Raw genomic sequence first — 53,344 nt, forward strand, 5'->3', positions numbered from 1 at the left:
AGGGCCTTGGGCCCCTGAGCCTGCCGGTTCTCCCGGATCCTGAAGTCCATCGCACCCCTTGAGCTGAGGTGTTGCAACGACCACTAGAACGGAAGCACCGGCCGGGGCCAAAGGCTTTCCCGTGAGCCTTCCTTGAGATCCGGCTACGGCGTGGCAGCGTTCCCCGGGACCTCTGTGTTCTCCTCCACCCGGTGTAGATGCACCAGCACGTCGAACGTGGCCCCGAGCGCCACCTGCGACGTCTCGTTGGGATATCCCGCAGGGACGACGAAGGTCGGCCGGTCCCTCGACAGCCAACGGTTCAGCACCGGATCGCGGCGTGCCGTGCGCAGGTCCACGTAGTAGTCGTGGTGGCTCACCCGGTCGAGCAGGTGCTCATTGCTGCCGGGCGCGGCCGGGCCCGTGTCGAAGACACCCCGCTGGCCCGTCCTCATGTCCGTGGCCCGGTACCGGCCGCTGTGGATGGCGGTGCCGATGGAGACGTAGTCGCGCCCGACCAGTTCTCGCAGATCCGCACCCTGGACGACCGGGTGGGTGGTCGGGTCGGGGGACGTGTACCCGAGGTGGGCGTTGTGCGCGGAGACCAGCACCTTGCCTCCGATGTGCCGCTGCCACCAGACGGTGTTCTCGGCCATGGCCCGATCGCGCTGCCTGTTCATGGGGGCCTGCTGGGCTTCGTCGCCGAAGTCGAAGGCAAGAAGGCTCGACACCTGGGAGACGGCCCGTGCCTCTTGGAGCAGCCAGGAGTCCACCCCCGGGGCACGCTTCAGCAACTCGTACGCGCCCTTGGCATCGGTAGCGAACTGGCGGCGCTCGGCGAGCGGTTTCGTCGCCATGGCCTCTTCGCGCTCGGCCACGCTCTTCGGCAGGGCGCGCAGTCCCGCGTACCGCTGCCGCAGTTCAGGCAACAGCTCCGGATGGTCCTCGCCAGCGCGGTCGAGGATCCGCTCGTACTGCTCCGGGCCGACGTCGTTGACGTCGTTGCCCATGATCCGCAGCGGCCGATCCGGGGTGTTCCGGTTGTACTCGCGCATCCAGGAGAACAGCCGCAGGAATTCGCCGTTGTTCCAGATTCCGTATCCCCCTTGGAACTCCTCCCGCATGATCTGCCGCAGATCGCCTTCGCCGGAAGTCACCCACCGGTCGAGCCGGACCCCGGACGACCAACTTGCCTCCATCCCGAAGGTGGTGAATCCCCGGGTGGCAACGAGATGCCGGAACAGCCGGTCCTTCAGCGCGAACAGTTCCTTCGAGCCGTGGGTGGCCTCACCGACGCCGACGATGGTCGCTCCGCGGACCATCCGGCTCAGTGCGGCCAGGTCCTGGCCGGAGCCGCCCGGCTCGGTCGTGCGGAGCGGGTGTGCGTGCCGCTCCAGTCCGGCGATCACCTCGCGATCACCGGACTTGCTCGTACCGGTCCCGCCGGCCTCGCCGCCCGCGGCGGACGCGGATGAGGTGGCGACGGGCGCCGTGGGAACCGGTGGTCCCGCGGCGACGGCCGGGGCCGCCGTGCAGAGGGCCGCCACCACTGCCGTCGCCGTCATCAGTAGCGAGTACGGCAGGCGGTGCGTCCCCTTCGGTTCCCCGTCGGGCTTCCTCGATGTCATGGGTTTCCTCCTCGGTCGGTCGTTGGGTGGTTCAGCGGGTGGACGCGTCGGTCACGGCCCCGGTCGCCGCCCCGGCCCCGGTCCGGCCACCCCACCCCCTGGTGCGCAGGTGCGCCCTTCCGTGTCCGGGCCGGACGGTGGGCACAGGGATGTCCCTGCGGTCATGGGTGTGGTGCGTCCGATGCTGGCCGCCGGGCGATCCTTCGGTCCCCGGCGCCGCTGATCACATCCTGTGATGACGGACCGCCCCCGCACAGCGCTCCCGTTGCCACCGTGGGCTAGATTCCTGCCATGCCAGTGATCGCCCTGCTCGCCTTTGACGGGGTCTGCGGATACCAGCTCACGACCCTCACCGAGGGGTTCACGGCAGCCTCCCGCCATTACCCCCAAGCCGCCTATGAACTGCGACTTTGTGCCGCTCCCGGCCTTCGAGGCACTGGTGGCCCGGCCGGTTTCGGGATCACTGCGCCCCACGGCCTGGACGGGCTCGCCGGAGCGGACGTCGTCATCGTCCCCGGGCATGACGGATTCCGCGAAGCTCCTCCTTCGGAGGTAGCCGGTGCGTTGCGTGACGCTGCGGGCCGCGGGAGCCGGATCGTCACGGTCGGGACGGGCTCCTTCACCGTCGCCGCGACGGGCCTGCTCGATGGTCGCAGGGTCACCACCGGCTGGGCGTACACGGAGGAATTGGCCCACCGCCATCCGCGCGTCGAGGTCGATGCGGGCGCCGCCGTGGTCGAGGACCCGCCCTTCTACAGCTCCGGCGGCACCCTCGGCGGCATGGACGTCTGTCTGCACCTCGTCAATGACGACTTCGGTCTCCTCGCCGCCGCCCTGACCGCGAGGATGATCGTGTTGCCGTTGCACCAGGACGCGCTGGCCGCCCACCAGCGCATCGAACGGGCAACAGCCGCCGCCGACAGCGGCATCGGGCCGACGCTCCAGTGGCTGGAGACCAGCCTCCATCGACCGCTGACCCTCGCTGACATCGCCGCCCACGCCGGGGTCAGCGTCCGCACCCTCAACCGGCGGTTTCGCGACCACACCGGGCTCACCCCCGTCCAGTACTTGCTGACGGCCCGGCTGCTGCGGGCCATGGGCATGTTGGAGGAGGGGGTCGACACGGTCGAGGTGATCGCGGCAAGGACGGGTTTCGGTACCGCCGCGAGCCTGCGCCACCACTTCCAGCGCTTCACCGGTACGACGCCGAGCACCTACCGCGAGGTCCACCACTCGCTGGCCGCCACCTTTGCCCGCGCGGACCCGTCCGTGCGTCCCGGCAGCCCCGTCCGCCCGGGGGGACCGAGCGAGTCGTGACGGCTGCGGGCCTGCGACGTGGTGGACCTGCGCACGCCGACTACGAGTCCCCGGACGTGGTCTTCGACTCGCCCGCGGCGGGGCTCACTGGGGGGACCGCGGCCCGAGATCCACGCCGGGCGTGCCACAACGCGCCGCGCGCTCGGCCGGAAGACGCCTGCCGGACGTGCCGGCGGTGCGGGAGCCTACGGGCAGGCGGCGGATCGCACGGAGGTGGACCATGGGGAAGCACGGGGACGGCAAGGGCGGCTCGGACGGGGACCAGCAGCAGGCGCCGCGGGAGTCCGACGGGCAGTGGGAGCGGCCGATTCCGCCGGCGCAGCCCGACGAGGAGTGACACGCTGACGTGACGTCACCGGAGCGGTTGGTCGAGATCCTGGTCAACAAGGGCGCGGTGCCCGCGGAGTGGCGGGAGACGGTCGCCGCCGTGCCGCGGGAGTTGTTCCTGCCGGACACGTTCGAGGCCAGGGGGCGCGTGGTGTCCCGCAGCCGTGCGCCCGACCGGTGGCTGCGGTACGCGTACGGGGACCTGCCGCTCACCACGCAGTACAACGACGGCCGGGAGGCGCCGCAGGGCGCGTACCTGCTGCCGACGTCGTCCAGTTCGATGCCGTCGGTGATGCTGGACATGCTCCGGCTCCTCCAGGCCGCGCCCGGCCACCGGGTCCTCGAAGCGGGGGCCGGGACGGGGTACAACGCGGCCTGGCTCGCGCACCGGCTGGGGTCGGAGAACGTCGTGTCCGTCGACGTGGACCCCGGGCTCGTGCAACAGGCCGTCCGCAACTGCGCGTTGGCGGGGTACTGTCCGGCGATCGTGTGCGCGGACGCCGACCGCGGGTGGCCCGACAGCGCGCCGTACGACCGGCTGGTGGCCACGTACACCGTGCCCCGCATCCCGTACGCGTGGATCGAGCAGGTGCCCGCCGGCCGGATCGTCGCGCCGTGGGGCGGGAGCTTCTTCCACGCCAGTTACGCCGTGCTGGACGTGGGCGACGGCGTGGGGCGCGGACGGTTCCACGGGTACCCGGCGTTCATGCGGTCGCGCAACGGCCGGCCCCACCGGGGCTACCTGTCCGACTTCGTCCACCACGTCGAGCAGGCGGAGGAGACGCGGACGACCCTCGACCCGCAGGAGGTCCTGGGCAGTTCGGACGCGCTGTTCCACATCGGGCTGGCCCTGCCGGACGCCTGGTACGCGCTGGTGGACGCGGACGACGGCAGCCGCGAGTCCACGCTGTGGATCCTCGCCGACGACCGCCGGTCCTGGGCCTCCGTCGACTACGTCCCGGGGCGCGACGCGTACGCCGTCGAGCAGTACGGGCCGCGCCGGCTGTGGGAGACGGTCGAGACCGCCTACGGGGACTGGGCCCTGCGCGGACGGCCCGCGCGGGACCGGTACGGGATCACGATCACCCCGGACGGGCAGCGGATCTGGCTGGACGGCGAGGACGCCGCCATACCCACTGCGGCGGTCCTCCCCACCGTCTGACGGCGACGCCGACGGAAACCCGCTGGCCGGCCCCGAAGCCGACGGCGAGAATCGAAGGATGCCCGTCTTCCTGGAGACCGCCCGGCTCGCCCTGCGACCGTTCACCGCCGACGACGCCGACCGCCTCTTCGACCTGGACGGCGACCCCGAGGTGATGCGCTACCTCAGCGGCGGCAAGCCGACCAGCCGGGAGACGGTCCGCACGCGGGTGCTGCCGCGGGTCCTCCACGACCACCCCTGCACCGGCACCCGCGGGTACTGGGCCGCCGAGGAGAAGGCGGGCGGCGCGTTCCTCGGCTGGTTCGAGTTCCGGCCCGTCGCCGACGACATCGCCGCCGTCGTCGAACTCGGCTACCGGCTGCACGCCTCGGCCTGGGGCAAGGGGTACGCCACGGAGGGCGCGCGGGCCCTGGTCGACAAGGGCTTCACCGACCTCGGCGTCGACGTGGTCACCGCGAACACCATGGCGGTCAACACCCGGTCCCGGCGGGTGATGGAGAAGGCCGGGCTGTCCCTCCTGCGCAGCTTCACCGGGGAGTGGCCGGAGGCGATCGAGGGCTCCGAGCACGGTGAGGTCGAGTACGTGCTCACCCGGTCGGACTGGGCTCAGCGGCGCGTCGCGGCGGGCGCTTTCAAGCCGTAGGCGCGGCAGCGGAGAAGTCCGTGGCCCTGACGTACTCCGAGAAGTCCCGCGGCTCGCGCCCCAGCGCCTGCCGGACGCCGTCCGTCACGTCCGGGCCGACCTCGTCGCGGATGTGGTGGTAGATCCGCACCATCGCGTCGGTGACCTCGTCGGGGTACCCGGCCGCAGCCGCTCCCGCGCGGTACTCCTGCTCGTCCAACGGCGTGAAGCGCAAGGTGCGGCCGGACGCCTCCGCGATCTCCGCGACCGCGTCGGCGAAGGTCAGCGAGCGCGCGCCGGACAGGACGTACGTACGGCCCGCGTGGCCGTCCTCCGTCAGCGCGGCGACGGCCACGTCCACCAGGTCCTGGAGGACGATGAACGCCTCCCGGCCCGTGCCCGTCGGCAGCCGCAGCTCGCCGGTGGCCAGCAGCGGGGCGAAGTCGTCCAGCTCGGTGAAGTTCTCCGCGAACCAGGTCGGGCGCAGGACCGTCCACGCGAGGCCGGAGCCGCGGACCGCGTGTTCGGGGGCGGCGAAGGGGCCGTTCTCGTCGATCTCGGCCCAGGCGCGGGCGGAGAGCAGCACCAGCCGCTCCACGCCCAGGCGCGCGGCGAGCGCGGCGAAGTCCCGTACCTCCTCGCCCACGTCCGGGCCCTGGGAGTCCACGACGTACACCGAACGGGCGCCGGTGAGGGCCGGTTCCCAGGTGGAGCGGTCGGCCCAGTCGAAGCGGACCGCTCCGGAGCGGGAGGCCGCGGCCGTGGTGAAGCCGCGGCTGCGCAGCTCTTCGGCGACCCGGCGGCCGGTCTTGCCGGTGCCGCCGAGCACCAGCACGGTCCCGAAGTCAGCGGCGGAGGAGGAAGCGGTGGAGGCGTTGCGTGTCGTTGTCGTCATGCACACCAGTACAGCGGCGCCGTGCGGCACGTGCGATGGTTGCTCCTCTCGCTTCGATGTCTGATCGTCTCGCCCGCCTGCCCGCCGCGGCCGTACGATCCGGGGCATGGAAGACGCGTTGTCGAGCCTGCTCCAAGACGTCCGGCCCCGGGGTGCCCTCTTCGACCAGTCCGTGGTCATGCCGCCCTGGTCGCTCCAGTTCCTCGAAGGGACGCCGCTGGCGCTGCTGACGATGCTCCGGGGGGACGGCTGGGTGGTGCGGGACGGGGTGGAGCCGGTGCCGCTGCGCCACGGCGACGTGGCGATCGTCGTCGGCCCCGCGCCGTACACCGTCGCCGACTCGCCCGACACCGCGCCGCGTGCGTTCATCCGTGACGACCACCGGTGCACGACCCCCGAGGGCGCGCTGGTCCTCGGCGGCGACCTGCCGATGTGCCCGCTGGAGTCGCAGGAGGAAACCGGCGTCGTCCTGCTGAAGGGGACGTACCAACTGCACGGCAGCGTCTCGCAGCGGGTGCTGAGCGTGCTGCCGCCGATCGCCCGCGTGCCGCTGCCGCCCGAGGGGTGCCCGGCGCTCGACATGATCCAGCGGGAGGTCGGGCGGGACGTGCTCGGGCGCCAGGTGGTCCTGGACCGGCTGCTGGACCTGTTGCTCGTCTCGGCGCTGCGGGACTGGTTCGAGCTGCCGCACGCCCACGCACCCGCCTGGTACCGGGCGTACCGGGACCCGGTGGTGGGGCGGGCGCTCAAGCTGATCCACGGCGATCCGGCCCGCGCGTGGACGGTCGCCGGGCTCGCCGCCGAGGTGGGGCTGTCGCGGGCGCGGTTCGCCCGGCGGTTCTCGGACCTGGTGGGGCAGCCGCCGATGGCGTACCTGACGGACTGGCGCATCTGCTGGGCCGCGGACCTGCTCGCGGAGACCGACGAGACCGTGGCCGCGGTCTCCCGCAAGGTGGGGTACGCCAACGCGTACGCGCTGAGCGTGGCGTTCAAGCGGACCATGGGGCTCCGTCCGACGGAGCACCGCGCTCTGGCCCGCGCGACGGGTTGAGCACCGACCTCGCACGCATGTCATATGCATTTCAGCCAGAACGGCGTTGAAGTGGTTTCGGCGGCCTCGGTATTCCGGGTGAAACCCGGGTGAACTCTTGATGGAACCGCTGGCGCGGGGGTGAGGTTCGGCCTTAAGGGAGGGAACCCCGCCCGCGGGCCGGGAGCGTGCGGCAGAGTCGGTGATCCACGCGGGGCCGGCGCCCACCGCCGGCCGACCGCTCGGTTCCTGTCCCCCACCAGGAGGCCCGATGTCCCCCCGTAACCCCGCCCGTGCGCAAGCCCGTTCGCGTTCGCGCCTGTCGCGCCCGCTGCGCGTCACGCTCACCGTCGCCCTGCCGCTCGCCCTCGTCGGCGGCGTCGCCTTCACCGCGACCGCCACCGACGACCGGCCCGGCGGCGACGCCCCGAAGCAGGCCCGGGGCCCCGTGGTCACCGCCTCGGCCGTGTTGGACGAGATACCCCTCGCCGACTTCAGCAACGGACTGTTCCCCGGCTCGGTCGACAACGACCGCGGCGTGCACCTCGGCGTCGGCAGCGACCTCTACCCGGCCGACCGGCCCGGCGAGTTCTGGGCGCTCACCGACCGCGGCCCCAACGGCCTGATCACGGTGGACGGCAAGAAGCGCCGGACGTTCGCCGTGCCCGGGTTCAGCCCGGCGATCGTCCGGGTGAAGGCCGACGGAGCCCGGCTCCGGGTGCTCGACGCCGTCCCGATCACCACCCGCTCCGGCAAGCCGGTGACCGGTCTGCCGAACCAACTCGCCCGGGACGAAGCGCCGTTCAGCTACGACGCGCGCACCCCGCTGGAGACGAACCCGAACGGGCTCGACGCCGAGGGCCTGGCCCGGGCCGCCGACGGCACGTTCTGGGTGGTCGACGAGTACAGCCCCTCGCTGGTCCACCTCTCCGCCAGCGGCCAGGTGCTCGCCCGCTACGTGCCCGAGGGCCTGAAGCTCCAGGGCGCCGACTACCCCGTCGTCGAGGCGCTGCCGTCGATCCTGCTGAACCGCAAGCAGAACCGCGGCTTCGAAGCGCTGACCGTGCTGCCCGGCGGCGATCTGGTGATCGCCGTGCAGAGCCCGCTGCTGGTGCCCGACAAGGCCGCCGGCGAGGCGTCCAGGAACCTGCGGCTGCTGCGGTTCTCGCCCGAGGAGGGCGAGGTGACGGGGGAGTACGCCTACCGGGTCGACCCGGTGAACGTCGTGGATCCGGCGGAGGCCGACCAGTCGGAGCTGAAGGTGTCCGCGCTGGTCCCGGTGGACGCGAACACCGTCCTGGTGCAGGAGCGCACCGACCGCACCGCCCGGCTGCACCGGGTGGTGCTGCCGCGCGACGAGGGCATCCTCGACAGTCGCTGGGACGACGTGCAGACGTCGCCCAGTTACGAGCAGACCGAGGACCTGGCCGGCGCCGGGGTCGACGTCCTGGAGAAGCGTCTCGTCGTCGACCTCGGCAAGGTCCCCGGGGTGCCCGGCAAGGTCGAGGGCATCGCCCTGGTCGGGCGTGACACCCTCGCGGTCATCAACGACAACGACTTCGGGATGACGGACGGCCCCGAGGCGTTCGACGAGAACGGCCGGCTGCGCGACAGCGGACTGAACACGAAGATCACGCACGTCAGGCTGCCGGCCGCGATCCGCCGCTGAGCAGGGGGCCGCGGGGGCGTCCGTCCCCTGCGGCCCTTCTTCACAGGTCCAGCGGCGTCAGTTGCCAGGCGCGCCCGCGCTGGCTGCGCAGCAGCGGGATCGGGCTGTCGTCCTGCCCGTACAGCGCGTCCGCGAGGTTCAGCAGGGTGTCGCAGCGCGCCAGCCACAGTCCGCGCAGGCACACCTGCGGCCCGTACGAGGCGAGCGCGGCGGCGCGGACCGCGGCGGAGGCGCCCACGGAGAGCGCGAGCCCGGCGACGTCCTCGGCCGGGTCGCCCAGCGCCGCGTCCGTCCAGTCCAGTACGCCGGTCAGCGCGCCGTCCTCGTCGACCAGCAGGTGCTCGCCCTTCAGATCGTTGTGGAGGAGGACGGCGGACGGCTCCGGGTCGGGCGGGGTGTGCAGCCGGCGCTCCACGAGGGTGGGGTCGAACTCCCGGTCCGCGGCGAGCTGGCGGGCCGCGACCTGGGCCCGCGCCGTGAGTCCCGCGAGGTCGCGCCACGGCTCCGACGGCAGCCCGAGCCCGTCCTCTCCGGCGCTGTCCGCGTCGTACGAACGCAGGCCCGCCAGCAGCCCCGACAGGTCCTGCTCGCCCGTGCCCGACACCGTACGCCGCTCCGCGGAGAGCCCCGGCAGCAGGCCGTCCACGGTGTACGCGAGCCCGGGCGCCCACTCCCCGGACGCCAGGCTCCGCGGCACCGCCACCGGCAGGTGCTCCCGCAGCGCGTCCCGCAGCCGCACCTCCCGCCGCTGGCGCTCGGAGGTCTCCTCGTCGACCGCCATCCGCAGCACCCGGTCCCGGCCGATCGTCCACGTCACGTGCTCGCTCCCCTCGGCGACACGTCGCACGGGGAGCACGGGCGGAGATTCGAGGCTGAGCAGTCGTCGTACGGCGTCGGCATCGAGGGCCGAGGGGTGGGGCATCGGGCGTCGTCCCTGTTCGAGTGCGTGGCTGGGCTACGTGTGAATGCGGTCGGCGCGTCCGCGCGCGACTCTGCCTCCTGCCGGGCGATAGCGCCAGCGAATATCCGGCGCGCCCCACCACGTACCGACGCGCGGGTGATTATCAGAATCAGTGTTCGCCTTGTCCGGGAGTGTCGCTTCTATCCGTATGTGTCGACTCGCCAGCCTTGGGCGGGGATCCGTAACGGGAGTCCCGAGACCTAACGAGAGAAGTCGATGTGATGAGAGCAGTTCTCACGCGGCTGCGACAACGTTCCTGGACCACGGGCCTCGCCTGTGCGGTCCTGGCGGCTGCCGCACCCGCGTTCGCCCTCGCACCGGGCATGGCGACCAACGCCGTGGCCGCGCCCGGCCAAGGAGTACGGGCCGTCACCGTGGCCGACTCCGGCCAGGACGAGGGCGGGAAGAAGGGGAAGGGCCAGCGCGCCGGCGGCAAGGGCAAGGGCGCCAAGAGCGCCAGCCGGGCCCCGCAGCTGCGCGCCCCGCTCCCCGGCGGCCTCGGCCCCTGTCTGCCGGGCGACTGCCCCGACCCGTACCCGCCGATCAACAACGGCCCCATCGCCGGCCGTGACAACAACATCAACATCTTCGCGGGTGGAAACTTCCTGGTCCGCGAGCGCGCGGCGGAAGCCGAGGGCAAGGTCGTCGTCCTCGGGAACTTCGACCAGAACAAGTCCGCCGGCGGCAGCGCGATCTACAACATCGGCATCGTCGGCGTCGGTTCGCGCGTGCCCCCGGACGACGGCACCGACTTCCTCACCACCGGCGGCAACGTCTCCGTCGCCACCGGACAGCGACTGCTCGCCGACGGCGGCAACGTCCGCCACGCGGGCACCGCGACCGGCACCATCGAGGGCACGGTCATCCAGGACCCCAACGCCGCGGCCCCCTACACCGCGCTGCGGGACGAGCTGACCAGCGCCAGCCAGTGCTACGCGCGCACCGAGACCGGCACCCGACCGGCCACCGGCACCGCGGTCAACGAGGGCGGCCAGACCACCTTCACCGGTGACGGCACCTCCGCGCTCCAGGTCTTCAACGTCGACTTCGACATGCAGACCGCCAGCGGCGGCCAGCAGGGCCTGGTCTTCAACAACATCCCGGCGAACGCCACGGTCCTGGTGAACGTCCTGGGCGCCAACCGCACCATCAACACCTACAGCGGCGGCATCGCGGACACGGACCCGCTCAACGCGCTGCGCGAGCGGCTGCTGTGGAACTTCCCCGACGCCACCACCGTCGGCCTGCGCGGCACCGGACAGTTCCAGGGCAGCGTGCTGATCGGCAACCAGGCGTCGAACACCACGGTCACCCTGCCGGGCACCAACGGCCGCTTCTTCTCCACCGGCAACATCACGCACACCAGCGTGGTCGGCGCCGGCGGCGGCCAGGAGTTCCACGCGTACCCCTTCGACGGCGACCTGCCGGACTGCTCCGTGGTGGTTCCGACCGCCCCGGTGCGGGTCGTCAAGGAGGACGCCGCCACCGGTGACCCGCTGGCCGGCGCCACCTTCCAGCTGTGGGAGGAGACCAACGGCGTCCCCGGCCTCCAGACCACGGGCGCCTCGCCCGACTCGGAGGTGGGCGACCCCTGCACCACGGGCGCGGACGGCACCTGCTCGCGGACCGTGGAACCGGGGACGTACTACTGGCAGGAGACGGCCGCGCCACCGGGCTACGACCTGCCGGCGAACCCGGTCTTCCCGATCGTGCTGACGGCCGAGGACGTCCCGGACGGCGTCACCGTCACCGCGGACAACAGCCGCACCACGGTCACCGGTGAGATCTCGCTGGAGAAGACGGACTCGGAGACCGGCGAACCGCTGCCCGGCGCCATCTTCGAGCTGTGGCACGAGACCAACGGCGAGCCGGGTCTCCAGACCTCCGGCGCCATCCCGGACACCCTGCTCCCGCCGGACTGCACCACGGACGTGGTCGGCGAGTGCGCCCGGATCGTGCCCGTCGGCACCTACTACTGGCGCGAGGTCTCCGCACCGCCCGGCTACGACCCGCCGGCGGTCACGGTCTTCCCCCTCACGCTGACCGAGGAGAACGCCTCGACCGGAGTGAGCGTCAGCGCCACCAACACCCGCACCCCGGTCCCGCCGGGCGAGGGCCCGGTGACCGTTGTCAAGGTGGACTCGGAGACGGGCGCGCCGCTGGCCGGCGCGGTCTTCCAGCTGTGGCACGAGACGAACGGCGTGGCCGGTCTCCAGACCTCCGGCGCGAACCCGGACACCCAGCTCCCGCCGACCTGCACCACGGGCGCCGACGGCCAGTGCAGCCGCGACCTGGTCGCCGGTACGTACTACTGGCGCGAGATCACCCCGCCGCCCGGCTACGAGCTGCCGGCGAACCCGGTCTTCCCGCTCACCCTCACCGAGAACGACATCCCGGACGGGGTGTCGGTGACCGCGGAGAACGTCGAGGTGCCGGCGCCGCCGGCCCGCGGTGACGTGACGGTCGTGAAGGAGGACGCCCTCACGGGCGCCCTGTTGCCGGGCGCGGTGTTCCAGCTCTGGGAGGAGACCAACGGCGTGCCCGGTCTCCAGACCGGCGGCGCCGACCCCGACACCACGGTCGGCACCCCCTGCACCACCGGTGCGACCGGTGAGTGCACCCGCACCGTCCCGGAAGGCCAGTACTACTGGCAGGAGACGGCGGCGCCGCCCGGGTACGACCTGCCGGCGAACCCGGTCTTCGGCCCGCTGGTGCTCACCGACGAGAACGCCGCGGACGGCGTGACCGTCGTCGCCGAGAACGTCCAGACCCCCGTGGTCACCGGTGACGTGACGGTGGTGAAGGAGGACTCGGAGACGGGTGCTCCGCTCGCCGGTGCCACCTTCGAGCTGTGGGAGGAGACGAACGGCGTTCCGGGTCTCCAGATCTCCGGAGCCGACCCCGACACCCAGGTGGGTGCTTCCTGCACCACCGGGGCGGATGGTGAGTGCTCGCGCACGGTCGAGGTCGGTACGTACTACTGGCTGGAGACTGATGCGCCGACGGGTTATGACCTGCCGGCGAACCCGGTCTTCGGTCCGCTGGTGCTGACCCCGGCGAACGCCCCCGTGGGCGTCACCGTCACCGCCGAGAACACCGCGACTCCGCCTGGTGAGGCGCCGGTCACGGTGGTGAAGGTGGACTCGGAGACCGGTGACCCGCTCGCGGGCGCGGTCTTCCAGCTGTGGCACGAGACGAACGGTGTGGCCGGTCTCCAGACCACGGGTGGGAACCCGGACACGCAGCTTCCGCCGCCGTGCACCACTGCGGTGAACGGCCAGTGCTCGCGTGACGTGGTGGCCGGTACGTACTACTGGCGCGAGATCACGGCGCCGCCGGGCTATGACCTGCCGGCGAACCCGGTGTTCCCGATCGTCCTCACCGAGAACGACATCCCGGACGGCGTGACCGTCACCGCCGAGAACACCGCGACGGTGGTACCGCCGGTTCGGGGTGACGTGACGGTGGTGAAGGAGGACTCGGAGACGGGTGCTCCGCTCGCCGGTGCCACCTTCGAACTGTGGGAGGAGACGAACGGCGTTCCGGGTCTCCAGATCTCCGGAGCCGACCCCGACACCCAGGTGGGTGCTTCCTGCACCACCGGGGCGGATGGTGAGTGCTCGCGCACGGTCGAGGTCGGTACGTACTACTGGCTGGAGACTGATGCGCCGACGGGTTATGACCTGCCGGCGAACCCGGTCTTCGGTCCGCTGGTGCTGACTGCTCAGAACGCTTCTCAGGGTGTGAGTGTCGATGCTGCGAACACCGCGACTCCGCCTGGTGAGGCGCCGGTCACGGTGGTGAAGGTGGACTCGGAGACCGGTGACCCGCTCGCGGGCGCGGTCTTCCAGCTGTGGCACGAGACGAACGGTGTGGCCGGTCTCCAGACCACGGGTGGGAACCCGGACACGCAGCTTCCGCCGCCGTGCACCACTGCGGTGAACGGCCAGTGCTCGCGTGACGTGGTGGCCGGTACGTACTACTGGCGCGAGATCACGGCACCGCCGGGCTATGACCTGCCGGCGAACCCGGTGTTCCCGATCGTCCTCACCGAGAACGACATCCCGGACGGCGTGACCGTCACCGCCGAGAACGTCCAGACCCCCGCGGTCACCGGTGACGTGACGGTGGTCAAGGAGGACGCGATCTCCGGTGCCACGCTCCCGGGCGCGGTGTTCCAGCTGTGGGAGGAGACCAACGGCGTGCCCGGTCTCCAGACCACCGGTGCGGACCCCGACACCCGCGTGGGCACTCCCTGCACCACCGGCTCCAACGGCCGCTGCACCCGCACGGTCGAGGTTGGCCAGTACTACTGGCAGGAGACGGCGGCGCCCGACGGGTACGAACTCCCGGCGAACCCGGTCTTCCCGATCGAGCTGACCGAGGAGAACGCCCAGCAGGGCGCCACGGTCACCGCCGAGAACACCAGGACGCCGACCCCGCCCACGGGCGAGATCGACGTCCACAAGAAGGACGCCAAGAACGGCAAGGCGCTCGCCGGTGCGGTGTTCGAGCTGTGGGAGGAGACCAACGACGTGCCCGGCCTCCAGACCAGGCCGTCGAACGGCACCCCGGCGGACACCCGCGTCGGCCCCGGCTGCTCCACGGACGCGCAGGGCGACTGCACGTTCGACGAGCTCGCGCTCGGCACGTACTACGTGCTGGAGACGGCCGTGCCCGAGGGGTACGTCCTGCCGGAGAACCCGGTCAGCGGTCCGTTCACCATCACCGCCGAGAACGCCGACGAGCCCGTCCGCGTCGAGGTCGCCAACAAGCGTGGCGAGCCCGGCAAGGGCAAGGGCCACAAGCACGGCGGGGTCGTCGAGCAGCGCAAGGGCTGACGACCTGCCGTGAGGCGGGCCCCCCGACGGGGAACCTCCTCACGGGAAACCCCCTGACGGGGTGACGAGGGGTGCGGGCGCGCCGGAGACGGGCGCCCGCGCCCCTCACCTTTTCGGCCCTCCGTGGCGGCGCGTTCCGGCGTGCGCTGGTACCTCTGGACTGGGGGTGACCCGGGGGTACGCACGAGGACGGAGTGCCGCATGCGACGCAACACCACAGGGAAGACCGCCGAAGGTTCGGACGAGGCGACCCGGATACCCACCGCGCGGTCCACCGCCGCACTCGCCGCGACGGCGCTCGCCGCCGCCCTCGCCGGCACGCTGGTCGCCGCGCCCGGCGCCGCCGCGGCCCCCGCGCCCTGCACGGCCGGCACGGGCCCGTACCAGCGGCCCATGGAGGAGTTCCTGAAGCGGCCGGTGGACGGCGTCCAGTCGGAGGCGGACTGCGTCGCCATCCGCGACTTCCAGACGAAGAACGCCGTCGACCCGGCGAACGGGTACGCGAGCCTCGGCACGTACCGCGTCATGGTCGCCGTCAAGGCCCGCGCCAACCCGAACGCGGCCGGCAGGTGCCCCGTCAAGAACTACCGGGTGACCTGCGTGGACCTGGACCGACAACTGCTGTGGGTGCAGAAGAAGAAGGACGTGGTCTTCGACCCGGTGCCCATCCGTAGCGGACGGGAGAGCCAGGAGACCAGGCTCGGCTGGCACTCCATCTACTGGCGCAGCCGCGACCACGTCTCGACGATCTACGACAACGCGCCCATGCCGTACGCCCAGTTCTTCGACGGGGGACAGGCGCTGCACGGCAGGCTGGACGACCTCTACGACGGTGGAGGGTCGGCGGGCTGCATCAATCTGCGCCTCGCGGACGCGAAGGCGCTGTGGGACCTGCTGGACATCGACGACGCGCTCTACATCTGGGGCGCGAAGCCGGGAACCGCGGACTGAGAAGAGCGGATGGAAAGGAGGGGGGAGGGGGGCGGGGCCTGGGGGCCCGACGTACGGCGCGGGCGAGCGCGCCGGGGTCGGGCCCCTACTTCAGCGGCTTCTTGCCCGTGATGCCGAGGTGGACCAACAGCGCCAGGTTCGGTCGCAGTTCGGCCTGCTTCACGCCCCAGGTGGTGAAGCCCTTCTGGTGCGAGGCGACGGCGGCGAGCATCGCCACCAGCGAACCGGAGATCGCGGCGGGGCTGACGTCCTTGTCGACCCGGCCCTTGGCCTGGAGCTCCTTGATCGCGTCCGTGAGGGAGTTGGTGACCGAGTTCAGGATCTTCATGCGGATCTTGTAGAAGCGCTTGTCGCCCTCGGCGGCACCGAGGTCGACGACCCGCAGGATGGCGTCGTTGCGCCGCCAGAAGTCCAGGAAGCCGTCGACGAGGTCCTCCGCCGTCTGCCACGCGGACTTGCCGACCCAGGCGCGACCGGATACCAGTTCGGTCAGACTCGCGCCTTCTTTGGCCATTTCCTCGGCGATTTCGAGAACGGCGCCCTCGACGTCGGGAAAGTACTGATAGAAGGTGGCGGGAGAAGTGCCCGCCTTCCGGGCCACGTCGATCACCTTGACGTCCCGGTACGGCGAGGAGCTGAGCATCTCGCTGAGGCAGTCGAGCAGCTTCTGCCGCGTCGCCTGGCCGCGTCGTCCGGCCACTCGGCCGTCGACAGTGCGTACTTGTCCTGTCATGCCGTCAGCTTACCGAGGGGTGATCGGCGCGCGATTCGGCCGACTGCAAATGGGGTGCACCGAGCGTCCCCGGCCACCCGCTGCGGTGACCTTCGTCCATTTCTGCGTCAAGGATCACGCCGGTTCGCGCCGTCCGCCCGCTCTTCGTCCGCCGTCCGCGCCGTCCGCGCCGATCGATGCGCCGCCGTCCCCCCTCGCTCTGTTTTCCCTGGATGAATCTCCCTACTTCCGGACAATCAGCACACGGTGTGCGGTGTCCGGACGGGTCCCGGAGCGGGCCGTGGACGCCCCGATGTGCCCGGCGTGCCCGAATCCGGGTGAGACACCCCGATCCGCCCCCGGGTTCGCAACCGCCGCCCTGGACAGGAACAATCGGGGTGCGCGACCGCTGTGGGGCTCGGCGGTGAGACGCCGCACAGGGCTTGGATACGGGCCTGAAGGAGCCGGGGCCCGTACGGGGAGGTGGCAGGGATGGAACAGCTGACGCAGCACGATCCGAGACGGATCGGTCCGTTCGAGGTGCTGGGCCGGCTCGGCGCGGGCGGCATGGGGCTGGTGTACCTCGCCCGGTCGGCATCCGGCCGCCGGGTCGCGATCAAGACCGTGCGCACCGAACTCGCCGAGGACCAGCTCTTCCGGGTCCGCTTCACCCGCGAGGTGGAGGCGGCCCGGGCCGTCAGCGGCTTCTACACCGCCGCCGTGGTCGACGCCGACCCGCGCGCCGACGTGCCGTGGCTGGCCACCGCGTACGTCCCCGCGCCCTCGCTGGAAGAGATAGTGAACGAGTGCGGGCCGCTGCCCGCCCAGGCCGTGCGCTGGCTGGCCGCGGGCATCGCGGAGGCGCTGCAGTCCATCCACGGCGCCGGACTCGTCCACCGCGACCTGAAGCCGTCCAACGTCCTCGTCGTCGAGGACGGGCCGCGCGTGATCGACTTCGGCATTGCGTCCGGGGTCTCCAACACCCGGCTGACCATGACGAACGTCGCCGTGGGCACCCCCGCCTACATGTCGCCCGAGCAGGCCAGGGACTCCCGCAGCGTCACCGGCGCCAGCGACGTCTTCTCCCTCGGCTCCACCCTCGTCTTCGCCGCCACCGGCCACGCCCCCTTCCACGGCGCGAACCCGGTCGAGACCGTCTTCATGCTGCTGCGCGAGGGCCCGGACCTGGAGGGGCTGCCCGACGAGCTGCGGCCCCTGATCGAGTCCTGCATGGGCGGCGACGCCGCCCGCCGACCCACCCCCGAGGACCTCCAGGCCCAGCTCGCACCGCACCTCTTCGCCTCCGGCGACGACGGCGGCACGGCGTCCGCCTGGCTGCCGACCCGGGCGATGGCGATGATCGAGACCCGCCGCGGCGGGGGCCGCACGCAGGCGGCGCTGGCCCCGCCCGCGCCCTGGCAACCGCCGAACTCCTCGCCCGTACCGCCGCGGCGCGACCCCGAGTGGGCGCGGCAGAGCGCGCACGACCCCCGCACCCACGGCGTCGCGCCCGCCGCCGCTGCGTCCGTGCAGCTCCCCGGCGTACGGGAGCCGATCGGCCCCGGGCTGCGGCTCTCCGACGCGCGCGGCCCACTGCCCGGCTCGCCCCCGGCCACCGGCTGGATCCGCCCGCCCGCCGGGCTGAACGGCACCGCCCCGCCCCCGCCGCAGGGCCCGCCCGCCCCGCCGCCGCCCACCCGGCCCCCGGCCGCGCCCGAGGCGCCCGCGCACTGGCGGCCCTGGCGGTTCCGGATGTCCAACGAGGTCTGGGGCACCCCCGTCGTCGAGGCCGGGCTGCTGTACGTCACCTCCTTCGAGGTCCACGCCCTCGACATCGGCACCGGCCGGCGCCAGTTCAAGACGCGCGACGTGGCCTGGACGATGGCCGTGGACGGCGGCCGGATCCACGCCTCCGACGGCCCCACCCTCTACGCCCTGGACGCCGCGGACGGCCAGGAGCGCTGGCGCGTCGGCACCGATGCCTGGGTGTACTCCCTCACGACCGACCGCGGCACCGTGCTCACCGGCACCCGCGGCGGCGGCGTCCAGGCGTGGGAGGCGTCCAACGGCGAGAAGCTGTGGGAGCTGACCGGCGCCCAGACCGACTTCGAGACCCCGGAAGCCGGGCCCGTGATCAGCGGCGACACGGTGTACGTGTGGAAGGACGCCCGGCTGCGCGCCCTGGAGGCCCGCACCGGCGCGGAACGCTGGTCGTACCCCGTCGGCGACGCCGCTTCCTGCGGAGGCGTCCCCGTCCGCGTCCACCCCGCCGGCGACGGCTTCGTGTACGTCAGCGCCGGCACCCGCGCCTTCGCCGTCGACATCGCGAACGGCCTGGTCCGCTGGCACTTCGAGGCCCCCGCGGTCTTCCTGTCGCCGCCCGCCTACGCCCCCGGGCCCGCCGTCACCGGCGGCGGGGTGTACCTCGCCGACTACCTCGGCACCGTCTACGCGCTGGACGCCACCACCGGCAAGGACCGCTGGCGGATCGCCACCGAGGCCCGCCAGTCCATCGAGCCGGTGCTGGTGACGGCCGGCCACGTGCACGTGGGCAGCGGCTCCGCGCTCTACACCCTCGACGCGGTCACCGGCACCCCGCTGTGGCGGTTCGCCGCCGGCGGCGAGGTCATCGGCGCCCCCGTCGTCGCCGACGGCCGGGTCCACTTCGGCTCCGCGGACCACGTGCTGTACACCCTGGACGCGGGCGGCGGCCAACTGCGCTGGAAGCTCGCGACCGGCGGCGAGATCACCGGCTCCCCGCTGGTGCGCGGCGGGGTGGTGTACGCGTGCAGCAAGGACCGCTGCGTGTACGCGCTGGACGCGGTGAAGGGCACGGCGACGGGACGACGATGAGTTCCGCCGCTCGGCGCGGTCTGCCCTCCGTCCTCAGCCACGAGAAGGAAGACGACGAGAGGGGATAGACGCATGACGAGCCTGGAAGCCCTGCTGGCGTCGCACGTCGATGCGGGGTCCCTGCCGGGAGCGGTGGCCCTGGTCGCCCGCGGCGACGACGTCGAGGTCGCGGCGGTGGGCCGCACCGCGTTCGACGGCCCGCCGATGGAGCGGCGCTCGCTCTTCCGCGTCGCCTCCCTGACGAAGCCGATCACCGCGGCGGCGCTGCTGCTGCTCGTCGAGGACGGCCGCGTCGGACTCCACGACCCGGTCGGCGAGTGGCTGCCGGAGCTGGCCGCGCCGCGCGTGGTCCGTACGCCCCGAAGCCCGCTCGACGACGTCGTCCCCGCCGCCCGCCCCATCACCGTCTTCGACCTGCTCACCGCCCGCGCCGGCTACGGCTTCCCGTCCGACTTCTCGCTCCCGGCGGTCCAGGCGCTCTTCAGCGACCTGCGCCAACAGCCCCCGGAGCCGTCGGACGTCACCCCCGACGAGTGGCTCGCGGACCTGGCACGCATCCCGATGCTGGCCCAGCCCGGGGAGCGCTGGCTCTACAACACCACGTCGGATGTCCAGGGCGTCCTGATCGCCCGCCTGGCCGGCCGCCCCCTGCCGGAGTTCCTGACGGAGCGCCTGTTCGCCCCGCTGGGCATGATCGACACCGCGTTCAGCGTGCGCCCCGCGGACCTGGACCGCTTCACCACCCTCTACCGGCCGACCGAGTCCGGCCCGCCGGAGCAGTGGGACCCCCCGACCGGCCTGTGGAGCCACGAGCCCGGCTTTCCCTCCGGCGCGGGCGGCCTGGTCTCCACCGCCGACGACCTCCACGCCTTCAGCCGCATGCTGCTCGCTGACGGCGCGGGCGTGCTCACCCCCGAGTCCGTCCGCCTGATGACGACGAACCACCTGACCCCGGCGCAGCGCGCGGCGGGCGAGCTGTTCCTGGAAGGCCAGGGCTGGGGCTGCGGCGGCTCGGTGGACGTCGAGCGCCGAGACCCCTGGAACACCCCCGGCCGCTACGGCTGGATCGGCGGCACGGGCACGTCCGCGCACGCCGTCCCGTCACGGTCCACGGTCGCGATCCTCCTCACCCAACTCTCCTTGACCGGCCCGACGCCCCCGCGGGTGCTCCGCGACTTCTGGAGGTGGGCTGCGGCCTGACCACGCACGGGCCCGCGTGCCCCGGCCCCTGCGGGCCTGGTGGCCCCCGCCGTTTCCCTGCGGAACTGCGCGAGCAACCACAACGGACCCGCACTCGCCAACGCGACCGGCAGGGAAACGGCGGTGTTGTGCAGGGGCGCCAGCATGTACGACGGGCCCGCGCAGACCGCGCACTCCGCAGGGGAGGTTCGCCGCGCCCGGGGCGGGGTGCCGTCGGGGCGAGGCGATCACGCAGGGGCAGCGGCAGGGGCAGGGGCAGTGCGGCTGGCCGGGTCGGCCGCACCGCCCCCGCCGCTACGGTCCCGTCGTCGCCACGAGGTGCTCCACCACCGCGGACACCGTGGGCCGGTGCCACACGAGGTTCACCGGGAGCCTGCGTTCCAGGACCCGCTCCAGACGGCGGCGGATCACGATCGCCATGACGGAGTCGAGGCCGAGCTTCATCAGCGACCGGTCCGGCTCCAGTTCCTCCACGGCCACCCTCATCTCGGCCGCGATCACGGCGGTGACCCGGTCCTGGAGGACGGCACGGAGTTCGGCCTCGGGCAGCTCCGCGAGCCCGACCGCACCCGGGGGCTGCGCGGCCCCGCCGCGCGTGGCGTCCATGACCTCGTCGGCGTCGACGACGTCCCGCAGCAGGCCCGTGCGCCGCGCCCCGTCCGGCAGCGGCACCGTGCGCAGCACCGCCAGCGCCGGCCCGCCCAGCCGGCTCGCCCGCTCCCACGCGGCGAACGCCTCGGGCGCCGAGACGTCCCCGACGCCGTGCGCCGCGAGTTCGGCGTTCACGGCCGCGTTGTCGGCCATGCCCATCCCGCGCCAGGACGTCCACGCCAGGCTCATGACGCCCGTGCCGCCCTGGGCGTGTTGGTACGCGGCCATGGCGTCCAAGAACGCGTTCCCGGTGGCGTACGCGGCCTGGCCGGTGAGGCCCAGCAGTTGCCCGCACGACGAGAAGTGCACCAGGAAGTCGAGCTGCCCGGGCGGGAAGAGCCGGTGCAGCGTCAGGGCGCCGCCCGCCTTCGGACGCAGCACCGCCGTCAGCGCGTCGGCGTCGAGCGCTTCGACCAGCCGGTCGTCGAGGACGCCCGCCGCGTGGACGACGCCCCGGACCGGGGGCAGGTCCCACTCCTGCGCGGAGAGGGCCGCGGCGCAGGCGGCCTCGTCGGCGACGTCGAGCGCCAGCACGCGCACGGTCGCGCCGAGGGCTTCGAGGCCGCGCACGGTAGCCACGGCCCGCGCCGCAGGGCCTTCGGGCAGGGTCGCCCAGTGCGGGCGGGGCGGCAGCCCGCGGCGGGAGACCAGCACCAGACGGCGCGCCCCGCGGTCGACCAGCCACCGGGCCACCTCGCCGCCCAGGACGCCGAGACCTCCCGTGATCAGGTACGTGCCGTCGGGCCGGCACCGCAGCGGCGGGCGCTCGGGCACGGCGTCCGCTCGCACCAGTCGGTTCGCCCGGGCGTCCCCGTCCCGGACGGCGACGACGTCCTCGCCGGGGTGACGGGCGAGCACGTCCAGCACCACGGCGAGGTCCTCGTCCGTCCAGCGCGCACCGAGGTCGACGGTGCCGCCCCACAGCTCGGGGTGTTCGCCGCCGACGATGCGGCCGAGGCCCCAGCGGGCCGCCTGGGCCACGGCCGTCAGACTGTCAGGCGCCTGTCCGCCGCAGGTCAGCGACCACAGCCGCGCCCGGCCCGGCGGCTCGGACAGCAGGTGCTGGGCGGTCCGCGCCAGCAGCCACGCCTCCGCCGCAGCGGCCTCCCGCACGGTGTCCGCCGCCTCTTCCTGCCCGGCGGCGGACGGCAGCACGACCACGTCCACCGGCGCCGGCAGCGGCCCGGTCGCGTCCACGCCGTCGACCAGGGAGCAGGCGCGCCCCGCGGCTTCGGCCGCCGTACGCAGCCGGTGGGCGAGCGCGCCGTCCGGGCCGACCAACACCAGCGGGCGGCCGTCGGGCGGGGCCCCGTCCCGGAGCAGCGGCTGCCACTCCGTGCGGTAGAGGAGTTCCTCGGGGGTGCTCGGCGGCGTGCCGTCGGCGAACCGCACGCCGGTCAGGACGGCGACGGTGCGCCCGTCCGGTGCCGTGATGCGGACGTCGGCCGTGCCGTCCGCGCCGGGGCCTTCGCCGACGTACACCTCGATGCGGGCGTCGGCCGGGGGCGCGCCCGTGGTCCACACCCGGTCGACACCGGCCACCACCCGGAGGGCGGGCGGTCCGGGGAAGGCGACGGCGGCCGTGGACAGGGCGGCGTCGAAGAGCGCGGCCCATCCGCCGGTGGCCTGCTCAAAGGAGCCGGATCCTTCGGACGGCTGCCGGTCTTCCGAAGGGTCGGAGTGCCGGGCGTCCGCGGGCCGACCGGACTCGTGGGCCGTTTCCGCGTCCCCGGAGCCCTGCACGGCGCCCGAGTGACCGGGGTCCTGCGGACCCGTGTCCCCTTCGGGCACCAGGACCTCCACGCGCAGGCCGTCGGGTACGCGTTCGGCCCGCACCACCTGCCAGAGGAAGGCCATCGTGGGCACTCCGACCGAGGCGAGGTCGTCCAGAACCTGTCCCGGGGCGAGTTCGGTGCGTTCCTCGGGGGCGTACGGCCGCGCCGGGCCGCGCGGGTCGGGAGGGAGGTCGTCGCCGGCGACGGACGCCGCGGCGTGCGTCGGCCAGGCCCGGCCGTCCCCGGGCGCGGAAGGGCCCTCGGGTGCGGCGGTGGGCCGGGACAGCACCCGGGCCACCCCGTCCTGGACGGTGACGTCGACGTCCCGGGCCGCGTCCAGCGTCAACGGCAGGCGGAAGGAGACCTCCCGCAACGTCGACCCGGTCGCGGTCAGGAACGTCTGGAGGAGCACCGCGGCCGGGACGACCTCGACGCCCTGGATCGTGTGGCTGCCGGGGTACGGCAACGCCTCCGGGACCACCTGGGTGCGCCAGAGGTCCAGCGGCGTCGTCCCGGGGAGCGCGGTGTGCGATCCGAGGACCGTGCCGTACGCGGGGCCCTGCCGCTCCCGGTCGGCGCTCGGGGCGCTCGTCTCGCGCCAGAAGCGCCGGCGCCGCCAGGACCTGGGCGGCAGGGAGAGCAGTCGGGTGTCGGGCGCGGCCGGGGGCCAGGCCAGCGGGACGCCGCGGCAGTACAGGGTCCCGGCGTTGGCGAGCAGGTGCCCGCGTCGTCCGGCGTTGCGGCGCACGGACGCGACGACGTCGTGACCGAACGCGCCGAAGGCGTCCAGGGTCTCCTGGACGGAGTGCTGCACCACGGGGTGGGCGGACACCTCCAGGTAGGTCCGGAAGCCGTCCTCGGCGGCTGCGGCCACCGCCTCCGACAGCCGCACCGGGTTGCGGAGGTTCGTCGCCCAGTAGGAGCCGTCGCGCGGCGCGCGGTCGCGGGGGTCGTGCAGGGCCGTGCCGTACACGGGAACCTCGGGCGGACGGATCGTCAGATCGGCGGCGGCGAACGCGAGTTCCTTCGCGAGCGGGACCATCTGCGGGCTGTGGAACGCCACGTCGCTGCTGACCCGGCGCACCAACAGCTCGGGATCGGTCGCCGCCAGCTCCGCGACGAGTGCGTCGATCCCCGCCACGGGGCCGGCCAGCACGGTCGTGGTGGGGGAGGCGAGCACCGCCGGCACCACCCCGTCGTGGCCGACGCAACGGGCGTACGCCTCGTCCGCGTCCAGGCCGACCAGCACCATCGCCCCCGCGCCGGCCACCCGCCGCAGCAGCTGGCTGCGCCGGCACACCAGGCGCGCACCGTCCTCCAGCGAGAGCACGCCGGCGGTCACGGCGGCGGCGATCTCCCCGAGGGAGTGGCCGAGGACGGCCGCCGGCCGCACCCCCAGGGACTCCCAGACGGCGACCAGGCCCATCTGGACCACGTAGATCAGGGTTTGGGCCACCTCCACGCGGGAGACGTCGCCCTCCTCGATCAGGTGCCGGGCGGTGGTGCCGATCTCCTCGGCCAGGACCGGGTCGAGCCGGTCGACGGCGGCGGCGAAGACGGGGTCCTCGGCGAGGAGGTCGCGTCCCATGCCCGGCCACTGGGCGCCGGTGCCGGAGAAGAGCCACACCACACCGTCCGCCGCCTCCGCGGGCGGCCCGGCGCCGTCGGCGGCCGAGGCGGCGACGGTGGGCGGGGCCTGGTCCGACGCGACGGCGCGCAAGGAAGCCACCAGGTCCTCGCGGTCGGTGGCCAGGACGGCGATCCGGTGGTCCAGATGGCTGCGGCGGGTGCCCAGGGTGTGGACGAGGGAGTCGAGCGGGGTCGCGGCGCCGGGACCGGCGAGCCAGTCGGCCAGCCGGGCCGCGTCCGCGCGGACGGCGGTCTGCGAACGGGCGGAGAGCGGCAGGAGCCACGGCGCGCCGCCGCCCGGGTCGGGTTCGGCCCCGCCCGGCCGGGCCTGCGGCTCGGAACGGCCCTCGGACGGCGCGGACTCGTCCGGGGCGGCCGAGCCGTGCGACCCGGACCGTACGTCGGCTGCGGCGGGGAGCGCGGACGGCGCGGGGGACCGGTGCCGGGCGGCGCCCACCGGGGCCTCCTCCAGGACCACGTGGGCGATCGTGCCGCCGTAGCCGAAGCTGGAGACGCCCGCCCGGCGCGGCAGCCCGCCCCGGGGCCAGGGCGTGCGTGCGGCGCACACCCGCAGCCCGGCGTCCGCCCAGGGGATCCCCGGATGGGGGGTGGTGAACCGCGCGGTCGGCGGAATCTCCTCGTGGACGAGGGCGAGCACGGTCTTGATCATGCCGGCGATGCCGGAACCGGCTTCCAGGTGGCCGATGTTGCCCTTGACCGAGCCGATGAGGCACGGCGCGCCGGACGGCCTGCCCGCGCCGAAGACCGCGGCGAGCGCACCGGCCTCCAGCGGGTCGCCCGCCATCGTGCCGGTGCCGTGCGCCTCGACGTAGTCGACCGTCGTCGGGTCGACGCCGCAGCGCTCGTACGTCCGCCGCAGCAGGTCCGCCTGGGCGGCGCCGTTCGGGGCCATGATGCCCTCGGTCAGGCCGTCCTGACGAACCGCGCTGCCGCGGACCACCGCGAGGACCCGGTCGCCCGCGCGCTCGGCGTCGACCAGCCGCTTGAGGACGAGGACGCCGGCGCCCTCGCCGCGCCCGTAGCCGTCGGCGGAGGCGTCGAAGGGCTTGCTGCGGCCGTCGGGCGAGGTGGCTCCGGCCCGGTCCAGCGTCACGGACAGGCCCGGCGCCAGGACCAGGTTCACGCCCGCGGCGAGCGCGACGTCGCTCTCCCCGGACAGCAGGCTCCGGCGCGCCAGGTGGACCGCGACGAGGGAGGAGGAGCACGCGGTGTCCACGGCGAGGCTCGGGCCGCGCAGGTCCAGGGCGTGCGAGATGCGGTTCGCGGTGGCGCACGGCGAGGCGCCGATCCCGGTCCAGGGCTCGATGCCGGGCAGGTCCTCCAGCAGCCGGCGTCCGTAGTCGTCCGAGCCCACCCCGACGAAGACGCCGCAGTCGCCGCCGGCCAGGTCCAGCGGCGGTACGCCCGCGTGTTCCAGGGCCTCCCACGCCAACTCCAGCAGCAGCCGCTGCTGGGGGTCCATCAGCTCCGCCTCGCGGGGCGAGACGCCGAAGAACTCGGCGTCGAAGCCGGCGACCGCCTCGTCGGGGAGGTACCCGCCGCGGCTCGTCGTCGAGCGCACCACGGCTGCGTGCCCCTGGCCCGCCGCCGCGTAGGGCTCCCAGCGCGCCCCGCCGTCACGGATCCCGTCCCGGCCCTCCACCAGCAACTTCCAGAAGGCGTCGGGGGAGTCGGCGTCCCCGGGGAAGCGGCAGCCCATCCCGATGATGGCGACGGCCTCGTCGTCGACACCCGATCCGTCCCGCTCCACGGCTAAGGTCCCGTACGTCCCGGACCCCTGCTCCTGCTCTGATCGCGGCGTCGCACGGGGCGCCGCGTCCCGCCGGCTCACCACGGTCCACCGTCCGTGCGGCCCTCGGCGGATGGCGTGCCGTCCCCGGCAGCCAGTTCGTCCGGGCCGGGCGGATCGTCCACGGTCAGCACCGCCGCGGTGACCATGATCCCGGGACCCGCGCTCACCATGAGCAGGTGGTCCCCGCGCCGCAGCGAACCGTTCTCCATCAGATGGTTGAGCTGGAGCCCGACGTCCGTGGCGCCGGCGTGCCCGACGTCCCGGAAGAACTCCACGTCCCCCAGCGACGCGTCCAACCCCATGGGCCGCAGATGGCTGTCGAGGAAGTCCGTCGAGCCGGCCCCGAGGTGGAGGACCTTGGACAGGTCCGTGACCGCGATCCCCGCCTCCGACGTGACCTGCTCGATCAGCTTGGTCGCGCTGGCGCCGTACTGCGTGCCGATGTCGGCCGCCTTCGGCCCGAGTTCGTCGACCATCGCCTCCAGGTGCTCGTTCATGTCGAGCTTCTTCCCGGCCGTCACCGGCGGCGGGAAGATCGGGTCGTGGCCCCGGTTCAAGATCTCGAACTGCGGCAACGACACGGATTCCACGGAGCGCAGCCGGGCCCACCCGGGCCGCTTGCCCAGCACGACCGCGGTGCCCGCGTCGGCGAGCACCGCGTCGCGGTGGGCGTGCCAGCGGTCGACCGACGGCGCGCCGAAGTTGTCCGCGCTGCACACCACGGCGCCGGTGCGGGACGGCGAGCAGAGCAGGTACTGGGTCGCGGTCTCCAGGGCGCTGAGGAAGGCGTTGCACCCCTGCTCGACCGTGAACGCCGGGATCGGCGTGGCCAGCGTGGACCGCAGGATGTAGTGCGGAGCCGACCAGCCGTCGGGCCCCTGGTGGTAGGCGTGGGAGTGGACGAGGAGGTCGATGTCGTCCGGTGGCAGCCCGGACCGCCGCAGCGCCTGGCGGACGGCGGAGACCGCCATGTCCGGCGCGGCCGTCCCCCGCGCGGTGGCGATCGCCCGCCAGCCGCAGGAGTCCATGAGTTCCTGCTCGTACCGGCCGCGTCGGACCGCCTCCTGAACGCTGGTGCGCGGCGGTATGTGGGCGCCGGTGGCGGCCAGGTGTATGCCTTCGACTCTCACGGGGTACGTTCACTCCTCCCTGACCGGAGCGGGTCAGACGACCTCTCCGGCATCGGTGGTGGCTGACTCCGCCGTGGCGGAGTACGCGTGGGGGACGCGGGAAGGGGAACGACCGCTTCCGGCCGCAGCGACCGAGGCCGACGAGCCCGGCGGGGTCGACGGCACGCGGGGCGCCCGTGGCGCTTTTCCGCTGCCGGTGCCGGTGGTGACCGCGACCGCCACCAGACGGTCGGGCTCGGAGTCGCGTGCTTCCCGGACCTGACCGAACCCGCCCGCACCGATCGCCTCGATCAGCCGGCACCGGCCGTCCAGCACGGTCCCTTCCTGCACGACTCCCCCTTCTGCGCGCACGACGCACGGCGTACCAGGCGTCTACCCGTCACGCTACGCCGGAGGAACCTGCCACGAACAGGGGATCTGATCGCGAAATTGATCAACTCCCGTTGGTGCGGCGGAACTTCGGTATCCCTTGGCCTGATGTCATCGCCGCGCCCCCGGCCATCCACCGGCCCGCGGAGAGCAACGCCCTCGCGGGGAACCGGCGGTGGTCGGGGCGCTGGAGGTGCCGCGGAACCGCGCGGACGACCACGACGCACCCACGCACCCCGCAGGGGAGACGCTCACCTCACCCGGGGCGGCTCGCCGTCACCCCGGGAGGCGAAACGGGCCGCCTGCGCCGCAGGGGACGCATTGCCCAGGGCGATCAAGTGCGGTGCCAGCGACAGCGCCGCGGACCGGACCGGCTCGCGCGCCGACCACAGTGCCCGCACCGTCCCCTGCACCGCGTCCGTCGGGTAGGACGCCATCGTCGTCGCGCACCGCAGCGCCGCCGCGCGCGCCGCGCCCGGCTCCGTCAGCTCGGACACCAGGCCGATCTCGTGGGCGCGCGCCGCGCCGAGGCGTTCCGCGGTGCCCATGAGGGCGAGTCGGGCGATCTCGCCGTACGGCATGCGCTGGGCCAGCAGCACGGACTCGTACGCGCTGACCATGCCGTAGCTGGTGTGCGGGTCGAAGAACGTCGCGGTACGGGCGGCGATCACGAACTCGCACTCGCCGAGCAGGTAGAACGCACCGCCGCAGGCCATGCCCTCCACCGCCGCGACGACCGGTTTCCACAGGTCGTTCGCCTTGGGGCCGATGGCGATCAGCGGATCGTCGATGCTGTACGGGGAGGTGGGCTGCGGCACGTCCACGGCGCGGTCGATGCCGGTGCTGAAGGCGCGGTCGCCGGCGCCGGTGACGACCACCGCGCGCACCGCGTCGTCGTGGCGGAAGGAGCGCCACGCCGCGGTGAGCGCTTCGGCCGCCGCGAGGTCGATCGCGTTGAGCCGGGATTGCCGGTCCAGGACGACGACCGCGACGCCGGTCTCCGCGACCGCGTCCCGGTCCACGGACACCCCCGTCACGGCCGCTCCAGCAGCCACCGCGGCATCCGCAGCCCCGCGTCGTCCGGCGGCGCGAACGCCACCTTCACCCCGGCCCCGATCCGCAGCCGCGCCGGGTCGACGGAGTCCAGCGGTGCGTCCGGCGCGCTCACCACGTTCCCCACGAGCCGGATGCGGGGCGCGTCCAGCAGTTCGACGACGACCGCGTTGTACGGCGCGAGTGCGGCGTACGCCGGGAGCAGCGGCGGGTGCGGGACGACGTACGACCAGATCCGGCCCCGGCCGCCCGTCTTGCGCCATCCGCTGTCGAAGGACTGGCAGTGCGGGCAGCAGGGCCGCGGCGGGAACCGCGGCTCGTCGCAGGACGCGCAGGTCTGCACCCGCAGTTCGCCGCGCGCCGCGTACTCCCAGAACGGTGCCCCGTCCTCGTCGACGACGGGGGACAGCAGTCCGGATGTCTCGCTCAAGGGTCAGCTCCTCAGCAGTACGGCCGACGTGGGCACGCCCTCGCCCGCCGTGACCAGGCAGGTCGTGGCGTTCGGCACCTGCGCGGTGGAGGTGCCGCGCAGTTGCTTCACGCCCTCGGTGATGAGGTTGAAGCCGTGGACGTACGCCTCGCTCAGCCCGCCGCCGCCGGTGTTGATCGGCAGCCGGCCGCCGATCTCCAGCGCACCGCCCTCGGTGAACGCCGCGCCCTCGCCGCGTCCGCAGAAGCCGTACCCCTCCAGGGAGAGCGGGATCAGCGGGGTGAACGCGTCGTAGATCTGGGCCACGTCGACGTCGTCGGGGCCGAAGTCGGCGCTCTTCCACAGCTGTCGGGCGCAGGTCCAGGCGGGTCCGGTCAGCGGGTCGTCGTTCCAGTAGTTGACCATCCCGTGGTGCTGGGCCGGCAGGCCCTGGGCGACGGAGTGCAGATAGACCGGCTTCTGCCGCAGGTCGCGGGCGCGTTCGGCGGAGACCACGACGCAGGCGAGGGCGCCGTCGGTCTCCAGGCAGTTGTCGAAGAGGCAGAGCGGTTCGCTGATCCAGCGGGAGGTCATGTACATCTCGCGGGTCAGGGGCCGTTCGTACATCATCGCCGCCGGGTTCTGGTTGGCCCGGTTGCGGCAGGCGAGGGCGACGTTGAAGAGGTGGTCGCGGGTGGCGCCGTACTCGTGCAGATAGCGGCGGGCCAGCATCCCGATCTCGTCGGCCGGGCGCAGCAGTCCGAAGGGTCGGGTCCACTGGCCGGGGGTGGGCAGCTGCGCCGCGGTGTTCTTCCAGGGGCGCGGTCCGCTGCCGCGCTTGCGGGAGCGCCAGGCCACCCCGACGCTCGCCTGGCCGGTGGCGATCGCCGCGGCGAGGTGGGCGAGGGTGGCGCAGGAGCCGCCGCCGCCGTAGCCGACCTTGGCGAAGAAGGTCACGTCGCCCGCGCCGATGGACTTGGCGATCTCGACCTCGTCGGTCTCCTCCATCGTGTACGAGGCGAAGGCGTCCACCTCGGACGGGGGGATGCCGGCGTCGTCGAGCGCCTGCACGATCGCCCGGCAGGCCAGCGTCTTCTCGGATTCCGGAAGCTGTTTCGCGAAGGCCGTCTGGCCTATTCCGGCTATCGCCGTCGCGTCCTTGAGACCGGGCACGGGCACCTCCGCCGTTCGATCCCGAATGCTGACAGCGCGTCAGGCTACCGCTAATCTGACGGATAGTCAGCTAGTGGGAGGGCTCCTCGATGGACACGGCCGACACTGCTTCGCGACCCGGCTCGCACCTCCTGCGCGGCGATCTGGAGTGGGGCACCGTCCCCGCGCTCGTACGCCATGCCGCGCAGGTCCACGGCGCGCGCGAGGCCGTCGTCGACGGCCGCACCCGCGTCAGCTACGCCGAACTCGGCGCGCGCGTCGAACGGTCCGCCGCCGCGTGCGTCGCGGCCGGCGTCCAGCGCGGCGACCGGGTCGCCGTCTGGGCCCCCAACTCCCTCGACTGGATCGTCTGCGCCCTCGGCGCGGTCACCGCCGGCGCGGTCCTCGTCCCCCTCAACACCCGCTTCAAGGGCGGCGAAGCCGCGGACGTGCTACGCCGCAGCCGCGCCCGCCTCCTCTTCGTCACCGGCACCTTCCTCGGCACGTCCTACGTCGCACAACTGCGCCGGCACGGCGGCGAACTGCCCCACCTGGAGCAGGTCGTCGTCCTCGCGGACTCCGCGCCCGACGACTACCGCGCCTGGCCCGACTTCCTCGCGGCCGGCGCGGCGGTCGGGCCGGCCGAGGTGCGCGCCCGCGCCGCGGGCATCGACCCCTCCGACCCCTCCGACATCGTCTACACCTCCGGCACCACGGGCCGCCCCAAGGGTGCGGTGATCACCCACGCCCAGACCCTGCGCTGCTACGACGTCTGGAGCGAACTCGCCGGGCTGCGCCCGGGCGACCGCTATCTGATCGTCAACCCCTTCTTCCACACCTTCGGCTACAAGGCCGGCGTCATCGCCTGCCTGATGCGCGGCGCCACGATGGTCCCGCAACCCGTCTTCGACGTGGACGCCGTCCTCGCCCACATCGCCGCCGAACGCATCTCCGTCCTCCCCGGCCCGCCCACCCTCCACCAGTCCCTCCTCGACCACCCCGGCCGCGACGCCCACGACCTGTCCGCGCTCCGCCTCGTCGTCACCGGCGCGGCGATCGTCCCCCTCCAACTCGTCGAACGACTCCGGGCCGAACTGCGCATCGAGACCGTCCTCACGGCGTACGGGCTCTCCGAAGCGAGCGGCATCGTCACCATGTGCCGGCGCGGCGACGACCCCCGGACCATCGCCACGACCTCCGGCCGCGCCATCCCCGACACCGAGGTGCGCGTCCTCGCTGCGACGCCGGACGGCCCCGGCGAGGTGCTGGTCCGCGGCCACAACGTGATGAGCGGCTACTTCGAGGACCCCGAGGCCACCGCGGCGGCCGTCGACGCGGACGGCTGGCTGCACACCGGCGACCTCGGCGTCCTCGACGCGGAGGGCAACCTGCGGATCACGGACCGGATCAAGGACATGTACGTCGTGGGCGGCTTCAACGCGTACCCCGCGGAGATCGAACGCGTCCTGCTGGGCCACCCCGACGTGTCCGACGTCGCGGTCGTCGGCGTCCCCGACGCGCGCCTCGGCGAGGTCGGCAAGGCGTACGCGGTCCGCCGCGCGGGCGCGACGCTCACCGCGGCCGACCTGATCGCCTGGTCGCGCCGCGAGCTGGCGAACTACAAGGTCCCGAGGGAGGTCGAGTTCCTCCCGGAACTCCCCCGCAACGCGAGCGGCAAGGTCCTGAAGACCCACCTCCGCGCTTAGCCCTGCGGGCCGCCACCTCGTCCCCGGTAGCCGGGGGTCTCCCAGTGCCCCTTGACACACTCGCCGTGGTCCTACCGGCTCGTTGGTCTCTGCGGCCCGGTGGTGGGTTGTTCGCGCAGTTCCCCGCGCCCCTAAACATGCTTCCCTCAGCCGGCAGACAAGGTGACGGGGCAGCGAAACAGGGGCGCTGGGGGTCCCCCCACGCCCTCTGGGCGTAGGGGGCGGAACTGCGCGACCAGCACACCACCGGGCCGCAGGGGGCAACGCGCCCGCAGGGGCACGGCGCGGGGGCCCGAACACCTTGGGCACCCCCGCAGGGCACCCCCGCAGGGAAAGCTCAGCGCAGGAGGACCGGGATCTGCTGCCAGCCGTACGCGATGAAGGACGGGACCTGGCGCAACTCGTCCGCGGACGAAGCCAGCCGCATGTCCGGGAAGCGCTCGAAGAGCGCCGGCAGCGCCGTCAGCGCCTCCACCCGGGCCAGCGGAGCGCCGATGCAGCGGTGGACGCCGATGCCGAACGACAAATGCTCGTCCGCGCCGCGACGCGCGTCGAAGAGCGAGGCGTCGTCGCCGTACCGCGCCGGGTCGTAGGACGCCGCCGCGTACGTCGTCAGGATCGCCTCCCCCGCGGGGATCGTCACCCCGTCGACCACCAGATCGCTCACCGCGAACCTCAGCGGCAGGTTCGCGATCGACGGGTGCACCCGCAGCACCTCGTCCACGACCGCGTCCCACGTGATCTCGCCCGCCCGCACCGCCGCGAGTTGCTCGGGGTGCTGCAACAGTGCGACGACCGCGTTCCCGATCAGGTTGACCGTGGTCTCGAAGCCCGCCCCGATGACCAGGAGCAGCGTGCAGATCAGCTCCTCCTCGCTGAGCCGGTCGCCGTCCTCCGCACGGACCTTGATCAGTTCCGTGGTCATGTCGTCGCCGGGGTGCTCGCTGCGGTGGGCGATGAGCGCCGGCAGCACCGTGCCGACCTGCTGCTGCACGTACGCCGCGTGTTCCGGGCTGGGGTCCGAGGTGTCGATGATCGCGGCCACCAGGGTGCCCATGTCCTGGACCAGGTGGTCCGGCACCCCGAAGAGTTCGCAGATGATCCGCATCGGCAGCGGGTGCGCGTACGTGCTCCGCAGGTCCACGGGCTCGCCCGCCCCGGCCCGGGCCTCCAGGTCGGCCAGCAGTTCCGCCGTGACCGCCTCCACCCGTCCGCGCATCGCCTCGGTGCGGCGGGCGGTGAAGCTCGGAGCGACCAGCTTCCGCAGCCGGGTGTGGTCGGCGCCGTACGTGGAGAGCATGTTGACCACGCCCACCCAGCCGAGGATCCACACCCACTGCGGTCTCTGCGTGGCCTCGGCGAAGTGCGCCCAGTGCTTGCGCGGGTCCTTGCTGACCTGCGGGTCGAGGATCAGGGCGCGCAGCGCGGCGTACGTCGTCGGCGCCCACGCGGGGATCCCGCCGGGCAGTTCGACCCGGACGACCGTGCCCAGCTCGCGCAGCCGGGCGCACTCCGCGACCGGGTCGGCCCCGAAGGGGTCGATGGCGTACGGGCCGGACGCGGCACCTTCGGCGGGTCCGCTGTCGGTCACGGTCATCCTGTCTCCTGACTCGTCGTTGCGTGGGCCGGGTCCCCGTCGGGCACCCGGGGCGTGAAGCGGACCGGCAGCGCCGTCAGGGAGCGGTGGAACGGGCCCGGCCGCCACGTCAGTTCCGCCCGCGGCAGCACCGGCTCCAGGTCCGGCAGCCACTGGGTCAGCCGCTCGATGGCCGTCGTGGCGATCAACAGGGTCTGGTGCTTCACCGGGCAGGAGTGCTCGCCCGCGGACCACGACAGGTGCGAGGCGTCGTGCGGGTGGTGCGCGCCGCCCTGCTCGCGCTCCGCGAAGTGGCCGAGCGCGCCGTACGAGACGATGACCGGCACCGCGGACCGCACCCACACGCCGTGGAAGCTGACGGACTCGTGCGCGTAGTACACGCCGTAGTTCGCCAGCGGCGTCTCGTACCGCAGCACCTCCATGACCGCGTCTATGACCGGCCGGGACCCGCTGGTGAGGGTGGAGTAGTACGCCGGGTTGCCGAGGATCCGGGACAGCGCGTTGGCGACCAGGTTCGAGGTGGGCTCGTGGCCGGCGCCCAGGGTGAGGAAGACGTGCCAGGTGACCTCCTCGGGGCTGAGCCCGAGGGGGTGGTCCAGCAGGTGGCTGGTGATGTCGTCGCCGCGCTCCGCGGTCTTCGCGGCGATCAGCTCCAGGACGTACCTGCCGTACTCCTCCTCGCCGCGGGCGCATTCGTCGCCGCCCTCCATCAGCAGGGCGAGGGAGTCGTTCAGCCGGCTGCTCTCGCTGTCGGGCAGCCCGAAGAGGCTGTTGAAGATCAGCGCCATCAGCGGGCGGGAGAACTGGGACACCAGGTCCGCGCTGCCGTCCGGGCCCATCCGGGAGACCAGCGTGTCGACGGAGCGCAGCACCCGTTCCCGCAGGTCGTGCGGCTCGATCAGGTCGAACGCGTCGGTGAGCGCGGCGCGGTAGCGGGCGTGCACCGCGCCGTCGGCGAACAGGGCGTTGGGCCGCCAGCGCAGCATGCCGAGCACCGGGGAGTCCTCGGGGACCGTGGCCTCCCAGGGCCGCGGGTCGCGCGACCAGGTGCGGGCGTCGTGCAGCAGGTCGAGGGCGGCGCGCCGGTCGGTGATGACGTACGCGCCGACGCCGGGCGCCAGTTCGGCCCAGCCGACCGGGCCCTGGGCGCGCAGGGCCGCGTAGTACGCGTACGGGTCGACGGCGAAGCCGTCCTCCCACAGGCGCACCGGGCCGGTGACGGCCGCGGAGACGGGGGAGGGAGCGGGGGAAGCGGCGGGGGCGTGCGGGTGGTTCACCGGGGTTGGTTCTCCGTCCACGGGCTGGCGGCGGGGCTCGGCGCGACCTCCGCGGCGGGTGCCGGGGCCGCCGCGGGCACCGGGGGCGCCAGGGTCAACAGGTGTTCGACCAGGGAGAGCAGCGCGTCGACGGACGAGTTCTGGTCCCGTGCGTCGCACAGCACCATCGGCGTCGTCGGGTCCAGGTCCAGGGAGCGCCGCAGCTGCTCCTCGGTGTACGGGCGGGAGTCCGGGAAGGTGTTCAGCGCCACCGCGTACGGCAGCCCGCTGTCCTCCACCAGGCCCAGCACCTCGAAGGAGTCGTCGATCCGTCGGGTGTCCACCAGCACGAGCGCGCCCAGCGCCCCGTACGCGATGTCCGACCACAGCGACCGGAACCGCTCCTGCCCGGGCGTGCCGAACAGGTACAGCACGATCCCGCCCTTGAGGGAGATGCGCCCGAAGTCGATCGCGACCGTCGTCGTCTTCTTGTTGCGCACGCCTTCGAGGTCGTCCACGGACACGGACGCCTCGGACAGCCGCTCCTCGGTGTGCAGCGGGCGGATCTCGGACACGGAGTCGATCAGGGTGGTCTTGCCGACCCCGAAGGGGCCTGCCACCAGGATCTTCACCAGCTCTCGGGTGGTGTCCGGCAGATGCAGGCCGCCGGAGCCATTGCTAGAGCTTGAGGGCGCGGAGGCCATCGGCGACTCTCTCCAACAGGTCGGATGGGGGTTGGGCTGCGTACGGGACGGGCGGGCGGGAGCGCACCAGTCCGCGGTCGATCAGGTGCGCGGCGAGCACGCGCACGGCGGACACGGGCAGTTCGAGCAGGGCGGCGGCTTCCACGACGGTGAGGGAGCCGCCGTCCAGCGCGGTCAGCAGGGCGAGCTGCGCGGCGGGCAGATCGGGCGGAACCGCCGCACCGGGCCCGGTTGCGGGTGCGGGCGCGGGCTGGTCCGACGGCGTCGGGTTCGCCCGCGGTCCGGGCGGTAAGGGGACGAAGTTCTCCGGGTCGTACGCCTCCTGGCGGGCTCCGGGGCCTGCTGGGCCTTCAGGACGTGCAGGACTTGCAGGGCCTTCAGGCCCTGCGAGGTCCGCGGGCGGCCCGCCGGTGCGCTCGGGCCTGACCAGCCCCGTCAGCACCGACAGCCGCTCCAGGGCGCCGGAGCTGGGCCGGGTCTGGCCGCCCGTCGACAGGTACGCGGGGACCAGCGGCCGGCCGCCCCTGCGCGCGTTCATGCGGTACGGGGGTCGCCATCGGTCCCACGTGGCGCGGCGGCCATGGCCTTCTCGCCGAGCCGCGCCACCTGCGAGTGCACTCTGTGCGCCAGCAGGTCGAGCCGTACCTCGGGGTCGCCGTACGCGGCGACGCAGGTCCCGTGGTGGGTCGGCGCCACCAGGATGTAGCCGTGGTCGGACTCGATGACGACCTGGCGGACTTCGGCGGTCTCCTTGTCGGCGAACGTCGCGGCGGCGGTGCGACAGGCGCCCTGCACGGTGCTGATGATCGCGGCGGTGCGCTCGGCCGAGGGGCGGGAGAGCCGGTCGGAGTAGCCGGCGACCAGGCCGTCGAGGGTCAGCAGGACGGCGGCCCGTACGTGGGGGATCTCCAGGATCGGATCGAGCACCCATGCGGACTCACCGGTCTCGCGGGAGGTACGGGTGGTCATCGGGGGTTGTTCCTTTCGATGTCGGCGGAGGTGGCGCCGTCGCCGAAGGGGCGGTGTTCGGCGCGATCGACGGGTACGGGGGGTACGGCGTGATCGACGTGTTCGGCGCCACTGAGTGCGGCTGCGGTCCCGGCCTGGAGGGCGCCGAGAGCTGCGGCGGCTTCCTCCGGGGTGCGCACGGGGGTACGGGGACGCGCGGCGGCTGTCGCACCGGCGTCCGTCGGGCGGACGCGGCGACGGCGCCGGGGGAGCGCGTCGCCGTCCGGCTGGGGCCGGTGGGCGGGGTCGGGGGCGGTGTCGTGGGTGATGGCCTCGGCCGGCGGCAGACCGGGCGTGCGGCCGGGCGCGGGGTGCGCGACGGGTGCGGCGGCGGGGTACGCCGCCGGGGCGGGGAATCCCTGCGCGGCCGGGGTGGCCGGTGCGTGCGGGGCGGCCGGTGCGGCCGGGACGTGAGGTGCGCCGGGGCCGGTGGGCCGGGCGGGCGCGGCGGTGAGTCCGTGGGGTACGGCGAACTGGCCGGAATGGTCCTGTGCCGCGGCCTCCGCCGCACCGCCCGCGCCCCGGGTCGAGCGCGGCGCGCTGGGCGCCTGCGGCCGTTCGGTCGGGTCGATCCGGCTCAGCAGGTGGTTCTTGATCAGCAGCACGGCCCGTACGCCGCCGTACGGCGACGGCGACGACAGGTCGACGAAGAGGTCGAACTGCCGGGTGAGCTGGCCGATCGCGGCCAGCCCCATCCGCGGGGGATCGCCCAGCTCGGACAGGAGAATCGGGTCCGTACCGGCGACCATGCGCTGGGCGTACGCGCGCTCGGCGGCGGCCATGCCGACGCCGGCGTCGTCCACGGTGACGGTGGCGCCGTGGTGCGCGCGCTCCAGGTTGACCACGACGCGGGTGTCGGGGGAGGAGTGGCGCAGGGCGTTGTCGAGGAGTTCGGCGACGATGATGGCGACCGGCTCGACGGCGTGCGACACCAGCGCCGTGCCGTCCTCCAGGTGGTTGTTGATCTCCACGCGGTGGTAGCCGACCAGTCGGGACTGGCCGCCGGTGACCGCGTCGACCAGGTGCGACTCCTCGCGGGCCAGCCCCACCCACGCCCCGCACACCACGGCGGTGACCTGGGCGCGGCGCAGCGACTGCTCGTTCTCGTGGTCGAGGGCGTAGAGGGTCTGCGCCAGCTCGGGGTCGTCGTAGTGCTGTTGGAGCCCGCGCAGCACGTCCTGGAGCCGGTAGAGCCCGGCCTGGATCTCGCGCGTGGCGCCGCGCATTCCGGCGCGGGCGGCTGCGTCCACGCGCTTGCGCTCGTGCGCGATGGCCGAGACCAGTCCGTCGAGGACCGCGTCCAGGCCCTCGCCCAGCGGTCCGTTGACGACCTCGGGCCGCAAGGGGCCGGGGACGGGCAGATGGGCGTGCGCGGTCCGGGCGGCGACTGCGGGAACCCGCTTCCGCGCCAGGTGGGCGACCTCGGCGGCGTACGCCTGCCCCGCACGGCCGGCTTCCTGCCGGGCGACGTCGAGGTGGGACCGCAACTCCGCGATCTCCCGGCGCTGCTCGGCCCGCTGGCGCCGCGAGCGCAGGAGCCCGCCTCCCAGAACGAACGCCGACAGGGTCCCGGCGGCCAGGCCGGCGGCGGCCAGGTCCGGTAGCTCGATCATGGAAACCTCGGGGAGGGCGGTGGTGACATGTCGTCCAAGAAGGCGACCGGTCAAGTACACACCGTTATTGATCGATTGCGGGAGGGGGGCCGGGAAGAAAATTGTGAACTTGCTTTAATGATCAGCCGCTTATGTGGCTCTTGCTGTGGGCATGCACTGTTTGCGGGCGGTTGATGGCGGGTCTGACCTCTATGTCGTTCTCCCGGGTGCTGTCAGGTCTTCCCCGTCGTCGCGCCGCCCGCGGGCGTGCGCACACAGGTGTACGGCCGTGGCGGGTCCTCCCCCAAGGCCGCCACGGCCGTACACATTCACCGGTGGTCTCTTCGCTTGTGGTCGACGTCACTCCTGGTCGCGGTGGTGGGCGTCGACGTGATGGAGCCGGGCCGTCTCAGTCGCGAGGCGGCGGCGGCATCGGCGAGTGACGCTCCATCGTGACGATCTCGTCCTCCAGCGCGGTGTCCGCGGGAGGCGTCGAGCCGTTGGTGTCCGCCGCCGGGGCGCCCCCCTCCGCCGGGGCGTCCGTCGTGGTGTCCACCTGGGCGTCGGCCTGGGTGGCCGGCGGAGTCGTCGGGACGGTCGGGTCGGCGGGCGAGGTCGGCTCGCCCTGATCGGCTGTCGCGGTCGTGGGTGGTGCGGGTGGCGCCGGGCTGTGGCGCTCACGGGGCGAGACGCCGTCGAAAGCGGTGGCCGGAGCCACCTGGGCGGCGCCCCTGCTGGTGATGAACTCACCCGCGCTGGTGTTGGTGTTCTTCTGTGTCATGTTCTGCCCCCATGCATCGTGCTGTCGTTCCATCAACCCAGAACCGGCCTTCCGGCCGGAGACTCCCCCGAGGGTCCCCGGACGGAAGGCCGGGGGACCTTCTCCTCACCCCCCGGAGAGGAGGAGGTCCCACGCGATCCGTCTGCCCCCCGATGCGACGGATCGACTGAAAGAGAGCATGACTGAACGGCATAAACATTCGATGAACGTCCAGGCAGGAAGCTGTCACAATGCTGCTGAGCAGGGACGACGTCAGCGAGGCGCCGTGTGCTGCGGTGCGCACGTCCCATCGCGCGCCCGAAGTGCGCCACCGCGCACGCCCTTTTCGCTCCCCCTCGCCCTCTCGGACGCGGTCGGCGAGCGGTGCCGGGCTGTCACCGGCACGGGCCGTTGGATCGTACGGACCCGAACGGCTCGGCATTCACTGCACCGTACGCGACAGGGGCCCAGTCTCCACACCCGCAAGGGAATTTCGCAACGGGCCCTGACGAAACCAGCACGCTCCCGGGACGTTCGGGACCGAACCGCGAACGAGGACAGCCCCGGGGGTAGTTCTGGGGCAGGGGTATAGGACAGGAACGAGGACAGAACCGGAACCGGAGAGGGAAGCGGAACCGCAAACGGAACCGGCACCGAGGGCCGAAGCGGAACGCGACCGAAGCCTGACGGGCCACCGCGGCGGAACGGGGCCCGTGGCCGCGGCACATCGGCCCCTACGGGCAATTCGGCACGGCCCTGAAGGCGCCCCCCGAGGCTCCCGAGACCCCCGATGGGACCTCAAGGGCCGTCCGACTGCCGGGCGGCTCGACTCCCCGGCCGCCCGGCGTACGTCGTACCTCCGGCGTCAGCCCGTGCCGAGCGGCGCCAGCAGCAGCCGTGCCTCCTCCGCCTGCGGCGCGCCGCAGGACTCCAGGAGCGACTTCGCCTCCAGCAGGCACGCGCGGGCGCGGTCCGGCTGTCCGAGCCCCGACAGGGCGCGGCCGAGGGTGATGAGGACCATGCCGCGGATGCGGTCGCCGCCGATGCAGCCGATGGCGAGGGCCTGTTCGCAGTGCTGGGCGGCGCGCGCCAGACGGCTGGCCTCCAGATGGGCCTGGGCGATGCGGAAGTGCGTGGTGCCCTCCCACAGCCGCTGTCGGTTCACCTCGAACAGCTCCAGCGCCTCCAGCAGCTGCTCCAGCGCGTCCGTGTGCCGGCCGGCCTGGGTGAGCGCGATGCCGAGCGCATAGCGGGCGTTGGCCAACCGGAAGGCGTTCCCCAGCTTGAGATAGACCTCCACGCCCTGCTCGGCGGTCTCGATCGCCTCGTCGAGGCGGCCGAGCCCGACCTGGGTGCGGGAGAGGTTGCACAGGGCGCTGCCCTCGGTGGGGGTGCTGCCGTCGCGTCGGGCGCCTTCCAGGGCCCGGCGGGAGAACTCGGCCGCGGCTTCGTAGCGCGCTTCGTTGAGCGCGATGATGCCGCGGTCGTTGTCCGACCAGTAGAGCGGGGCGGGGTCGCCGACGGTACGGGCGAGGTCGGCGGCGAGCCGGGCTTCGTCGTCCGCCTGGTCGTAACGCCCGGTCACCAGGTGGACGTTGGTCATCGCGACGCGCGCCCGGCCCTCGGTGCGCAGGTCGCCGGCTTCGTGCGCCGCGTCCCGCACGGCGAGTGCGGCGATCTCGTACAGCTTCGCGTTGGCGCCGGACTCCGAGAGGTCCTGCGTGATCCACAGGAGGTCGGCGGCCAGTTGCAGCCGTCGGCCGTGGGTGGCCTGCCGGGCGGACGCCAGCAGGTTGTTCGCCTCCGCGTACAGCCAGTCCTGGGCCTGGCGCTGGTCGACGAAGGTGATGCCCTCGTGGACCGTGGGCCCCACGTGGTGCACCAGGCGGTCGCCGGGGCGCTCGATCGCGTACACCCGCACGGAGGTGGAGAGGTAGAAGTCCAGCAGGCGCTTGAGCGCCGACTCGCCCTCCTCCGGGCCTTCGTCCCGCTCGGCGCAGGCGCGCGCGTACAGCCGCACCAGGTCGTGGTAGCGGTAGCGGCCGGGGGCGGCGGACTCCAACAGCGAGGTGTCGACCAGGGATTCCAGCAGGTCCTCGGTGTGCTGCACCGGCAGCGCGAGGACCGCGGCCGCGGCCGTCAGTGAAATGTCCGGGCCGTCGACCAGGCCGAGGATCCGGAACGCGTGGCGCTGGCCGGGCTCCATCTGCCCGTACCCCAACTCGAAGGTGGCCTTCACCGCCAGGTCTCCGGCCTGGAGCTCGTCCAGCCGCCGCCGCTCGTCGGCCAGCTTCTCCGCGAGCACCGACACCGTCCACGTGCGCCGGGCGGCCAGCCGCGACGCCGCGATCCGGATCGCGAGCGGCAGGAACCCGCAGGCCGCCACCACGTCCAACACGGACTGCCGCTCCGCGGAGACCCGCTCCTGCCCCACGATCCGGGTGAAGAGCTGGAGCGACTCCTCCGGCGACATGACGTCCAGGTCGACCAGGTGCGCACCGGCCAGGTCGACCATCCGCACCCGGCTGGTCAACAGCGCCGCGCACCCCGCCGTCCCCGGCAACAGGGGCCGGATCTGCGCCGCGTCCCGCGCGTTGTCGAGCAGCACCAGCACGCGGCGGCCCGCGAGCGTGGACCGGTAGAGCGCGGCGCGCTCCGCCAGGGTGTCCGGAATCGCGTCGTCCGGTGTGCCCAACGCCCGGAGGAAGGCGCCGAGCACCGCTTCCGGCTCGGCCGCCCGCGCACTCGTGCCCTGAAGGTCCACGTACAACTGGCCGTCGGGGAAGTGCGGCCGGGCCTCGTGCGCCACGTGCACCGCGAGCGTCGTCTTCCCGACGCCGCCGATGCCCGCCAGTGCCGACACCGCCATCACCGCACCGTCGGCGGACGCGAGCCGTCCGCCCAACTCGCGTACGAACGAGGCACGTCCGGTGAAGTCGGGCACCGTCGCCGGAAGCTGCGCCGGGTACGACACCGGAGGAGGCGCGGAATGCGGCTCGGTGGGCGGCGCCAGCGTGGCGTCCGCCCGCAGGATCCGCTCCTGCAACTGGGACAGCTCGGGATTGGGGTCGACGCCCAGCTCGTCGGCGAGCAGCCGGCGCGTGTCCGCGTACACCGCGAGGGCTTCGGCCTGCCGGCCGCTGCGGTACAGCGCGACCATCAGCAGCTCCCGCAGCCGCTCGCGCAGCGGATGCGCGGCGGTCAGCGCGGTCAGCTCGGAGATCGCCTCCGCGTGCGCCCCCACCTCAAGGTCGAGGTCCAGCCGGGTCTCCAGGAGCTGGAGGCGCCACTCCTCCAGCCGGGTGCGCTGCGTCTCGGCGTACGGCCCGGGGACGTTCGCCAGGGGCTCGCCGTCCCACAGGCCCAAGGACTTGTTCACCAGCAGACGGGCCTGGTTGAGGTCCCCGGCCGCCCGGACCTTCTCCGCCGCGCCCGCCAACTCCTGCGCCACGAACAGGTCGAGCGCGTCCCGCTCTATCCGCAGGGCGTAGCCCCCGGCCTCGCTGATCAGCGTCGTCGCCGACAGGATCTTGCGCAGCCGTGACGCGTACGTCCGGATCGTCGCCAGCGCTTGGAGCGGCGGCTCCTCGCCCCAGATCGCGTCGATCAGCTCGCGCGAGGTCGCGGTCCGCCCGTCTCTGAGCAGGAGCGCGGCGAGCAGGGCCCGCTGCTGCGGGGACCCCGGCTCCAACGCGTCCCCGGCCCGCCAGGCGCGCACCGGCCCGAGCACGCTGAAGCGCAGGTCGACGGCACCGCCCGTCCCCCTGGATTCGCTGGGCGCCGGAACGCGCTGCTCCGGTACGCGCGGCCCGCGGTCACGGTCCATGCTGCCCCCTGCCCCAACTTCCGGTTAGCCCCCGACAGTCTGCCTTGTACGCGGTGACTCCGTCAGCCACCGGAACGCTTCCTTCGGCTCCTTGCCCGGCGAAGCCGGCGTCTTAACGCCATCTGGCGATCTTCCGCCACATCCGCAAGGGGGCACTCCGTTTCCGCGCGGCCTGCGCGGGAAGGCGTCAAGGCCGGTAGATCTCCCCGGGGTTGGGCTTCGCCGGCGCCAGGAGCTGCGAGACGGTGACGAAGGTGTAGCCCCGCTTCTTGAGTTCGGTCACAATTCCGGGAACGGCCGGAACCGTCCCGTCGTAAATGTCATGCAGAAGGATGATTCCGTCCTTCTTGGCCTGCTTGAGTATGCGGCTCTCGATCAGCGCCGAGTCGTTGGTGGAGTAGTCCTTGGCGGTGGCGTTCCACAGGATCTGCGCCAGCCCGAGCTCCTTGGAGACGGCCGTCACGTCGTCGTTGATCCGCCCCTGCGGGGGCCGCATCAGGTTGGGCTTCTGCCCGGTTATCTTCTCCAGCTCGACCTGGGTGCGCTCCAGCTCCTCGCGTATCTCGTGCTTCTTCAGCTTGTCGAGGCGCGGGTGGGTCCAGGTGTGGTTGGCGACCTCGTGCCCCTCGTCGGCGAACCGTTTCACCACGTCCGGCCACTTGGTCAGGTGCTTGTTGCCGAGGACGAAGAAGGTGGCGGGCACCTTCTCCTTCTTGAGGTAGTCCAGCAGCTCCGGGGTCTTCTTGCCCGGGCTGGAGTCAAAGGTCAGTGCGATGCACTTCACTTCCTCGCAGTCGACCTGGCCGGCCGGGGGCTTGCCCTTGGCGTCCCCGCGCGCGCTCGCCGGTGCCGTGGTGTCCATGCCGCATGCACTCAGCGTGAGGGCGAGTGCGGCGACGCCGGCGGCGAGGGCCGCGGTCCTGGATTTCCTCCTGGTGGCGGGCATGGTGGGGGTCCCCCTGGGTGGATCGGAGTGGTCGGTTCCGCCTGCACGATACACAGGAGCCTCACAGGGTTCGTCGGGGTGTTCGAGGGGCGGGAGGAGCCGGGGCGCAGGGGCGGGGCTTGACCCTCACGTGACGTGATGCCGCATGGTCGGGGACGTGGAGGAACACCTGGGGGATCACCCGGCGGCGGAACACCTGACCGTGGGGCGCGTGGCCGGGCTGGCCTGCGTGAGCGTCCGCACGCTGCACCACTACGACGAGATCGGCCTCGTCCGGCCGTCCGGTCGGACCGCGGCCGGGTACCGCGCGTACGCGCCGAGCGACGTGGAGCGACTGCGGGAAGTGCTGGGCTACCGGCGCCTCGGCTTCGGCCTGCGCGAGATCGCGGACCTGGTCGACGACCCGGACACCGACGCGGTCGCGCACCTGCACCGCCTGCGCGGCCTGCTGCTGGAGCAGCGCGACCGCGCCGCCGCCACGGTGGCGGCCATCGACAAGGAACTGGAGGCACGGGCCATGGGGATCAGGACGACATCGGAGGAGCAGTTGAAGGTGTTCGGCGCGCAGTTGTACGACGTCATCGGCTCCGCCTACCCGGCCACCCGGCGCACCGAGCCGCGGATCGCCGCGAAGGTCTGGGAGGCACTGGGAGACGCCCGTACGGTACTGAACGTGGGCGCCGGCACCGGCTCCTACGAGCCGCCGGACCGCGAGGTCACCGCGGTGGAGCCGTCGGCGGTGATGCGCGCGCAGCGCCCCGCGGACGCGGCGCCCTGCGTGGCCGCCGCCGCGGAGAGCCTGCCCTTCGAGGACCGGTCCTTCGACGCGGCGATGGCCTTCAGCACCGTGCACCACTGGCGGGACCCGATCGCCGGGCTGCGCGAGATGCGCCGGGTGGCCAAGCGGGTGGTGGTGTTCACGTACGACGCCAGCAGCACCGGCTGGCTGGAGCGGTTCTGGCTGACCCGCGACTACCTGCCCGAGTTCGCCGACCTCCTCGTGGACTGGCCTTCGCTGGCCGATCTGACCCGCGCGATCGGGGGCCGCGCGGAGCCGGTGCTCATTCCGTGGGACTGCGCCGACGGCTTCTTCGAAGCCCACTGGCGCCGCCCCGAGGCGTATCTGGACGAGGACGTGCGCCGCGCGGTCTCGGTGTGGACCAGGGTCGGCCCGGAGGCGGAGCGGCGGGCGGTGAGCGGGCTCCGCGACGACCTCGCCACGGGCCGGTGGGCCGAGCGCAACCGCGACCTCGTCGCCCACGACGCGGCGGAGCTGGGCCTCCGCCTGCTGGTGGCCTGAGGCACCCGGGGGGCGAGTTCCCGCCTCCCGAGGAGCTGACGAACCGTCAGATTCTCGCTACCGTGAACCCATGGAGACCTTCCCGAAGATCATCTCGGTGGACGACCACACGGTGGAGCCCCCCAATGTCTGGCGGGACCGGCTCCCGTCGAAGTACGCGGACGTCGCCCCGCGCGTCGTCCGCGCCCCCCTGAGGGAGATGACCTTCCTCGGCGGAAAGTTCGCCCCCGTCATGGGCGAGGCCGGCGAGGACGGCCCGATCGGCGACTGGTGGATCTACGAGGACCTGCACCGCCCCCTCACCCGCCTCGACACCGCCGTCGGCTACGACCGCGACGAGATCAAGCTGGAGGTGATCACGTACGAGCAGATGCGCCCCGGTTCGTACGACGTCCGCCAGCGCCTCGCCGACATGGACGTCAACCACGTCCAGTCCGCGCTCTGCTTCCCCACCTTCCCCCGCTTCTGCGGTCAGACCTTCACCGAGGCGAAGGACCGCGAGCTGGCACTGCTGTGCGTGCGCGCCTACAACGACTGGATGGTGGAGGAGTGGTGCGGCCCCGACGCGCAGGGCCGCCTCATCCCGCTCACCCTCATCCCCCTGTGGGACGCCGACCTCGCCGCGGCGGAGGTCCGCCGGAACGCGGCGCGCGGCGTGCGCGCGGTCGCGTTCTCGGAGATACCCCCCTTCCTCGGCCTGCCGTCCGTCCACGGCGACGACTGGGACCCCTTCTTCCGCGCCTGCGACGAGACGGGCACGGTCGTCGCCATGCACATCGGCTCGTCCTCCAGGATGCCCTCCACCTCGGCGGACGCCCCGCCCGCGGTCGGCTCCACGATCACCTTCGCGAACTGCTGCTTCTCCATGGTCGACTGGCTGATGAGCGGCAAGTTCGAGCGCTTCCCGAACCTCAAGGTGATGTACGCGGAGGGCCAGATCGGCTGGATCCCTTACATCCTGGAGCGCGCGGACGTCGTCTGGGAGGAGAACCGCGCGTGGGGCGGCGTCGCGGACAAGGTCCTGCGCCCGCCGTCCGAACTCTTCGCCGGCCACGTCTACGGCTGCTTCTTCGACGACGCGTTCGGCCTGCGCAACCTGGACGCGATCGGCGTCGGGAACGTCCTGTACGAGACGGACTACCCGCACTCCGACTCGACGTGGCCGAAGTCCCGCGAGGTCGGCGAGGCGCAGATGGGCCACCTGGCGCCGGACGTGGTGGAACGGATCGTCCGCGGGAACGCGATCGAGCTGCTGGGGCTGACGGGGGAGGGGCTGTGGGCGGGGTGAGCTGAGTCCTCACCTCGGGCCGCCGAGGACTTCCCGCATCGAGCGGTGGGGCGTCGGTCGCGGCTGGTGCGCGTACAGGGCGCGGCGCAGCAGCCCCGGCGAGACCAGGAGGCGCCCGCGGCAGGGGCGTAACCAGTACGCCCCGCCGCTCGGCCGCCGCTGCACCATCGGCGGCACGACGATCTCCGCGGGTGCGCCGACGCACACCCCGTACGGATGGTGCTCCCACCGGGCCGTCGTGCCCGGCGGCACCAGCCAGTACAGCCACGGTCGGCGCACGTCGGCGATGACCGGCCCGCAGCCGTACGTCTGCGCCGCGTCCACCGCCGCGACGGCGGCGTGCCCGCGCTGCCCGGCCGCGCTGATCACGACGTCGAACAGCCGCCCGCCGAGCGGTACGAGCGCGTCCGCGTTGGCGTCCACGTCCCGCAGGGCGCGCACGCGTGAGGCGAGGTCGTCCGCGTGCATCACGCGCCGCCCCCGTCCAGCCGCAGCGCGCACCAGGCGCCGCCGGGCGTGACGCCCCACTCGTCGGCGAGCAGCGTGACGAGGAACATCCCGCGCCCGTTCTCGTCGTAGGGCGAGGCGTCGCGCACCCGCGGCACGCAGGGGCTCGCGGAACCGGCCTCGAAGTACAGCCGGCCGTCCGACCGCGACAGCCGTACGTCGACGGCGCCCTCGCCGTGCTGGAGGGCGTTGGTGACCAGCTCCGAGACGAGCAGGTCGACCGTGTCCGCGAGGTGGTCCAGCCGCCAGAGGCTGGCGTGGGCGCGGGCTGCGTGACGCATCAGTCCGGGCCAGAGTCGGTCCTCTTGGCTGAGGGGTTCCCCGGCTTTGGCCGATCGACTCAATGTGACGTCGAAACCGACCGGTGAAGTAGCCACCGGTGTGGGGGTGATGGTGGGCATGTACAGGTCCTCTCGCAAGCCTGGGGGGAGGTCGCGCGGACGTGCGAATTGCCAGCTCGCAAGGGGGGTGGGTTCGAGCAAGGCCGCACATACGTCGTGCTACCTGAACTACCGTGACGCTTGGGCAGAATGCCTCGCAAGCGGAACGTCCCTGAAATTTCTGCCAGGTCGGAAATGGACTATGCGGGGACGTGCACAACGGGCCGGACTGCCTGCACAGGGACGCAGTCCGCCCGCACAGCGGGATACTTGACGGCACGAGGGGCACTGGAGGGTGCACACGTGGCAGCCAAACGAGGAGCGACAGGCCGTCGCCTGGAGCTGGGCATCCAATTACGGCAGTTACGCGAGAACTGCCCACCGGTCGAGCCCGACCGCCTCCGCGGCATGACGCGCAAGGCGGCGGTGAAGGGGCTCAGCGACCTCTCGGAACCCACGCTCTCCCGGATCGAGTTGGGCGAGCTGAACTTCCGGCGCAACGTGGGGAACCTGCGCACGCTGCTCAAGCGGTACGGCGTGACGGACCCCGAGTTGATCCAACAGCTCATCGACCTGAACCGCGAGGCACCGACGGAGGAGTGGCTGACGCAGTACCGCAGCTTCATGCCGACGGGGATGCCGCACTTTGTGGGCCTAGAGGCTGAGGCAATCGGGATCACTGCATATCACCCCACGCTGGTGTACAGCCTGCTCCAGACTCCGGAGTACGCCAGAGCGGTGCACGAGATTGATCGCCCGATTGAGGACACCACTGCGGAGTTCATCCAGCGCAGCGTCGAACTGCGAATGGAGCGCAAGCGCAGGGTCCTGGCTCGTGAGGATCCTGTTCGACTGCGCGTGATAGTCGGCGAGGCAGCACTACGCACTCCCGTAGGCGATGAAGCGATGATGCGTGGTCAGTATGAGGAGATCATCCGGCTCGCGGACGAGGCCAACGTGATGATCCAGTTGATGCCGTTCCGCCGCGGGTATCGCGCCATCCATGACTTCACGATTCTGGACTTGGGCGATCTGCCGTCCCGTGTTCAGGTCGACAACGCCTGGGGCGCGGTCTCCACCTCCGACAAGCCCAGAGAAGTGGACCGGTTCACCCGCCGGTTCGACGCGATGGCGGGCGCGGCCCTGGGGGTCGCCGAGACCATCGATTTCGTGAAGGAACTAGCGAGAAAGCAGTAGAGCCATCAACACTTACAGCTCTGAGATAATCCTGACCCCCACCGGTGACTGGTTCAAGTCGTCCTACAGCGGCGGCACTGGCAACAACTGCGTCGAGGCCGCCTGGTTCAAGTCGTCGTACAGCGACGGCACGGGCAACGAATGCGTCGAGGTCGCCGACCTCGCCACCCACATCGGCATACGCGACTCCAAGGTCGCGCACGGCCCCGCCCTGCTCGTCCCCGCCGCCGCCTGGTCCTCCTTCGTGACCTACGCGGCCGGGTCGACCGGCGCGTAACCCGGCGACGCTCCTCCCGTGCGCGGCAGCAGCCCGCCACGGGAGGAGCGGGCTGGGGTCAGGCGGCCACGGCCTCGATGAGGGAGAACGGTGCGGCCTCCGTCAGGGGTGTGACCGAGGTGAGGGACAGGCCCGCGCGGTCGCACACGTCCGCGAACTCCTTGCGGGTGCGCTCCCTGCCGCCCACGTTCACCAGCATGTTGAGGTCGCTCAAGTAGTTGATGGCGTTCCTGATCACATCGGTGTCCGCGTTGGTGCGGACGGTTTCGGGGAGCACGGGCTCCACGATCAGGACGAGGCCGCCAGGGGGCAGTACCTCGCGGCAGTGGCTGAGGATCGTGACGACCTGGTCGTCCGACCAGTCGTGCAGGATGCTCTTCATCAGATAGAGGTCCGAGCCTTCGGGGACCGAACGGAAGAAGTCCCCGGCGATCAGGGAGCAGCGGTCCTTCAGTCCGTGCCGCGCCATCGTCTTCGGCGTCTCGGCCAGACCCTGCGCCGAGTCGAGGACCACACCGGTCAGGCTCGGGTGCGCGGCGAGTACGGCGGCCAGAAGGGTTCCGTCGCCCCCGCCCACGTCCGTGACGGTGGTGAACCGGCCGAAGTCGAAGGCGTGCGGCAGCGTGGCGGCGGTTGCCGTGGTGGCTTGGCTCATCGCCGCGTTGAACTCCGTGGACAACTCGGGGTGCTGGGCGAGGTGGCTGAAGAAGTCCGTGCCGAAGACGGCGTCGAACCCGACGTCGCCGGTGCGGACGCTGTCGTCCAGGTTCTCCCAGGCGCGGAGCATCGCCGGGTCGGTGAACATCCTCACGAACGACGTGAGCGAGTCGGGGCGGTCGGGGTGGAGGAGCGCGCCGGCGGGAGTCACCGAGAAGGTGTCGGGGGCGTGTTCCCGCAGTAAGCCGAGCCCGGCCAGGGCGCGCAGGAGCCGCGTCATGGGTTGGGGTTCGGTTCCGGCGTCGGCGGCCACGTCGGCGGCCGGGCGCGGCGTGTCGCCCACCAGCTCCACCACCCTCAACCGGACCGCTGCGCGCAGGGTCTGCGCGGCCACGCTCCCGGTCACGAGTCGGGCGATCAGATCGCGGTCGGTCATGCCTGCTGCCTGGTCGGCGGTGTTCGTCACAGGTGTCGTCCCTTCTCCGTGTGGCGGCACGTGCATGAACCGGCGTGCGCACGGGCCATTCGGCGAAGTTCCTTCGCTTCGCCCGATGGAGAAGACGGTATTCATGTTCGGCGCGGTGGGACGGCCCTTAGCCAAGTGATATGAGCCAGGCGGTGATTTCGCGCGACTTCTGTGCGTGCACCGCGAACCGCACGGGGTAGAGCGTGGAGAGCCGCTGATAGTGCCGGGCGGCTTCCTGCACCGCGGCCAGGGCCTCTTCCAGCGATCCCACACTCCCCAGGTCGATGGCGAGGCAGTTCAAGGACTGGGCGAGGTCGGGTAGGTGGGCGTCCGGGTCGGCTTCGGCGAGGTCCCGGCGGATGCGTACGGCTTCCTGGATGGCGGCCAGTCCCTCCGCCCCTCGCCCCGCTTCCCCCAGGTCGATGGAGAGGCTGTGCAGGGATCCGGCGAGCTTCGGCAGGTGCGCGTCCGGGTCGGCTTCGGCGAGTTCCTTGTGGATGTCCACGGCTTCTTGGACGGTGGCCAGTCCCTCCTTCCGTCGCCCCGCATCCCTCAGGTCGATGGAGAGGCCGTGCAGGGATGCGGCGAGGTACGGCAGGTACGTGTCCGGGTCGGCTTCGGCGAGGTCCCGGCGGATGCGTACGGCTTCCTGGATGGCGGCCAGTCCCTCCTCCCGCCACCCCATTTCTCCCAGGTCGACGGAGAGGGTGTGCAGGGAGCTGGCGAGGCGGGGCACGTACCTGTCCGGTTCGGCCTCGGCCAGGCCCCGGTGGATGTCCACGGCTTCCTTGCTCGCGGCGAGGGCGTCCTCCCACCGTCCCAACACCCCCAGTTCCGTGGAGAGCCGGCTCAGGGCCACGGCGAGGCTGGGCAGGTACGCGTCCGGGTCCTCCTCGGCCAGTGCCCGGTATTGCTCGGTGATGGTGGTGGCCAGGCGCGCCGTGGTGTGGGCGAGGCGCTGGCTGGATTCGGGGAGCCGCCAGTAGAGGGTGTCGAGGACGTCGAGGGGGGTGGCGGGATCGGTGGTGAGGGCTTCGAGAGCGGTGATCAGGGGGTTCGGGTTGTCGGTCTGGGTGGCGGTGGCGATGGTCTGCGCGGCGAGTTGGTCGTGGTGCCGGACGCACAGGTCGGTCAGGTGGGCGTCGAGGCGGCCGGTGAAGACGAGGTGGGAGGCGGCTCGGGCGTAGACGGACAGCAGTTGGGCCGTCTGGTCCTCCTCGGATTCCTGGACGAGGAGGGCGGCGAGGGCCGGGTCGGCGTCCAGGACGCGGCCGGCGTGGCGTTCGGCGAGGCGGTCGGGTTGGAGACCGCCCCAGGGGCGGCCGGGCACGGTGGGCGGGTAGAGCGCGCCGATCCACGAAGTGACGGTGTCGCGGCGGTCGCGCGGCTGGTCGGCCAGGGCGGGCAGGCTGCGCCACGTACGGTCGGCCTGGTCGCGGTCGGCGGCGCCGACCAGGTGGGCGGCGGCGAGCGCCGTTTCCAAAGCGGTCGGACTCAGGGCGGGGGAGAGGCCGCAGGCGGCTGCGGTCCGGGTCCAGTAGCGGCGTTCGTGGCCCAGGAGGCGGTCTTCCACGCCTTCGGCGCCGCTCTGCGCGTCGTCACCGGTGGGTGCTCCGACGTCGAGGAGGTCGGCCAGGGCCGTCATGTGGAGCGTGAGGGCGTTGGCGTAACCGTCCTGGTCGAGCTGCGGTGTTCGTAAGGCTTCGGCCGCAGCCGACCAGTCCGTACCCGCGCAGCCGGACACGTGCGGCAGCGCGGCAGCCAGGGCCCGGGCGGCGTCCCGATACGCCTGCGGGCGGCTCGCGGGGTCGTGTTCGAGCGGGGGCAGGAGGTGGGACGGTGCGCCGTCGAGGTGGTCTTCCGTCACGCGGGTGGCGTGCTTCGCCTTCGCCCACCAGTCGCCGTCGGTGCGGGCCAGCAGCAGGAACTTGAACGGGGTGGTGCCGGGGTGTTCCGCCGCGGCCTCGATCAGGGCGGTGAGCTGGCGGGCGCGGTTCTCGGCGTAGTCGACGACGACCAGCAGCGGCTTGGCCGTGTGCCGCACCTCGCGCAGTTCGTCGGGGGTGGCGTCCGGGTGCGGCCACAGCACGGCCCACCGGTCGGCGGCCAGCAGATGGCCCAGGTGGTGGGCGAGGCGGGTCTTGCCCTGGCCGCCGGGGCCGTGCAGCAGCCGTGCACCGAAGCCGTCCCGCCCGCACCAGTCGGTGAGGAGTTCCAACAGGTCTTCACGGCCGTGGAACGGGACGGTCTGCCGCCCGGCCTGCAACAGCGCCGCCGGCGAGCGCAGCGCGCCCGTGGTCGCGCTGGCCGTGGAGTCGGCGAGGGACTGGAACTCCACCGCCTCCAGGCCCGCTTCCTGGCCCGTGTGTTCGGCGAGCACGGTACGGAAGGCGGGGTCGTGGAAGAGGACGTACACGGGGACCGTGTTGAGTTGCCCGTGCGCGGAGTGAGCCCGGTCGGCGGCGACCACGCCCGTCAGCAGCCGGTCGCAGAAGACCGCGGCGCCGGAGAGTCCGCCCCAGGGCGAAGTGCCCTCCGCCGACCACTGCGGCGGGTGCTGGAGCAGGTCCATCACGTACTGGTTGCCGACGAATCCCGTGCCCGGGTTCACCAGGCCCGTGAGCTGGACGGCCTCCACCGGTCCGCCGGCGGGCGGGCGTTGCGCGACGTCCGGGACACCCCAGGTCTCGCAGCCGGTGCCGGGCCGGTCGGTGACCAGCCGGCCCCAGCGCACCGCCCCCGCCGGCACGGTCCACGGCTGGTCCCCGTCGACGAGGACGAGTGCGGCGTCGTCCCGGGCGGCCGGTCCGCCGCACCACACCACCGCGCCGCCCACCGCGCTCGCGGCGCCCGGACGGAAGACCTCAACCCGTTCACCGAGCCGGGCGACGACGTGGGCCGACGTCAGCACCAGCCGACCGCCCACCGCGTAACCCGACCCCGGACCACCCGGCCCGGTCACCCCTACCAACCGCGCCCGCTCCACCCCGCCTCCCAACATGACGAATCGGCCAGTACCCCAGTGCGACTTCGTGATCTATCCAGGCGAGCGGCCAGGAAGCGGCTGGCGATAGTGGCTCCGGTGGGAGCGTCCTGCCCGAACGTACGTGAACTCGGCCGTGTCGACTGGCGCGTCGGCAAACGGCACCGGCCAAGCACCTGTGCGTCGGCGGCACCCGGTCAAAGGGTGCCGTGTCGGCCAGGTGATGCTCGCTACTCCGGAGGCGATCTGAGCCAAGCAGCGACCTCCAGCGAATCTCTCAGATCCACATCGAACCGCTCCGGGTTGGCCTCGGCGAGGGTGCGGTAGTGGTGGACGGCTTCCTCGCTCGCGGCTAGGCCCTCTGTCTGCCGCCCCACCTCTCCCAGGCGGATGGACAGGTTGTTCAGGGACGTGGCGAGGTTGGGGAGGTGGGCGTCCGGGTTGGCCTTGGCGAGGGTGCGGTAGTGGTGGACGGCTTCCTCGATCGCGGCTAGGCCCTCTGTCTGCCGCCCCACCTCTCCTAGATCGACGGACAGGTTGTTCAGGGACGTGGCGAGGTCGGGGAGGTGGGTGTCCGGGTTGGCCTTGGCGAGGGTGCGGTAGTGGTGGAGGGCTTCCTCGCTCGCGGCTAGGGCCTCCGCTTGCCGCCCCACCTCCCCCAGGTGGTTGGACAGGTTGTTCAGGGACGTGGCGAGGTCGGGGAGGTGGGTGTCCGGGTTGGCCTTGGCGAGGGTGCGGTAGTGGTGGAGGGCTTCCTCGCTCGCGG

The 53,344-nt window shown here is 72.7% G+C and carries 37 protein-coding genes and 1 pseudogene; 14 read left to right on the forward strand and 24 right to left on the reverse strand.

Translation table 11 applies throughout. The annotated features are described in order from the left end of the window. Nucleotides 1-143: 143 nt before the first annotated feature. Nucleotides 144-1,607 carry an erythromycin esterase family protein gene (locus AB0E05_RS31600; protein WP_361970081.1) on the reverse strand — a complete coding sequence of 488 codons (1,464 nt, stop codon included), beginning with the start codon at nt 1,605-1,607 and terminating at the stop codon, nt 144-146. 291 nt (nt 1,608-1,898) lie between these two features. Between AB0E05_RS31600 and AB0E05_RS31605 the strand changes: the two genes are divergently transcribed. The 3 genes from AB0E05_RS31605 (at nt 1,899) to AB0E05_RS31615 (ending at nt 5,056) form a co-directional block, all read left to right on the forward strand. Further along, the gene (locus AB0E05_RS31605; RefSeq protein ID WP_361970084.1) at nt 1,899-2,924 is read left to right on the forward strand and encodes a helix-turn-helix domain-containing protein; all 1,026 of its coding nucleotides are present in this window, start codon (nt 1,899-1,901) and stop codon (nt 2,922-2,924) included. 346 nt (nt 2,925-3,270) lie between these two features. After that, nucleotides 3,271-4,413, forward strand: a complete 1,143-nt coding sequence (locus tag AB0E05_RS31610) for a methyltransferase domain-containing protein (RefSeq protein ID WP_361970087.1) — start codon at nt 3,271-3,273, stop codon at nt 4,411-4,413. A gap of 58 nt (nt 4,414-4,471) precedes the next feature. Continuing rightward, the gene (locus tag AB0E05_RS31615) at nt 4,472-5,056 is read left to right on the forward strand and encodes a GNAT family N-acetyltransferase (protein ID WP_361970090.1); all 585 of its coding nucleotides are present in this window, start codon (nt 4,472-4,474) and stop codon (nt 5,054-5,056) included. Here the strand turns inward: AB0E05_RS31615 and AB0E05_RS31620 are convergent. Continuing rightward, nucleotides 5,046-5,930 (reverse strand): NAD(P)H-binding protein, encoded by an 885-nt coding sequence (locus tag AB0E05_RS31620; protein WP_361970093.1) that lies wholly within the window; start codon nt 5,928-5,930, stop codon nt 5,046-5,048. The genes AB0E05_RS31615 and AB0E05_RS31620 overlap by 11 nt on opposite strands. A gap of 106 nt (nt 5,931-6,036) precedes the next feature. On the opposite strand from AB0E05_RS31620, the gene AB0E05_RS31625 reads away from it, so the two are divergent. Then, entirely contained in the window at nt 6,037-6,981 is a 945-nt protein-coding gene (locus AB0E05_RS31625; RefSeq protein ID WP_361970096.1) for an AraC family transcriptional regulator, read from the forward strand. A gap of 250 nt (nt 6,982-7,231) precedes the next feature. Next, nucleotides 7,232-8,629, forward strand: a complete 1,398-nt coding sequence (locus tag AB0E05_RS31630; protein WP_361970098.1) for an esterase-like activity of phytase family protein — start codon at nt 7,232-7,234, stop codon at nt 8,627-8,629. 40 nt (nt 8,630-8,669) lie between these two features. Here the strand turns inward: AB0E05_RS31630 and AB0E05_RS31635 are convergent, their stop codons facing one another. After that, on the reverse strand, nt 8,670-9,551 hold the full coding sequence (locus AB0E05_RS31635) for an aminoglycoside phosphotransferase family protein (RefSeq protein WP_361970101.1): 882 nt from the start codon (nt 9,549-9,551) through the stop codon (nt 8,670-8,672). A gap of 260 nt (nt 9,552-9,811) precedes the next feature. Between AB0E05_RS31635 and AB0E05_RS31640 the strand changes: the two genes are divergently transcribed. Then, on the forward strand, nt 9,812-14,431 hold the full coding sequence (locus AB0E05_RS31640; RefSeq protein ID WP_361970104.1) for a SpaA isopeptide-forming pilin-related protein: 4,620 nt from the start codon (nt 9,812-9,814) through the stop codon (nt 14,429-14,431). Nucleotides 14,432-14,632: 201 nt separating this feature from the next. Beyond that, complete coding sequence (locus tag AB0E05_RS31645; RefSeq protein WP_361970106.1) at nt 14,633-15,382, forward strand: L,D-transpeptidase; 750 nt, start codon at nt 14,633-14,635, stop codon at nt 15,380-15,382. An 85-nt stretch (nt 15,383-15,467) separates the two neighbouring features. Here AB0E05_RS31645 and AB0E05_RS31650 read toward each other — a convergent pair whose 3' ends face one another. Beyond that, nucleotides 15,468-16,115, reverse strand: a complete 648-nt coding sequence (locus AB0E05_RS31650; RefSeq protein ID WP_361970109.1) for a TetR family transcriptional regulator — start codon at nt 16,113-16,115, stop codon at nt 15,468-15,470. A gap of 471 nt (nt 16,116-16,586) precedes the next feature. Here AB0E05_RS31650 and AB0E05_RS31655 point away from each other — a divergent pair, with 471 nt between their 5' ends. Next, entirely contained in the window at nt 16,587-18,947 is a 2,361-nt protein-coding gene (locus tag AB0E05_RS31655; RefSeq protein WP_361970112.1) for a PQQ-binding-like beta-propeller repeat protein, read from the forward strand. 72 nt (nt 18,948-19,019) lie between these two features. Beyond that, nucleotides 19,020-20,147, forward strand: a complete 1,128-nt coding sequence (locus tag AB0E05_RS31660) for a serine hydrolase domain-containing protein (protein ID WP_361970115.1) — start codon at nt 19,020-19,022, stop codon at nt 20,145-20,147. A 294-nt stretch (nt 20,148-20,441) separates the two neighbouring features. Here AB0E05_RS31660 and AB0E05_RS31665 read toward each other — a convergent pair whose 3' ends face one another. The 6 genes from AB0E05_RS31665 to AB0E05_RS31690 form a co-directional block, all read right to left on the reverse strand. Beyond that, nucleotides 20,442-25,973: a beta-ketoacyl synthase N-terminal-like domain-containing protein gene (locus AB0E05_RS31665; protein ID WP_361970118.1), complete on the reverse strand. Its 5,532-nt coding sequence runs from the start codon at nt 25,971-25,973 to the stop codon at nt 20,442-20,444. Nucleotides 25,974-26,050: 77 nt separating this feature from the next. Continuing rightward, the gene (locus AB0E05_RS31670) at nt 26,051-27,145 is read right to left on the reverse strand and encodes a ketoacyl-ACP synthase III family protein (RefSeq protein WP_361970121.1); all 1,095 of its coding nucleotides are present in this window, start codon (nt 27,143-27,145) and stop codon (nt 26,051-26,053) included. 33 nt (nt 27,146-27,178) lie between these two features. Beyond that, nucleotides 27,179-27,475: a hypothetical protein gene (locus tag AB0E05_RS31675; RefSeq protein WP_361970124.1), complete on the reverse strand. Its 297-nt coding sequence runs from the start codon at nt 27,473-27,475 to the stop codon at nt 27,179-27,181. Between the two features lie 290 nt (nt 27,476-27,765). Further along, complete coding sequence (locus AB0E05_RS31680; protein ID WP_361970127.1) at nt 27,766-28,551, reverse strand: enoyl-CoA hydratase/isomerase family protein; 786 nt, start codon at nt 28,549-28,551, stop codon at nt 27,766-27,768. Continuing rightward, entirely contained in the window at nt 28,548-28,997 is a 450-nt protein-coding gene (locus AB0E05_RS31685) for an OB-fold domain-containing protein (RefSeq protein WP_361970129.1), read from the reverse strand. The genes AB0E05_RS31680 and AB0E05_RS31685 overlap by 4 nt, the downstream gene beginning before the upstream one ends. A 3-nt stretch (nt 28,998-29,000) precedes the next feature. After that, nucleotides 29,001-30,149: a lipid-transfer protein gene (locus AB0E05_RS31690; RefSeq protein WP_361970132.1), complete on the reverse strand. Its 1,149-nt coding sequence runs from the start codon at nt 30,147-30,149 to the stop codon at nt 29,001-29,003. Between the two features lie 131 nt (nt 30,150-30,280). Between AB0E05_RS31690 and AB0E05_RS31695 the strand changes: the two genes are divergently transcribed. Then, complete coding sequence (locus tag AB0E05_RS31695) at nt 30,281-31,834, forward strand: FadD3 family acyl-CoA ligase (protein ID WP_361970259.1); 1,554 nt, start codon at nt 30,281-30,283, stop codon at nt 31,832-31,834. 337 nt (nt 31,835-32,171) lie between these two features. On the opposite strand, the gene AB0E05_RS31700 is transcribed toward AB0E05_RS31695, so the two are convergent. The 9 genes and pseudogenes from AB0E05_RS31700 to AB0E05_RS31740 form a co-directional block, all read right to left on the reverse strand. Continuing rightward, on the reverse strand, nt 32,172-33,431 hold the full coding sequence (locus AB0E05_RS31700; RefSeq protein ID WP_361970135.1) for a cytochrome P450: 1,260 nt from the start codon (nt 33,429-33,431) through the stop codon (nt 32,172-32,174). Next, on the reverse strand, nt 33,428-34,708 hold the full coding sequence (locus AB0E05_RS31705; protein ID WP_361970138.1) for a cytochrome P450: 1,281 nt from the start codon (nt 34,706-34,708) through the stop codon (nt 33,428-33,430). The genes AB0E05_RS31700 and AB0E05_RS31705 overlap by 4 nt, the downstream gene beginning before the upstream one ends. Then, nucleotides 34,705-35,391 carry an ATP/GTP-binding protein gene (locus AB0E05_RS31710; RefSeq protein WP_361970141.1) on the reverse strand — a complete coding sequence of 229 codons (687 nt, stop codon included), beginning with the start codon at nt 35,389-35,391 and terminating at the stop codon, nt 34,705-34,707. The genes AB0E05_RS31705 and AB0E05_RS31710 overlap by 4 nt, the downstream gene beginning before the upstream one ends. Then, nucleotides 35,366-35,593: pseudogene (locus AB0E05_RS31715) on the reverse strand (DUF742 domain-containing protein); the annotation flags it as partial. The gene AB0E05_RS31710 and the pseudogene AB0E05_RS31715, both read right to left, overlap by 26 nt. A gap of 332 nt (nt 35,594-35,925) precedes the next feature. Next, on the reverse strand, nt 35,926-36,360 hold the full coding sequence (locus tag AB0E05_RS31720; protein ID WP_361970144.1) for a roadblock/LC7 domain-containing protein: 435 nt from the start codon (nt 36,358-36,360) through the stop codon (nt 35,926-35,928). Further along, complete coding sequence (locus tag AB0E05_RS31725) at nt 36,357-38,012, reverse strand: ATP-binding protein (RefSeq protein WP_361970146.1); 1,656 nt, start codon at nt 38,010-38,012, stop codon at nt 36,357-36,359. Before AB0E05_RS31725 ends, AB0E05_RS31720 begins: the two co-directional genes overlap by 4 nt. Nucleotides 38,013-38,400: 388 nt before the next feature. Continuing rightward, the gene (locus tag AB0E05_RS31730) at nt 38,401-38,772 is read right to left on the reverse strand and encodes a hypothetical protein (RefSeq protein ID WP_361970149.1); all 372 of its coding nucleotides are present in this window, start codon (nt 38,770-38,772) and stop codon (nt 38,401-38,403) included. A gap of 844 nt (nt 38,773-39,616) precedes the next feature. Next, nucleotides 39,617-42,577, reverse strand: coding sequence for a BTAD domain-containing putative transcriptional regulator (locus AB0E05_RS31735; RefSeq protein ID WP_361970152.1), 2,961 nt, complete (start codon nt 42,575-42,577; stop codon nt 39,617-39,619). 187 nt (nt 42,578-42,764) lie between these two features. Next, complete coding sequence (locus AB0E05_RS31740; protein WP_361970155.1) at nt 42,765-43,523, reverse strand: polysaccharide deacetylase family protein; 759 nt, start codon at nt 43,521-43,523, stop codon at nt 42,765-42,767. Nucleotides 43,524-43,734: 211 nt separating this feature from the next. On the opposite strand from AB0E05_RS31740, the gene AB0E05_RS31745 reads away from it, so the two are divergent. Together AB0E05_RS31745 and AB0E05_RS31750 are read left to right on the forward strand one after the other, a co-directional pair. Continuing rightward, on the forward strand, nt 43,735-44,823 hold the full coding sequence (locus AB0E05_RS31745) for a methyltransferase domain-containing protein (RefSeq protein WP_361970262.1): 1,089 nt from the start codon (nt 43,735-43,737) through the stop codon (nt 44,821-44,823). A 70-nt stretch (nt 44,824-44,893) separates the two neighbouring features. Further along, nucleotides 44,894-46,111: an amidohydrolase family protein gene (locus tag AB0E05_RS31750; RefSeq protein ID WP_361970158.1), complete on the forward strand. Its 1,218-nt coding sequence runs from the start codon at nt 44,894-44,896 to the stop codon at nt 46,109-46,111. Between the two features lie 9 nt (nt 46,112-46,120). Here the strand turns inward: AB0E05_RS31750 and AB0E05_RS31755 are convergent, their stop codons facing one another. Then, nucleotides 46,121-46,579: a hypothetical protein gene (locus AB0E05_RS31755; RefSeq protein WP_361970162.1), complete on the reverse strand. Its 459-nt coding sequence runs from the start codon at nt 46,577-46,579 to the stop codon at nt 46,121-46,123. After that, nucleotides 46,579-46,899, reverse strand: coding sequence for an ATP-binding protein (locus AB0E05_RS31760; RefSeq protein ID WP_361970165.1), 321 nt, complete (start codon nt 46,897-46,899; stop codon nt 46,579-46,581). Before AB0E05_RS31760 ends, AB0E05_RS31755 begins: the two co-directional genes overlap by 1 nt. A 402-nt stretch (nt 46,900-47,301) precedes the next feature. Between AB0E05_RS31760 and AB0E05_RS31765 the strand changes: the two genes are divergently transcribed. Continuing rightward, entirely contained in the window at nt 47,302-48,195 is an 894-nt protein-coding gene (locus AB0E05_RS31765; RefSeq protein ID WP_361970168.1) for a helix-turn-helix transcriptional regulator, read from the forward strand. A gap of 31 nt (nt 48,196-48,226) precedes the next feature. Continuing rightward, entirely contained in the window at nt 48,227-48,472 is a 246-nt protein-coding gene (locus AB0E05_RS31770; protein ID WP_361970265.1) for a DUF397 domain-containing protein, read from the forward strand. A 58-nt stretch (nt 48,473-48,530) separates the two neighbouring features. Here the strand turns inward: AB0E05_RS31770 and AB0E05_RS31775 are convergent, their stop codons facing one another. The 3 genes from AB0E05_RS31775 to AB0E05_RS31785 all read right to left on the reverse strand — a co-directional run. After that, nucleotides 48,531-49,565 carry a methyltransferase gene (locus AB0E05_RS31775; RefSeq protein WP_361970268.1) on the reverse strand — a complete coding sequence of 345 codons (1,035 nt, stop codon included), beginning with the start codon at nt 49,563-49,565 and terminating at the stop codon, nt 48,531-48,533. A gap of 157 nt (nt 49,566-49,722) precedes the next feature. Further along, nucleotides 49,723-52,521 carry a tetratricopeptide repeat protein gene (locus tag AB0E05_RS31780; RefSeq protein ID WP_361970170.1) on the reverse strand — a complete coding sequence of 933 codons (2,799 nt, stop codon included), beginning with the start codon at nt 52,519-52,521 and terminating at the stop codon, nt 49,723-49,725. 287 nt (nt 52,522-52,808) lie between these two features. Beyond that, the coding region (locus AB0E05_RS31785) for a tetratricopeptide repeat protein (RefSeq protein ID WP_361970173.1) at nt 52,809-53,344 on the reverse strand (536 nt) is incomplete at its 5' end.

This window comes from Streptomyces sp. NPDC048057, from assembly GCF_040653095.1.
Classification (GTDB): domain Bacteria; phylum Actinomycetota; class Actinomycetes; order Streptomycetales; family Streptomycetaceae; genus Streptomyces.

Bases quoted from the DNA above. Each gene is read 5' to 3' on its own strand.
- AB0E05_RS31600 (WP_361970081.1), bottom strand. From the start codon at position 1,607: ATGACATCGAGGAAGCCCGACGGGGAACCGAAGGGGACGCACCGCCTG.
- AB0E05_RS31605 (WP_361970084.1), top strand. From the start codon at position 1,899: ATGCCAGTGATCGCCCTGCTCGCCTTTGACGGGGTCTGCGGATACCAG.
- AB0E05_RS31615 (WP_361970090.1), top strand. From the start codon at position 4,472: ATGCCCGTCTTCCTGGAGACCGCCCGGCTCGCCCTGCGACCGTTCACC.
- AB0E05_RS31620 (WP_361970093.1), bottom strand. From the start codon at position 5,930: ATGACGACAACGACACGCAACGCCTCCACCGCTTCCTCCTCCGCCGCT.
- AB0E05_RS31625 (WP_361970096.1), top strand. From the start codon at position 6,037: ATGGAAGACGCGTTGTCGAGCCTGCTCCAAGACGTCCGGCCCCGGGGT.
- AB0E05_RS31630 (WP_361970098.1), top strand. From the start codon at position 7,232: ATGTCCCCCCGTAACCCCGCCCGTGCGCAAGCCCGTTCGCGTTCGCGC.
- AB0E05_RS31635 (WP_361970101.1), bottom strand. From the start codon at position 9,551: ATGCCCCACCCCTCGGCCCTCGATGCCGACGCCGTACGACGACTGCTC.
- AB0E05_RS31640 (WP_361970104.1), top strand. From the start codon at position 9,812: ATGAGAGCAGTTCTCACGCGGCTGCGACAACGTTCCTGGACCACGGGC.
- AB0E05_RS31645 (WP_361970106.1), top strand. From the start codon at position 14,633: ATGCGACGCAACACCACAGGGAAGACCGCCGAAGGTTCGGACGAGGCG.
- AB0E05_RS31650 (WP_361970109.1), bottom strand. From the start codon at position 16,115: ATGACAGGACAAGTACGCACTGTCGACGGCCGAGTGGCCGGACGACGC.
- AB0E05_RS31655 (WP_361970112.1), top strand. From the start codon at position 16,587: ATGGAACAGCTGACGCAGCACGATCCGAGACGGATCGGTCCGTTCGAG.
- AB0E05_RS31660 (WP_361970115.1), top strand. From the start codon at position 19,020: ATGACGAGCCTGGAAGCCCTGCTGGCGTCGCACGTCGATGCGGGGTCC.
- AB0E05_RS31700 (WP_361970135.1), bottom strand. From the start codon at position 33,431: ATGACCGTGACCGACAGCGGACCCGCCGAAGGTGCCGCGTCCGGCCCG.
- AB0E05_RS31710 (WP_361970141.1), bottom strand. From the start codon at position 35,391: ATGGCCTCCGCGCCCTCAAGCTCTAGCAATGGCTCCGGCGGCCTGCAT.
- AB0E05_RS31720 (WP_361970144.1), bottom strand. From the start codon at position 36,360: ATGACCACCCGTACCTCCCGCGAGACCGGTGAGTCCGCATGGGTGCTC.
- AB0E05_RS31725 (WP_361970146.1), bottom strand. From the start codon at position 38,012: ATGATCGAGCTACCGGACCTGGCCGCCGCCGGCCTGGCCGCCGGGACC.
- AB0E05_RS31730 (WP_361970149.1), bottom strand. From the start codon at position 38,772: ATGACACAGAAGAACACCAACACCAGCGCGGGTGAGTTCATCACCAGC.
- AB0E05_RS31735 (WP_361970152.1), bottom strand. From the start codon at position 42,577: ATGGACCGTGACCGCGGGCCGCGCGTACCGGAGCAGCGCGTTCCGGCG.
- AB0E05_RS31740 (WP_361970155.1), bottom strand. From the start codon at position 43,523: ATGCCCGCCACCAGGAGGAAATCCAGGACCGCGGCCCTCGCCGCCGGC.
- AB0E05_RS31750 (WP_361970158.1), top strand. From the start codon at position 44,894: ATGGAGACCTTCCCGAAGATCATCTCGGTGGACGACCACACGGTGGAG.
- AB0E05_RS31755 (WP_361970162.1), bottom strand. From the start codon at position 46,579: ATGCACGCGGACGACCTCGCCTCACGCGTGCGCGCCCTGCGGGACGTG.
- AB0E05_RS31760 (WP_361970165.1), bottom strand. From the start codon at position 46,899: ATGCGTCACGCAGCCCGCGCCCACGCCAGCCTCTGGCGGCTGGACCAC.
- AB0E05_RS31775 (WP_361970268.1), bottom strand. From the start codon at position 49,565: ATGACCGACCGCGATCTGATCGCCCGACTCGTGACCGGGAGCGTGGCC.